Below are 57671 nucleotides of genomic sequence, written 5' to 3' on the forward strand. Positions count from 1 at the left end.
CCTGAAGACGCTCCTGCCCCCAGGCACTCGCGATGAAGCCAGCCATGACAAGCGTCGATAATCCCTTTATCAGTATGGGCGCCGCCTCAAGCCCTTTTTCATGTTGTGCCATCATCGTCTCAACCTTCGACCGTGGGTGGGTCATCGCTTACAGATACACATAGATACAAAAAGTTATTTACTGAAATATTGATTTACATAATAGGAGAGGATCGAAAGAGAGCACACCTGATATTTTTCAAATCAGTCGGTGGTTTTTTTCATGCGGAAGGTGCGAAGGAAAGATGAGATTGCTTGAGTAAACCAGTATTAGCTATATCATCAATTAATAAAAAACTCTTAAAATACAATTATATAAAAATAAAATCATTAACGGGCACGATGAAAAAATCCCGGTTTCTAATGCCTTGACACGGTTGTGATCGATGATGAATCCGAGCTTGTGCTGATCTTTATCGAAATTTAGGGAGGGTTACAGTCCGAGGTCGGCAAAGAAAGCTTTTCGTAACATTATGTTACAACTAAATGTAGGGGGATGAGTTCCGGGAATCCAGAAGCTACAAAGAGAGAGCAGAGCATGCTATCGCTTTGCCTTGATTCGCCAGTTGTCAGGAGACTATTCATTTTCGCTGGCAGTTTTACTAACGAATCGAATAATGGCTTCTACAATGCAGAGAGCCGCTGATATTCAGCGGCTCTCTGCAGATAGCGGAGTTTTCGTTACTTTCTGTTACATTAAGGCAAAGGCTTTCTCGGCAGCATCCAGGGTTTTTTGAATATCTTCTGGCGTATGGGCGCTGGACATGAAGCCCGCTTCGAACGCCGAGGGCGCCAGATATACGCCTTGGTCGATCATCGCGCCGAAGAAGCGGCGAAACGCTTCGGGGTCACAGGCGGTCGCCTGGGCAAAGTTATCCACACGGCGTTGGCCGGTAAAAAAGATCCCGAACATGCCGCCTGCCGATTGGGTCATCATTGGCACATTGGCGGCGTTGGCGCGTTCCTGCAGACCGGTGCACAAGGTTTCAACACGTTGAGTCAGGGCATCATGGAAGCCGGGTACCTGAAGCTTGGTCAGAAGCGCGATACCAGCCGCCATGGCCAGCGGATTGCCGGAGAGCGTACCCGCCTGGTAAATCGGCCCCATCGGCGAAATGTTCTGCATGATCTCGCGTTTGCCGCCGAAGGCACCGACCGGCATACCGCCACCCACGATCTTGCCAAGGCAGGTGAGGTCGGGGGTCACACCATAATGAGCCTGAGCACCGCCAAGGGCAACCCGAAAGCCGGTCATCACTTCATCAAAAATCAGGATACTGTCGTGCTCGTTACACACGCGGCGCAGCGTCTCGAGAAAGCCTGGCTGCGGCGGAATGCAGTTCATGTTGCCGGAGACCGGCTCGACGATGATACAGGCAATCTGATCGCCCATTTCTTCAAAGCATGCCTCAACACCTTCGGGGTCGTTATACGACAAGGTAATGGTATGTTCGGCAAGCGACGCCGGTACGCCGGGTGAGCTCGGCTCGCCATGCGTCAATGCCCCGGACCCGGCTTTAACCAGCAGCGAATCGGAATGCCCATGGTAGTTGCCTTCAAATTTGACGATCTTGTCTCGCCCGGTGGCGCCGCGTGCCAGACGGATGGCCGACATTGTGGCTTCGGTGCCAGAGCTGGTCATACGCACCATTTCCATCGACGGAATCATTTCGCAGATCAGATCCGCCATGGTGGTTTCAACCGCCGTGGGGGTACCAAACGATAACCCGTTATCCAACCTGGCACGGACCGCCGCAAGCACATCCTGGTCTGCATGCCCGGTAATCATCGGCCCCCATGAACCCACGTAGTCGACGTAGCGATTGCCTTCAACATCGAACAGATAAGCGCCTTGCGCGCGCTCCATGAATACCGGCGGGCGATGCAGCCCCTTGAAGGCCCGCACCGGGGAGTTAACGCCACCAGGAATATGGCGGCTGGCAAGTTCAAACAATTCAGCGGAAGTCGTCATGGCGTCCTCTTCATTAATTGCGTGGCGTCATCAAATCAAAAACGTGAAGCGCGCGGGGTACGATTGGGTAAAAACTGTCCGCTTGGCGTCTCATAGCCATGTGACAAGCTTTGCCAGGTATAGTGCTGAGCTTGCTCACACGCAGTAAGTAAGCGCTCACCTACAGCCAGGCGCGCAGCAATCGCGGATGCCAGCGTGCACCCTGAACCATGAAATTGTTCAGGTAGACGCGGCCATGGCCACTGCCGGGTATTATCCGGTGAATGCAGCGTCAGTAGCACCTGATCGTCATTGCCGGGTAGCGGATCATCGGTTGCTGACACCAGCACCGCCTGACAACCCAGCGAAAGCAAGGCCACCGCCCTGGCCGTATCGTCATCCGTTGACTGACACTCAGGCGTGAGTGCTGCCAACTCGGCCCGGTTGGGCGTCAGGATATCGACCAGAGGAAGCAGCCGCTCGATATACTGTTGACGCAATTCGGGGGTCGAGAGTTCAGCACCGCCACCGGCTTTGAGCACCGGGTCGGCCACCACCGGCACACCGGGGAAACGCCGGATAATCGATATCGCCGCCTCAAGGGTTGACTCGCTGCTAATCAAGCCAAGCTTGATGGCCGCCACCGGCAGAGTCGCGATCTCATCGACCATCTGGTTGATGAGATAAGCATCCGTGGGCACCACCCGCACTACGTTATGGCAGTTTTGAATGGTCAGCGCGGTGGGCACGGTCACCGCCCAGCCGCCGCAGGCAGCAATGGATTCGCTGTCGGCGATCAACCCGGCTCCGCCGGTCGGGTCATGCCCGGCCAGTACTAATACAACAGGAGGTAATGGTTGTCGCATCAGAACGGTTTCACCACCGCCAGCAAGATAATGCCGATCAGGCCAATCACCGGTAACTCGTTAAACCAGCGGAAAAATACATGACTTTTCGTGCAACGTGCCTGGCTGAACTGCTTGAAGTAAATCAGGCAGACGTGATGGTAGGCAATTAACAGCGCAATCAGCAGCAGTTTTACATGCATCCATCCCTGGCTGAGCCAGGCGGGTGCCAGATATAAAAGCCAGCCACCGAAAATCAGCACGGCAATCATCGACGGCATCATGATGCCCCGATAAAGCTTACGTTCCATGGTCGTAAAATACGTCATCGCTTGCTGATCATCAGCATCGCGTGCCTGGGCATGGTAGACAAACAGCCTGGGTAAATAAAACATGGCCGCAAACCAGGTTACCATCGCGATTAGATGAATCGCTTTGATCCATAAATACATTGTCACTCCTTAGGCCAAGGCTCTTTGTGAGATGAATCATTATCGCGAGGATCGCTGTAATGGTAATAACGCTCGATAGCGCCCCGGGTGATGATACCTGAAATACGCTGTTGTTTCGGCCGATTACCGTGAACCACATAAAGCGCGTCCAGAGCGTCATTCTGCAACGTCAAAAAGGCTTCGGAAAGGGTCGCCTGTAGCGCGATGGGTGCCATTTCAAGCCGCTCCCCAGGTACTTCCAATAAATCGATCAATCCTTCAGTTGAGGCGTTATCGCTTGACGACTCATCGTGTTCAATCATCCAACGCGCCAGGGCAGCGGCTTTTAGCCCAAGAACCGGCTTATCAGAACTGGATCGTTCGATCACCAGCCATATCGGGTTATTTTCCAGTAAGCGGCGCGCTTGATCGGGCGTTATCATCCGCGATGTGCGAACTAGATGACGCTCCATCACCGCTGGTACAGACACCCTGGATAGCGCTTGCATCAGCGGTTGCTGTAGCGGGTGCAGCCCATAGCGCACGCTGCTGATAAAAAACCCTTCGCAACCGGTTAATTGACGCGACGTCAAGCAGGCAACTACCACTGCCAACATTCCCGGCAACATGATACCTGGCGTATGGGTTAACTCCAGCAGAGCCATAAGCGCTGCCAGCGGTGCTTGCAAGACGGCTCCCATCATCGCGGCCATTCCCAACATGGCATAAATGCCCGGGTCAGCGGCTTTGGCTTCCCATACCCAGCCCCCCAAGTGGCCACTCAGGGCGCCTGTGGCGGCTCCTATCACCAATACCGGGCCGATGATCCCGATAGGTACCCCGCCGGCAACCGTCAGGGCCGTCACGGCAAGCTTTACCGCAATCAACGCCAGAAGCACCTGAACCGCCAACTGGTTATTGAGCGCGGCGGCCACACTGTCGTAGCCAATCCCTTGCACCTCAGGAAACCAGAAGGCGGCCACACCGGTTATAAGCGCAACAACACCCAGGCGGCCCCACAAGGGCCACTGCTGAAAACGCTGCAAACGCGATAAATGAATGAACCCGCCCGCCAACAAACCAATCACCAGGCCCGTCATCACCACCCAGGGCAGGTTCATTAATGAACCAAGGGCAACGTCGGGGATATGGAACGCCGGTTGATTGCCGTAAACCACTTGCGCCACCAGCGCCCCCATCATGGACGCCAATATAACGGGCATAAAGCTCATCATCGTGTACTCCATCATCACCACTTCCATGGCGAAGATGACACCGGCAATCGGGGTGTTAAACGAGGCTGAAATTCCCGCGGCGGTGCCGCAGGCAACCAGTACCCGTAAACTGTTGTTGGGTAGACGCATCCGCTGACCAAGGCCGCTCGATGCCGCCGCCCCAAGATGAATGGCAGGCCCTTCGCGACCCGCCGAGAGGCCTCCCAGTACGGCCACGACACCCACCCACCATTGGTTGAGCCAGTTACGCAGCGGGAAACGGCCTTGGTGGTAGGTCAAGCGTTCGATGACATGGGCCACGCCAAGCTTGCGGGCCGTGGCTTTCTGGCGGTAAAGCAAGGCGCCGATCAGGCCAACAGCGATAAACGGAAGCGCCACCCGCCCCCAGGGTGCCAGTGACTCAAACGCTTCAGGATTGCCCTCGGGCATATAAAGCAACGCCCCCGCAGAGAGCAGCAAGCGAAACACGACCATCAAGGCACCGGTAATCAGCCCCGACACCAAGCCCAATACGCATAGCTGCGGCAGCGCATCGACATTGGCCAACTGGCGCCGAAAACTGTCTAGGGTGAAATCAGATCGAGAAAAAAGCGCCACAGGCAACCATCCTTGCTCTTGTGTCTATACACTCTTGTGTATCATAGCTGGATACGCATAAACAGCTTGGTATCCTATGCTTAAGCCGTTGGCGATTCGTTTTGCGCTCAAAAACTGCAAGGAGTCATTGTGATTAAGGTAGGCATTGTTGGCGGCACAGGCTACACAGGCGTTGAACTGCTTCGGCTTCTTGCCATGCACCCTCACGTCGAAGTAACAGCCATCACGTCACGTTCAGAAGCGGGCGTGAGAGTCAGCGACATGTACCCAAATCTGCGCGAGCACTACGACACGCTGGCGTTTAGCGAGCCCGACGCCAAACAGCTTGGTCGTCTGGATGCGGTGTTTTTTGCCACGCCCCACGGGGTTGCTCACGCACTGGCCAGTGAACTGCTGGATCAAGGTACCCGCGTGATTGACCTCTCCGCGGATTTTCGCCTACGTGACGCCGACGAATGGGCGCAATGGTATGGTCAGCCCCACGGAGCACCTGCCTTGCTTGGCGAAGCGGTTTATGGCCTGCCGGAAATGCACCGTGAACAGATTAAAACGGCGCGCCTTGTCGCTGTGCCAGGGTGCTACCCCACTGCCGTTCAGTTGGGTTATCTGCCATTGCTGGAGGCCGGTTTGGTCGATGCCGACCGGCTGATCGCCGACTGCAAATCAGGCGTCACGGGTGCCGGTCGCGGGGCTAAAGTCGGTTCGCTATTGGCCGAAGCCAGCGAATCCATGAAAGCGTACGGTGCTTCCGGGCATCGCCACTTGCCCGAAATCCGCCAAGGGCTGACAGACATTCAAGCCGGTGCAGTGAGCCTGACTTTCGTACCGCACCTGACGCCCATGATTCGCGGTATTCACGCCACCCTGTATTCGACGCTCATTGAAGCACCCGGTGACCTTCAGACACTGTTTGAACGTCGCTACGCAGGCGAACCCTGCGTTGACGTCATGCCCCCTGGCAGTCACCCGGAAACACGCAGTGTGAAAGGCACCAATACGTGCCGTATTGCAGTTCACCGCCCGGAGAATAGCGACACGGTAGTGGTGCTATCGGTGATCGATAACCTGGTGAAAGGGGCTTCGGGGCAAGCCGTTCAAAATCTCAATCTGATGTTTGGCTATGACGAAGCCACCGGCCTAAGTGCCCCGGCGGTTATGCCCTAGCCTCCATTGGGTCGGTAATAGTTGACCCTTTTGCTAGGTTTTACTCATAATTAGTATCCATGCAGTCTATTCGCTTCGGGGCGAGCGTCTGTCACTAAAACGACACTCGCCCCATTAGCTCACGGGAGGTAGCCATGAGCAGCGCAGAATCCTTTGTTCCAACGCCACTGTTGTTGTCCGATAGTGCTCAAAAACGCATCAACGCCTTGATGGCAGAGGAAAACAACTCAACGCTTAAACTACGCGTTTATGTCACCGGCGGTGGCTGTTCAGGCTTTCAATACGGTTTCGATTTTGCCGATAACGTTGCCGATGACGACACGGTTATCGAATTTGGTGACGCCGCTCTGGTGGTTGATCCCCTCTCCTACCAATATCTGGTGGGCTCAACCGTTGACTACGAAGAAGGCCTTGCAGGGGCGCGTTTTCGAGTTCAAAACCCCAATGCCACCACTACATGTGGTTGCGGGGCTTCATTTATGGTGTAGCGGTTTCCCTTCAACATCGAACAGCGTCGACCCAGCGTTTATCGCAATTCCCACCCGTGACTTGACGCCCTGATGGTTTCTCGCCAAGGTTATTAGGTCAATAACAGGCTTAAGTACCAGTCGCAAAGCGGTGCACACTGCTTTGCTGGCACTTTGCCATACAAACCACGGGGAAAACCTATGAAATCGCTGCTATCAAGCACCGTACTTTCTTTATCCGCCCTGACGCTTGCGTTGGGCGGCGCTTCTGCTCAGGCGCAAGAGACGCCTAGCGTCAATGTCGCTACCGACCCAAGTTTCGTACCGTTTGAGATGATGGATGAAGACACCGGCGAGATGGTTGGCTTCGACATCGATATCATCAACGAAGTGGCCGACCGGGCAGGCTTTGACGTCAATCTCACCACCATGGACTTTTCAGGCATTATTCCTGCGGTGCAAACCGGCAACCAGGAGATCGCCATTGCCGGGATCACCATTACCGAAGAACGGGCGGAGATCGTTGACTTCTCTGACCCCTACTACGATTCAGGCCTGAGAATCATCGTTCGCGACGATAGCGACGTTGAAGACATTGATGACCTGGAAGGCATGTCCATCGCCACCAAAACAGGCTCCACCAGCTACGATTTTCTGGAAGAAAAGTTTGGTGACGACGCCGACTATACGCCCTACCCCGGCACTTCCGACATGTACATGGCCCTGCTGGGCCGCAACGTCGATGCTGTCTTCTACGACGCACCCAACGTGGCTTATTTCTCGCAAACCCGCGGTGAAGGCCGTACTAAAGTGGTGGGTCCCCTCTACGAAGGCCAGCAATATGGCATCGTCTTCAACAAAGGCAGCGAGTGGGTAGAACCTACCAACGAAGCCTTGGCTGAAATGCGCGAAGACGGCACCTACGATGAAATCTATGAAAAATGGTTTGGTGAAGCGCCCAGCGACGAATAATTATCGCTGAACGTTATTTGACCATTTCATCAGGGCCGGGCGGCATCGCCCCCGGCCCTGTTCGTTTGTCTTCTCATCTCTCAGGAGAACGCGCGTGGAACCGAGCTTTGAGTTTAATTGGGAAGCGACCATTAACTCGATTCCCCATTTGCTACCGGGGATCCCCTACACCCTGCTGATTTCCTTTGGCGGACTCGCCATCGGTTTTTTTATCGGCATCTTTTTTGGCCTCCTGCGCATAAGTCCCCTCCGCTGGCTGCGCTGGCCCGCTATCGTCTACGTCGAGGTCTTTCGCGGCACGCCGATTCTGGTTCAGGTGCTGTTTATCTTCTACGGCCTGCCTCAGTTGTTGGGAAGCCCTATCAATGCGCTCGTTGCAGGTATTGCGGCCATAGCGGTGAACTCGGGGGCTTATATTTCCGAAATCGTGCGGGGCGGTGTTCAATCCATTGAACGTGGCCAGCGGGAAGCCTCCCTGTCGCTGGGTCTTTCACGTACCCAGTCGTTTCGTTACGTTATCTGGCCCCAGGCGTTTCGCCGGATGATCCCGCCCCTGGGTAATCAAAGTATCATCAGCATCAAGGATACCTCTTTATTTTCGGTAATCGGGGTGGGTGAGCTGGTTCGTCAAGGCCAGGTTTATATCGCCAGCACCTTTACCGCGATGGAGGTCTATCTGATGGTGGCCATCATGTACCTGGCTATCACCTGGACCCTTTCAATCATCTTGCGACAGCTTGAAAACAAAGGCTTGGTAGGCCAATAAGGAGACGCACAATGAACGACAAAGCTCAGCAGATTGTGCGTATGCAGCAGCTCAATAAACACTTTGGTAGCCTGCACGTACTCAAAGACATAGATATGCACATCACACCTGGCGAAGTGGTCGTGGTGATCGGTGCAAGTGGGTCGGGTAAATCCACCCTGATCCGCTGCATCAACGGACTGGAAGAATTCCAGTCCGGTTCGCTGGAAGTTGACGGTAACGAGTTGCTACCTAACGGCAAGAGTAGCCAGGCACTACAAACCATCCGTACCGAAGTCGGCATGGTGTTTCAGCAATTCAACCTGTTTCCTCATTTAAGCGTTATCGACAATATCACCCTCGCTCCCATGAAAGTACGTGGCTGGAACCGTTCAGACGCCCTGGAAGCTGCCAAGCGACTGCTTGACCGCGTTGGGATCTCCGACCAGGCGGATAAGTATCCCAGCCAGCTGTCTGGCGGTCAGCAGCAGCGTGTGGCACTCGCGCGTGCACTTGCCATGGAACCGCGATTAATGCTGTTTGACGAGCCTACGTCGGCGCTGGACCCCGAAATGATTGGCGAGGTACTGGATGCCATGCGAGAGCTCGCTAAAGAGGGCATGACCATGGTGATCGTCACCCATGAAATGGGCTTTGCGCGTGAAGTCGCCGACCGTGTGGTGTTCATTCACCAGGGGGAAATCACCGAAGAGGGGCCTCCCGAACAGCTATTCGATGCGCCTCGACACGAACGTACGCAATCGTTTTTAGCCCGGGTACTCAAGCACTGATTTAGCCAAAAAATACGCTTGGTAACCGACATTTGATGGCCTGTGATCACCACAGGCCATTTTTTTTGCCTGTGGATAATTTATTTCTATAGGTTGTCACAACCTGCTTTTAACCTGCATCACGCCGCCTTCGAACTCGATACCAGCGTATTTCCTTCCCTTGTTCACAGTCACGGTAACAACCCTGGTATACACGAGTGGAAAACCCGTGCCTCATCACAGCGGTGGATAAAACAAGCTTTCATCCACAGGCCCAACACGGTTTCTACTCAGTTAGTCCGCCGTTTAATCATGTAGAAGTCAACAATATAAAGTATTGATAAAAATGAGATAAAATCGCTTATCAACAGATTTTGTCCACACCAGTAGTAACAACATCAATAGAACTTCTCTTATATAATATTTATGTTGTTATTAGTAAGCGCTGCTGAACAAACGGGGTGTGGAAAAAACTGACGGTTACCCACAAGGGGTTTATACTGGCGGGCTTATTGAATTAAGGTGCGCATGCACCGACTCAACTCATCCGTGCCTGATGGCACAAGACGAGGTGTCTCTTGAATTACCCTGACCGCTTTGATGTCATTGTCATCGGCGGTGGCCATGCGGGAACTGAAGCCGCATTGGCCTCTGCTCGCATGGGCTGTCAAACCCTGTTGCTTACGCACAACATCGAAACGCTCGGCCAAATGTCGTGTAATCCGGCAATTGGCGGGATCGGCAAGAGCCATCTCGTCAAGGAAATTGACGCGTTAGGCGGCGCCATGGGTCTTGCCACAGACGCAGGTGGCATCCAGTTTCGTGTCTTGAACGCACGTAAGGGGCCTGCTGTTCGAGCGACCCGCGCCCAGGCTGACCGCGTACGCTACAAAGCTGCCATCCGTGGCATGCTTGAAAACCAGCCAAATCTGACGATTTTCCAGCAGGCTGCAGGCGATCTGATTGTGGATAACGACACCGTGCGGGGCGTGGTGACGGAAACCGGTATCCGGTTTCACAGTGAATCCGTCGTGCTCTCGACCGGTACTTTTCTCGGCGGTGTGATCCACATCGGACTTGATCAAACTCGCGGTGGCCGAGCAGGCGATGCGCCCTCCAATGCATTGGCTGAGCGACTGCGTGCCCTGCCGTTCCGGGTTGATCGTCTGAAAACCGGTACACCCCCACGCATTGATGCCAAAACCGTTGATTTCTCTCAACTTGAAGAACAACCTGGTGACACGCCAACGCCGGTGATGTCCTATCTGGGCTCAAGGGAAATGCACCCCGAACAGATGAGCTGTCACATTGGGCACACCAACGAGCGCACCCATGAGATCATCATGGCGAACCTCGAACGTTCACCAATGTATTCGGGCGTGATCGAGGGCATCGGGCCACGCTATTGCCCTTCGATTGAAGACAAGGTCCATCGCTTTGCCGATAAATCGAGCCACCAGATATTTATCGAACCCGAAGGCCTGGATACCAATGAGCTGTATCCCAACGGAATTTCCACTTCATTGCCGTTTGATATACAGCTTCAGGTCGTACGCTCGATCAAGGGAATGGAAAACGCGCATATCACCCGGCCAGGCTACGCAATCGAGTACGATTTCTTTGATCCACGGGATTTGCAGCACTCCCTGGAAACCAAATTTATCCACAACCTGTTTTTTGCCGGACAAATCAACGGCACGACCGGTTACGAAGAAGCCGGGGCTCAGGGCTTGCTCGCTGGACTGAACGCGGCACGCCGTGCCAGGCAGTTGGAAGCGTGGTATCCACGCCGTGACGAAGCTTACCTTGGGGTACTGGTCGATGATCTGATCACCATGGGTACCAAGGAGCCCTACCGCATGTTCACGTCACGCGCGGAATACCGTCTGTTGCTGCGTGAAGACAACGCCGATCTCCGGCTCACTGAAAAAGGTCGCGAATTGGGGCTGGTGGATGACATGCGCTGGGCAGCGTTCAGTAAAAAGCGCGATGCCATCGAGCACGAGTCGGCTCGGCTTGCCAGTACCTGGGTTCAGCCGAAAAGCCCGGCCGCCGCTGTTATCGCCGAGCACACCGGCCAGGCGTTGAACCGTGAGTACCGGTTGAGCGATCTGCTGAAACGCCCGGAACTGAGCTATGCGACCTTGACCCATCTTCCCGGTCTGGAAGCTTCTCCGGTGACCGACGAGGCCGTGGCTGAACAAGTGCAGATTCAGGCAAAATATCAGGGGTATATCGATCGTCAGCAGGACGAGATTGATAAACTCAAACGCCATGAGGCGATGCCCCTACCTGCTGATCTGGATTATCACCGCGTTGAAGGCCTGTCCAATGAGATTCGCCAAAAACTCAGCGAAGCACGGCCTGAAACTCTCGCCCAGGCGGCGCGTATTTCGGGCGTGACGCCTGCGGCCGTATCGATATTGCTGATTCAACTCAAGAAACGTCGGCTGATATCGACACCCGAGGTGGCCAACGGATGAGCGGCGTATCAACGCTGTTTTCCGATTTACCCAGCCAGGTCGAAACGCGGCTGGATGAAGGTCTCAGCGCATTAGGCACCCCAATAACAGCCCAGCAGCGTGATCAACTGCTGGGCCTGCTTGCGCTATTGCACAAGTGGAACCGGGCTTATAATCTCACCGCAGTACGCGATGTTAACGACATGGTATCGCGCCACTTGCTGGATAGTGCAGCCGTGCTGCCGTTTGTCGAAGGGCCCAAGCTTCTTGATGTTGGTGCAGGTCCCGGGTTGCCGGGGCTGGTCCTGGCCATTCTCAAGCCCGAGCTATCCGTGACCCTTCTGGACAGCAATGGCAAGAAAGTCCGCTTTCAGCGCCAAGCGGTGATGGAGCTCGGATTGTCGAACGTGACCCCCGTTCAAGCGCGGGTAGAGCAGTTTGCTGACAGCGTCTTTGATCAAGTGATTTCGCGGGCATTTGCCAGTTTGGTGGATTTTGTCAATCTGACGCGAAAACTTCCGACGGCGGAAGGACAGTGGCTGGCGATGAAAGGCCCTGGTGCCAATGAAGAATTGCGTGATCTGCCGGGTGATGTTCAGCTTTATGCAAGACACGCGTTACATGTCCCCTTTGAGACGGCCGAGCGACAGCTGTTGATTCTGACCCCACAAGGAGTTGAGTAAGTGAGCCAGATCATTGCCCTGACCAACCAGAAAGGCGGCGTGGGCAAGTCCACTTCAGCCGTCAACTTGGCGGCCAGCTTCGCCGGACTCGACCGCCGTGTACTCCTGGTGGATCTTGATCCACAGGGGCACGCCAGCATGGGCAGTGGTATCGACAAGCACAGCTTGGAAAAAAGCGTTCTCGACGTCCTGTTAGGTGAGGCGAGTGCTGCCGATACGATTGTCCGGCAGCCGCCCGTGAAATACGATGTGCTGCCCAGCAACGGCGACTTGACCGCCGCGGAGGTCGAACTCATGCATTCAGACCACCGCGAAAGTGGCTTGACGACGGCGCTGTCGGGCGTATTGTCACAATACGACGTCGTACTGATTGACTGCCCGCCGTCGCTTAATATGCTGACAGTGAATGCCCTTACAGCGGCACACGGCGTGTTGATTCCACTGCAGTGTGAATTCTATGCACTGGAAGGCCTTTCGGCGCTGCTGGACACGGTCGAGCAGATTAAACAGAGCATCAACCCTGATCTGGCTGTCTCCGGTATTTTGCGTACCATGTACGATAAACGCACCAGCCTGACCCGTGAAGTCGACAAGCAACTGCGCGATTATTTCGGGGATGCACTGCTGAAAACCACGATTCCGCGTAATGTTAAAGTGGCTGAAGCGCCCAGCCATGGCCTGCCGGTTACCCAGTACGCGCGCTTTTCCCGCGGCAGCCAGGCTTACCGTGTGTTAGCGAAAGAGCTAATTCGTCGACTCGCGCTATAATCACCACGACTGATCTATTTATCACGAGGGAATGCCCATGACGCGTAAACCCGCGCTAGGACGTGGCTTGGATGCTCTGATTGGTGCTGGTGCACGTCGCCGCGATAGCCTTGAACTGACAGCAGCTTCAGCAGATAGCGATGGTGCTGCGGATACGGCTACCTCACCGACTCAGGAACGCCTTGAACGTTTGCCGCTCGGCCAGCTATCACGGGGTAAGTATCAGCCGCGCCGCGATATCCAGCCGGAAGCGCTGGAAGAGCTAGCCGACTCGATCCGTGCTCAGGGGGTCATGCAGCCCATTGTAGTGCGCCCGATTGGTGAAGACCGCTACGAGATTGTCGCCGGCGAACGCCGTTGGCGGGCGGCTCAGCTTGCTGAGTTGGACGTTATTCCCGCGGTTATCCGGGACGTCAGCGACGAAGTCGCCCTGGCGCTGGCATTGATCGAAAACATTCAGCGCGAGAACCTCAATGCCATCGAAGAGGCGCTGGCATTGAAACGGTTAGGCGACGAGTTTGAAATGACCCAGCAACAGATGGCCGATGCGGTAGGCAAATCGCGTACCCAGGTGGCCAATCTGTTACGCTTGCTGGCACTGGATAATGAGGTTCAGACGCTGCTCGAACGGGGAGATCTGGATATGGGGCATGCGCGTGCGCTTTTGACACTCAATAGTGCTCAGCAGCGCCAGGTTGCCCACGAAGTGGTCAATAATGACCTCACCGTTCGTGCCACGGAAGCGTTGGTCAAGAAAGTCCAAAGCCAACCGGTAGCACCCACACCCAGGCGTCAGGCAAAAACCTCTGACGTAGCGCGTCTGGAAACTCAACTGGGAGAACTGCTCGGCGCCCCTGTGTCCATTGACCATGGCCAGAGAGGCAAAGGAAAAGTCACGATTCGCTATACCAGCCTGGAAGAGTTGGACGGTATCCTTGAGCATATTAAATAGCCTGCTATTTATTTTATAAATAGCAGGCTTATTAAAAAACGGCGGAAAAAAGCTGTTTTTTCACTCTTTGGTCGCATATCGGCGCTTGAGAGAGTGAAATACCCACAACTTCGGTTGAAGGTCTTATAGCCCTTCCCTATAATCGCGCAAGATTTGTGCAGGCTGCGCAAGGTTGTTCATTGCCTGTAAACATGGCTTTTGACATAGCTTGATGGGCTGGAATGGCATGCAGCGACTGGAAACGCTTCGACGGCAGGCTTATGTCATCCGGTTAACGATTGCCCAATTGTTGGTCGCACTGGTTGGGTCGCTACTAGCATTGGTCGCCGTCGATAGCGGCAGCGCCATATCGGTAGCGCTGGGGGCACTGGTAGCTTTTCTGCCCCAGGCATTTTTTGTTCATCGGATGGCGATCTTCCAGCAGCGTGCGCCTGCATCACGCAATGCACTGAGGCTGTTTCGCGCCGAAGCAGGCAAGTTTGGTTTGACGGTGGCATTGTTTGCCATAGTGCTGAGCACAGTACCTCCCTCAAACCCCGCTTTCTTTTTTTGTGCTTATGTCGCGGTTGTTCTAATGCATTGGCTAGCGCCCTGGCTGATGCCTAGAGAATTGCGCAACTGATCGAGGTGACAAGTCTATGGCCGCAGGAAACGAAGTCTCGCCGACTTACTATATCCAGCACCACTTGCAGAATCTGACCTTTGGTAACCATCCAGAGAACGGCTGGTCACTGGCAAGTTCTGCTGAAGAAGCACGCGAAATGGGCTTCTGGGCGGTTCACCTGGACACCATGGGCTGGTCGATTGCCATGGGGCTGTTATTTATCTGGCTTTTCCGCAAGGCCGGCAAAATTGCCACGACCGGGGTTCCTGGGAAACTGCAAAACGCCGTCGAAATGGTGTTCGAGTTCGTCGAAAACATGGTCCAGGGCGCTTTCCACGGGCGTAACCCGATTATCGCACCGCTTGCATTGACGCTGTTCGTGTGGATTCTGCTGATGAACACGCTCAAGATCATCCCGGTGGATTACTTCCCGGAGCTGTTTGCCCGTCTGGGCGTTGATTACATGAAAATCGTGCCGACCACCGACCCCAATGCCACCCTCGGCATGGCGTTAGGCGTGTTCTGCCTGATTCTCTATTACAGCTTCAAGATGAAAGGTGTCGGTGGTTTTGCCAAGGAACTATCACTGACACCGTTCAATCACTGGGCGCTGATTCCTTTCAACCTGCTGCTGGAAATCATCGCGTTGCTGGTCAAGCCGTTCAGCCTGGCCATGCGTCTATTCGGTAACATGTTTGCCGGGGAAGTGATCTTCATCCTGATCGCCATGCTGCCCTTCTGGGCTATCTGGCTGCTGGATGTACCGTGGGCCATCTTCCATATCCTGATCGTTACCCTGCAGGCCTTCATCTTTACTGTGCTGTCCGTGGTATATCTGAGCTCGGCCCACGAACATCACTGAACGGAGCAATGCTTGCAATACGTTAACCTTTAACATCAACCCTCAACCTTGACCTTAACCTTGAGAAACTAGGAGCAATACCATGGAACTTATCTACGTTGCCGCTTCGATTATGATTGGCCTGGGCGCCCTGGGTACTGGCATCGGCTTTGCCATCCTGGGTGGCAAACTGATCGAGTCCACTGCACGTCAGCCGGAAATGAGCGATCAGCTGCAAACCAAAACCTTCCTGATGGCGGGTCTGCTGGACGCGGTACCGATGATTGGTGTTGGTATCGCGATGTACCTGATCTTCGTTGTTGCCGGTTAATGACAGCTTAGCCGAGCGGCATTCCGCTCGGTTCTGTTTCACTCCGGTCGCCACGAACCTGTCAGAGGTACATCCCTGTGAATATCAACATGACGCTAATTGGGCAGACGATCGCATTCGCGATCTTTGTCTGGTTTTGCATAAAGTATGTGTGGCCACCGATCAGCAACGCGCTCCATGAGCGTCAGAAGAAAATTGCTGATGGCCTGGACGCAGCCAGCCGTGCTTCTCGCGATCTCGAAGTCGCCCAGGAGAAAGCCGAGCAGACCCTGCGTGAGAGCAAGGAACAGGCTTCTCAAATTCTCGAGCAGGCCAACAAGCGTTCTGCTCAGATCGTTGAAGAAGCTCGCGATCAGGCCCGCGCCGAAGGCGAACGTCTGGTGGCAAGCGCACGTTCCGAGATTGAGCAAGAAGTGAACCGTGCTAAAGAGGATCTTCGTGCCCAAGTCTCTCACCTTGCCATCATCGGTGCTGAGCGCGTCTTGGAAGCGTCGGTCGACGAACAAGCCCATCGCAAGTTACTCGATGAGCTGGCTGCTGAACTGTAAGGAGGTGAATCATGGCGGAATTACTGACCGTCGCTCGTCCTTACGCTAAGGCGGCGTTTGAATACGCGCGTGATCATGAGGCGCTGGATAGCTGGTCAAAAGCGCTTGCATCTTTGAGTCAAGCCGTCACAGACAGTGATGTGCATCGTTTGCTGGGTAATCCGAAACTACTGGCCGAACAGAAAGCTGAGTTGCTGGCGGGCGTCTTGCCCGATCAAGGCGATGATGCTCAACGGCGGTTTCTGGACACGCTGGCAGATGAAGGTCGGCTTAACGCCTTGCCATCAATGGCTGATCAGTTCGAGCGCCTGCGCGCCGATCATGAACAGCGGGTTGATGTCGTGGTGTTATCGGCCTACAAGCTCGATAGCAAGCAGAAAACCAAGCTAAAGAACGCGCTCAAGAAACGTCTGAATCGCGAAATCTCCATTACCACTCAAGTGGATAAAACGCTGATTGGTGGCGTCATCCTGCGTGCCGGCGATACCGTCATTGACGGTTCGGTACGTGGACGATTGAACCGCCTTTCCGACGCGTTAACCGCTTGAGTCTGAGGGACATGGCATGCAGCAATTGAATCCTTCCGAGATCAGCGACATCATCAAGCAGCGAATCGAGAAGCTTGACGTCGCATCTGAAGCCCGTAATGAGGGCACCATCGTCAGTGTTTCCGACGGTATCGTGAAAGTTCACGGCCTCGAAGACGCGATGTTCGGTGAAATGATCGAATTCCCCAACAGCGTTTTTGGCATGGTACTCAACCTGGAGCGTGACTCCGTGGGTGCCGTGGTGCTGGGTGACTACCTGTTGCTTGAAGAGGGCATGACCGCGAAGTGTACTGGTCGTATTCTCGAAGTACCGGTAGGCCCCGAGCTGATTGGCCGTGTTGTCGATGCGTTGGGTAATCCCATCGACGGCAAAGGCGATATCAATGCCAAGCTGACCGATGCAGTAGAAAAGGTCGCCCCGGGTGTTATCACCCGCCAGTCAGTCGATGAGCCGATTCAAACCGGCCTGAAGTCGATTGACTCCATGGTGCCGATCGGCCGTGGTCAGCGTGAGCTGATCATCGGTGACCGTCAGATTGGTAAATCCGCCATTGCCATTGATGCCATCATCAACCAGAAAGGCAAGGGCGTGACCTGTGTTTACGTCGCCATTGGTCAGAAGCAGTCGACCATTGCCAACGTGGTACGCAAGCTCGAAGAGCACGGCGCGATGGAACACACCATCATCGTCGCTGCTGGCGCTGCCGACCCGGCACCCATGCAGTTCCTGGCGGCCTATTCCGGCTGTACCATGGGCGAATATTTCCGTGACCGCGGCGAAGACGCAATGATTGTCTATGACGATCTTTCCAAGCAGGCCGTGGCTTATCGTCAGGTATCGCTGTTGCTGCGTCGTCCGCCGGGTCGTGAAGCCTACCCAGGTGACGTTTTCTATCTCCACTCGCGTCTGCTTGAGCGGGCTGCTCGAGTGAACGTTGACTACGTTGAGAAGTTTACGGGCGGCGAAGTGAAAGGCAAGACCGGTTCCTTGACCGCGCTGCCGATCATCGAAACCCAGGGTGGCGACGTGTCTGCGTTCGTTCCGACCAACGTGATCTCGATCACTGACGGTCAGATTTTCCTTGAGACCAACCTGTTCAACTCGGGTATCCGGCCGGCAATCAACGCGGGTCTTTCGGTATCGCGTGTTGGTGGTTCGGCGCAGACCAAGATTATCAAGAAGCTCGGCGGTAGCGTGCGCCTTGCGCTGGCTCAGTATCGCGAACTGGCGGCATTCTCGCAGTTTGCGTCTGACCTGGACGAAGCCACCCGCAAGCAACTTGAACATGGTCAGCGCGTCACCGAGCTGATGAAGCAACACCAATACTCGCCGATGTCGGTAGCCGAGATGGCGCTTACGCTTTACGCCGCCAACGAAGGTCACCTGGATGATGTCGAAGTCAATAAAGTGCTGGACTTCGAGCGTGCCCTGCACGACTACATGAAGGCTGAGCACAGCGACTTGCTCGACAAGATCAACCAGACCGGCGACTACAACGAAGAGATCCAAGGCGGCTTGAAGTCGGGTCTCGAGAAGTTCAAGGCGACTCAGAGCTGGTAATGTCTGGCCCGTCTGAATTGGGCGGGTTTGCATGCTTTCTGAGAGCCACGAACGAAGGGTAGATCGCTATGGCAGCTGCAAAAGAGATACGCACCCAGATCGGGAGCATTAAAAATACGCAGAAAATCACCAGCGCCATGGAAATGGTCGCTGCGTCGAAAATGCGTAAAGCGCAAGAGCGGATGAAGGCTAGTCAGCCTTACGCCAGGCAGATTCGCAACGTGGTCAGCCACCTTGCCGACGCCAACCCCGAGTACAAGCACGACTATATGGTCGAGCGTAAAGAGGTGAAGCGCGTTGGTTATATTGTGGTCTCCACCGACCGTGGTTTGTGCGGCGGCCTGAACCATAACCTGTTCAAGGCCGTGGTGAAGGATGCCAAGGCCTGGCATCAGGAAGGCGCTGGACTGGACTTCTGCGCGCTTGGCGCGAAGGCCAGTGGCTTTTTTCGCAACTATGGGGGCAACCTGGTTGCCGCCAAGAGCGGGCTAGGCGAAGCGCCATCGGTCGAAGGTCTGATTGGCAGTATCAAGGTCATGCTCGAAGCGTACGATGAAGGCAATATCGACCGCTTGTACGTGGTGCATAACGAGTTTATCAACACCATGACGCAACAGCCGGTGGTACGTCAGCTTCTTCCGCTGTCGACCGATATTGGTGAAGACGCAGAGCAAGACGACGAAAACGCCCGTCCCGGAAGCTGGGACTACCTGTATGAGCCGGATGCCAAGGCGTTATTGGATAGCCTGCTGGTTCGTTTCATTGAATCGCAGGTGTATCAGGCGGTTGTGGAAAACGTGGCGTGCGAGCAAGCCGCCCGGATGATCGCCATGAAGAGTGCAACCGATAACGCGGGCAATCTGATTGACGATCTGGAAATGGTTTATAACAAGGCCCGCCAGGCCGCCATTACCCAGGAAATTTCCGAGATCGTCGGCGGCGCTGCCGCCGTATAACGCCTAGGGAGCCGACGCTTTAGCGGCTCCCGGCAGACAGGTTTCATTTGCAGGTTTTTGAGAGGAACCAAGATGAGCGGACGTATCGTACAAATCATCGGCGCGGTGATTGACGTAGAGTTTCCGCGGGACTCTGTGCCCAAGGTCTACGACGCGCTGAAGGTCTCTGATGTAGAGACCATCCTCGAAGTCCAGCAGCAGCTGGGCGACGGCGTGGTGCGCACCATCGCCATGGGCTCCACTGAGGGCTTGAAGCGTGGCATGGACGTGGCCGACACAGGTGCTGCGATTTCGGTCCCCGTGGGTAAAGCCACGCTGGGCCGTATCATGAACGTGCTCGGCGAGCCGATTGATGAAGCAGGTGAAATCGGCGAAGACGAGCGCATGCCGATTCACCGCAAGGCACCTGGCTATGCCGACCAGGCAGCGTCTGAAGAGCTGCTGGAAACCGGGATCAAGGTTATCGACCTGGTCTGCCCGTTTGCCAAGGGTGGTAAGGTCGGCCTGTTCGGCGGTGCCGGTGTCGGTAAAACCGTCAACATGATGGAGCTTATCCGCAACATCGCCACCGAACACAGCGGCTACTCGGTATTCGCGGGTGTCGGTGAGCGTACGCGTGAGGGTAACGACTTCTATCACGAAATGACCGAATCCAACGTTATCGACAAGGTATCGCTGGTCTACGGTCAGATGAACGAGCCGCCGGGCAACCGTCTGCGCGTGGCGTTGACCGGCCTGACCATTGCGGAAAAATTCCGTGACGAAGGTCGCGACGTTCTGCTGTTCGTCGATAACATCTACCGCTATACCCTGGCGGGTACCGAAGTATCGGCCCTGCTGGGTCGTATGCCGTCAGCGGTGGGTTATCAGCCGACGCTGGCCGAAGAGATGGGCGTTCTGCAGGAACGTATCACCTCGACAAAGACAGGCTCGATCACCTCCGTACAGGCCGTTTATGTACCGGCGGATGACTTGACCGATCCGTCGCCGGCCACCACCTTCTCGCACCTGGACGCTACCGTGGTATTGGCGCGTTCGATTGCCGAGTTGGGTATCTATCCGGCCATCGATCCGCTCGATTCCACGTCGCGCCAGTTGGATCCGTTGGTGGTTGGTCAAGAACATTACGACACCGCACGCGGCGTTCAGGGTGTTCTGCAGCGTTACAAGGAACTCAAGGATATCATCGCGATCCTGGGCATGGATGAGCTGTCTGACGAAGACAAGCTGGCCGTTGCCCGCGCGCGTAAAATCCAGCGCTTCCTGTCGCAGCCGTTCTTCGTGGCCGAGGTGTTCACCGGTGCACCGGGCAAATACGTGTCGCTGAAAGACACCATCCGTGGCTTCCAGGGCATCCTCGAAGGCGAGTACGATGACCTGCCGGAACAGGCCTTCTACATGGTCGGCTCCATCGACGAAGCAGTCGAGAAAGCCAACCAGATGAAGAAGTAATCCCGTCCATTAGGGGGATTCGCTATGGCGAATAGCTTCACTTGCAATATCGTCAGCGCTGAAGCGTCCATCTACTCGGGAACGGTCGAGATGGTGGTTGCCTCTGGCAGCACGGGCGATCTGGGTATTCTACCCGGTCACGCGCCGTTGCTGACGGAACTCAAGCCAGGGCCGGTACGGGTGATTCACGATGGTGGCGAAGAAGAACATTTCTTCGTGACTGGCGGCTTCATGGAAGTCCAGCCAGATATCGTGACCGTGTTGGCCGATGCTGCATCGCGTGCCAGCGACCTCAATGAGGCGGCTGCCGAAGAAGCGCGTCAGCAAGCGCTGAAAGCCTTTAACGACAAGACGTCCGAGCTCGACTATACGCGGGCTGCTGCGGAGCTTGCCGAAGCCGTTGCCCAGTTGCGAACGATCCAGCAACTGCGCAAAAAAGCGGGTAAAGGCTAAAACCGTCACGCTTGGCGTGAAATACAACGCCCCTTGAACCCGTCATTAGGGTTCAAGGGGCGTTTTTTTTGTCTGGTAGTATATAAAACAGAAACGGAATGGCAGCCATAATGCAGGAATGATGAATATCCGCCGCGTAGCCTTCGCAAGCGTATAAGGAGAATGTCGTGTCATTGAACGATGAAACGCTGCAAGCCATAAAAATTGAGCTGCTTGACGAGCTTGAAAAGGACGCACCGAACACGGCACTGTTTGCTGAACGTCTGAGTGAGATCCGGTCGGCGGATATTGGCGAAATCCTCGAAGATCTGATCGAGGAGGACGACGCCTTGGACGAGGCGTTGGCGTTACTCGATGTTTTGTCCACCGAACGCGCCGCCAATGTCTTGGGTTATTTACCCGGCGAAAGCCAGCTAGAGGTCATCGGCAGTCTCTCGGATGCCTATGCACTCAAGCTGTTGGAAGAAATGGGCTCCGATGAGCGGGCCGATTTGTTCAACCTGCTCGATGAAGACCGCCGTGAAGCCTTGTTGCGTCGCATGGCCCACAGGGAGCGTGAAGACCTTAAGCGATTGGCCAGCTACGAGGAGGGCACTGCCGGGGCGATCATGACCTCGGATTACGTTGCGATTGCCAGTGGCATGACCGTCTCTCAGGCGATGATGCGGGTACGCCAGACCGCGCCTGACGCTGAAACGGTCTATCAGCTCTATGTGCTGGACAGCGAAGGTCAGTTGATAGGCACCATGTCGTTGCGCCAATTGATGGTTGCCCGCCCGGGCGCGCTGGTCGACAACATCATGATCAAGGATGTGATCAGTACTCCGGTGGATAAAGGGCAGGAAGACGTCGCCAAGATCGTGGCGCGCTATGATCTGCTGGCCCTGCCGGTGATCGATGCTGATGGTCGGATGGTGGGGATCGTCACCCATGATGACGCCATGGACGTGGCCGAGTCGGAAGCCACAGAAGATATCCACAAGGGGATGTCGATCGGTCAGTTGGAGGACGGCGTTAGCCGGGTACCGCTTTGGACGCTATATCGCAAGCGGGTGTTCTGGCTGGTGTTGCTGGTGTTCGCCAATCTGTTCTCCGGCGCGGGCATTGCCTATTTTGAAGACACTATTGCGGCGCAGGTTGCCCTGGTATTCTTTTTGCCGCTGCTGATCGGCAGCGGTGGTAACGCAGGGGCTCAGGCCGCCACCTTGATGGTGCGCGGGATGGCCACCGGTGATGTCAGCGTCAAAGACTGGGGAAAAATGCTTGGCCGTGAGCTGTTGGTGGCCGGTTCGCTGGGAGTCACCATGGCGATTGCGGTAGCACCTATCGGGGTGATTCGTGGTGGTGAGGCGGTGGCGATCATCGTCGCACTCAGCATGGTGACCATCGTCATGTTCGGCAGCCTCATCGGCATGTGTCTGCCGTTCGTGCTGGAACGCTTCAAGGTGGACCCTGCGACGGCATCGGCGCCGCTGGTGACAACGCTGATTGATGCCTCCGGGGTGTTGATTTACTTCAGTATTGCAACCGCTGTTCTCACCCCGCTCTAAAAGGCGGTATGGCTAGCGCATGCTGTAGCTAGCCGCGCGGGTGATGAACAACACTTCAACATTACCCAGCCATTCGATATCGCTGGCCAGTGCTTTCAACTGGCTGGCAAGGCATTGGGGCGGTTGGTGAACGGCGTCGCTGATAATCAGCGACACTGAGATTTTATCGTTAAGGTAGTGAAGCTGTAGCTCATTGAGCGTCCGCCATACCGGGTGCTTGTACCACCGCGCATCCAGGGCTGCCTCTACTTCGGGGCGCAAGGGAAGGCCTGGAAGGCGGCTTGGGTCGCCTTCGCCAGCGTCGTCTTCCGGGTCGATATGAAATATGACGTCGGTTAATGCAGGAAACTGATGGCGCAGACGACGACTGACCTCATTGCCGATTTCATGGGCTTCCGAGACGGTGATCTTGGGGCCGACCACAATGTGCAAATCGACCATTACCCAGCCAGCGGATTGGCGGGTACGCAGGTCATGGACACTGTCCACGCCAGGCACTCCGCAGGCTACGTCATGCATCTGCTGTTGGGCGTCTTCGGGTAGGGCGGTATCGACCAGCTCGCGAGCCGACTCCCATAGCAAGTCCCAGCCGACTTTACCGACCAGCAAGCCAACGATAATGGCGGCCACGGCGTCCAGCCAACCCAGGCCAAACTGGGCGCCGAGCAGGGCAACCAATACCACTGCAGTGGAGAGGGCATCGCTACGCGAGTGCCAGGCGTTGGCTTCCAGCAGTTTGGAACCGACCCGTTTGGCGATTTGCATGGTGTAGCGGTAGATCCACTCTTTACTGAGCAACGCAATAACCGTCACCACAATGGCGAACACGCCTGGCGCATTAATATCGGCGCCGCTGAACAAACGATCCAGACTTGACCAGGCAATACCCCCCGCAACGAAAATCAGCACACTTCCCAGCAGCAGCGTGGTAAGGGTTTCGATCCGGCCATGGCCATAATGGTGGTCTTTATCGGGCTCCTGGCGACCGTAATGAATCGCTGCCAGGACAAAACCGTCAGTGACTAAATCAGATAATGAATGAATGCCGTCAGCAATCAACGCGGCGGAACCGACCATCAACCCGACGGCGACTTTAATGATGCTCAGAAGCCCATCCAGCCAGGCACCAATATAGGTGACACGCTTTGCTTCGCGGCTTTGTAACTGAGAATCTTGAATAACCGATGAGTCGACGCGCTGAGTCATGAGGTACCTTGCAGGGACGCCCCTTGGCGAATAGGTGCCTTATTGTAGCGCACTCACCTGCGTGCTCTATAGTCCCAAGCGGTTGAAGAATGCTAATGGCGGACAAGTTTGGCCAGGATGTGTATCCTTAAGCGCCAATATGTCCCCCTCAACCGAGAGCAGATGAGGATAAGCAATGGATTGGCTTCAGGTGGTGGTATTAGCCCTGGTGCAGGGAGTGTCCGAGTTTTTGCCGGTGTCCAGTTCTGCTCATTTGATTTTGGTGCCTGTGCTCACCGAGTGGCAAGATCAGGGCTTGGCTTTCGATGTGGCGCTGCACTTGGGCAGTCTGTTAGCAGTCGTGGTCTATTTTCGTGCTGAGCTGTGGCAGATGATGACGAGCTGCGTTTCCGCGTTGAAAGGCCAACTTGTCGATCGCGATGCACGTCTGGCCGGTTGGGTGATTATCGCTACGCTACCGGTATGCACCGTGGGTTTTTTAATGCGGGATGTGGTGTCGGAGTATATGCGTTCGCCACTGATTATCGGCGTCAGCTTGATCGTTTTTGGCCTCTGGCTGGGCTATGCCGATTGGCAAAAACGTGGGGTGCGTAGCGAATATCAGCTAACGTTGACAGATACACTATGGATTGGCGTGGCTCAGGCCCTGGCGCTAATTCCCGGCACGTCGCGCTCAGGCGTTACCATGACCGCCGCGCTGATGCTGGGAATGAGCCGCGAAGGTGCGGCACGCTTTTCCTTTTTACTTTCCATTCCGGTCATTGTGCTAGCGGGCGGGTTAGAAGCGATAGAGCTTATTGGCCAACCCAACCCGGTCGACGGACCCGCAATGCTTGTGGGAACGCTACTTTCCGGTTTGAGCGCCTATGCGTGTATTCATTTTTTCCTGGCGCTGATCAAACGGTTGGGGATGCAGCCTTTTGTGTTATATCGCGTTCTTTTTGGCGCTTGGCTGCTATGGTTTTTTCATGGTTAGGGCGGAGTAACAACGATGCGACAGGGTCGTCATTTGTGGTGCTATTGCGGCGTGGTCGTGCTGCTAACGATAGCGTTGATAGGCTGCTCGGAAACCGATCGGCCGCTGGAATCGCCAGTTAAACTGGAAGGCAATATATTCGGTACTTTCTATCAAGTGACGATGGCCGATTCGCTCACCCAGGGACAAGTCAACACGATTGAAGCGGGTATCGAGCAGGAACTGGAAAGCGTCGATCAATCGATGTCGACCTACCGCGACGACGCCGAGCTGATGGCCTTCAATCGATCGCCACTAGGCGAGTGGCAGCCGTTGTCAGACGGACTCATCGACGTATTGGCGATAAGCCAGTCAATTGCCGAATCAAGCGATGGCGCTTTCGATATTACCATCGGAGACCTGGTCAATCTGTGGAGTTTTGGCCCTGAGGCTCGACCTGAAGAAGTACCATCAGCTCAAGAGCTTAGTGATCGATTGGCGCGGGTAGGCTTCGACGCCATTGAACTGGATACGCAGGCGCTTGAGGCGCGGCGTATCCGTGACGTGTTCGTTGATCTGTCGGCCATTGCCAAAGGTCACGCCACCGACCGCGTCGCCGCCTATCTGGATCAGCAAGGGGTCGAGAATTATTTGGTCAATCTGGGTGGGGATTTGATTACCCGCGGCGTTCGAGATGTAGATGAACAGACCGCGTGGCGCGTCGGCATTGAAGTGCCAGAGAACGGACAACAGCGCGCCCAGCATGTACTGCCGCTTGATTCGATCTCGGTGGCGACATCAGGCGACTATCGGAATTACTTTGAGGCTGACGGCCAGCGCTATTCGCACACGATTGACCCGCGCACTGGTCAGCCGATCACCCACGACCTGGCCTCGGTGTCGGTCTTTCATCCCTCCAACGCCTGGGCCGATGGTTGGGCCACTGCGCTGATGGTGGCAGGGGATGAAGAAGGCATGTCGATGGCCCGCGACCATGACCTGAATGTACTGATGCTGGTACGCGAGGGAGGCCAATGGCGAAGCCTGGCCAGCCCCGCCTTTGCCCAGCACTTTGGGGATGAGCTCGTTGAATCGTTAGAGATAGAGGTTGCGTCTGCCCGCGCGGACGACCGTAAAACCGCGACAGGTAATTAACATGCAAGAACTCGATATTGTCATTCTCGCGGCCGGTAAAGGCACGCGAATGCGTTCTCAGATCCCCAAAGTGTTGCATACGCTGGCGGGTAAGCCGATGGTTCAGCATGTGCTGGATACGGCCGCCGGCCTATGTCCATCGCGCATTCATGTCGTGATTGGCCATGGTGCCGACCAACTGCGCGAAGCACTGGTTGATTATCCCGTGACGTTTGCTGTTCAGGCCGAGCAAAAAGGCACTGGGCATGCGGTCGCCCAAGCGCTACCGCAGTTGGGCAGCGGTAAAGTACTGGTGCTGTACGGTGATGTCCCATTGATACACCGTGATTCGCTGGCGGCGTTACTGGCCCAGGTGGATGATCAGCATATGGGGCTTTTAACCGTCATGTTAGAAGACCCCGCTGGCTATGGGCGTATTGTGCGCAATTCAGAAGGCGAGGCCGTAGCGATCGTCGAGCAGAAAGACGCCAGCCCGGAGCAACTCGCCATTACCGAGTGCAACACGGGCATGATGGCGATGACCAGTGCGCAATTGAAACGCTGGATGCCTCGACTCTCGGCAGATAATGCTCAGGGCGAGTATTACCTGACCGATGTGATTGCCATGGCTAAAAGCGACGGCATCACGGTTTGCACCGCCCAACCTTCCACCGCCACAGAGGTCGAAGGCGTCAACAACCGCGCCCAGATGGCGCGCCTGGAACGTGCCTACCAGGCCCAAGTCGCCGAGAAACTCATGGAACAGGGGGTAGCGTTGGCTGACCCGGCACGACTTGATGTGCGCGGCAGCCTCACCTGTGGCCATGATGTGTTTATCGACGTGGGCTGTGTGTTTGAAGGCGAGGTCGAATTAGGTGAGGGTGTGCGTATTGGGCCCTACTGCGTGATTAAAAATAGTACGATCGGAGCCGAGAGCCGCGTGGATTCACATAGTGTCATCGACCAAACGGTGGCCGCTGGACTTAACCAGATTGGACCCTTTGCCCGACTGCGCCCGGGTACCCGGCTAGCGGTCAAGGCGAAAGTCGGTAACTTTGTCGAGACAAAAAATGCCGATGTTGGTGAAGGCAGTAAAATTAATCACTTGAGCTACGTGGGTGATGCGCGTCTGGGGCGTGGTGTCAATGTCGGCGCGGGTACGATTACCTGTAACTACGATGGGGCTAACAAACACCTTACCGACATTGGCCATCATGCCTTTATTGGTTCCAACACGGCTCTGGTGGCACCGGTGAGTATTGGGGAAGGCGCCACGGTGGGGGCTGGCTCGACTATCGCCAAGGACGTCAGCGATCATGCGTTGGCCGTATCGCGGGGGCGGCAACTCGAGAAAAGCAACTGGCAGCGTCCACTCAAGCATCACGACTGAAAAGGGGAAGGCCTATGTGTGGCATCGTCGGCGCCGTTGCCCAGCGCAACGTCCAGGGTATCTTATTGGAAGGGTTAAAACGTCTCGAATACCGTGGTTACGACTCGGCCGGCATGACGGTTTACGATGGCTGTTCGCTGACCCGCCACCGGGCGATAGGCAAGGTGGCAGCGCTTTCAAGCAAGCTGGATGAAGCGGCATTACCCGGGAAATCAGGGATTGCCCATACCCGCTGGGCCACGCACGGAAAACCTTCTGAAGCCAACGCACACCCCCACCAAAGCGGTGATCAGGTTGCCGTTGTACACAATGGCATTATCGAAAATTACGAAGCCATCAAAGATCGGCTGCAAGCCAGCGGCTACCGTTTTACCTCTGAAACCGATACCGAGGTCATTGCTCACTTACTCGCCGAGAAACTGGATAGCGGCCTTAGTTTATTTGATGCCACCCAGCAGATCGTCAACGGCTTGGGCGGTGCTTATGCGCTGGGCGTGATGAGCGCTAACTCTCCAGGCGTTGTCGTCGGCGCACGTCAGGGCAGCCCTCTGGTGGTTGGCGTCGGTATTGACGAAGCATTTTTGGCCTCCGATCCACTGGCGCTGTTGCAGGTTACCGACCGATTCATTTATTTGGAGGAAGGCGACCTGGTAGAGCTGCGTGAGCCGGGCGCTATTCGTATTGTTGACCAGCACGGAAAAGCGGTTGAACGACCGGTTCAGACATTTGAGCATGGTGATGGCGCGGCAAGTAAAGGTAACTATCGTCACTTCATGCTCAAAGAAATCTTTGAACAGCCCGAGGTAATCCGGGCCGCGCTTGAAGGGCGTTTAAGCGATGATCACGTCTTGGTCGAAAGTTTTGGCCCCGATGCCGCGGCTATTTTTCAAGCCACCCGGCAAATCCATATTATCGCCTGTGGCACCAGTTATCATGCTGGTCTGGTGGCACGCTATTGGTTAGAGCGTTATGCCGGTATCCCCGTGCAGGTGGAAGTGGCATCCGAGTATCGCTACCGCTATCCCGTGGTGCCCGAGGGCACACTGTTTGTCACGCTTTCCCAGTCCGGTGAAACCGCCGATACCCTGGCGGCGCTGCGCTATGCAAAACAACTGGATTACGTGGGTACCCTGGCCATTTGCAACGTGCCGGGTAGCTCATTGGTGCGTGAATCGGATGTGACCCTGATGACCCGGGCAGGGCCTGAAATCGGTGTCGCATCAACCAAAGCGTTTACTACCCAGCTTGTCGGTTTGATGTTGCTGACACTGTCAATTAGTAGGGTGCATGGCCGCGATGATCATCACGCCGATATCGTATCGGCATTGAAAGCTTTACCCGCACTTTGCCAACAAGTGCTGGCGTTAGATCCGGCAATCGAAGTGCTGTCGGAGGCATTTGCTGAAAAACATCACGCGTTGTTCTTGGGACGTGGTGCGCATTTTCCGGTGGCCCTTGAAGGTGCACTCAAGCTTAAGGAAATTTCCTATATCCATGCGGAAGCCTACCCAGCCGGTGAGCTGAAGCATGGACCGCTGGCACTGGTGGATGCTGATATGCCGGTGATTTCGGTGGCCCCTAACGACGAGTTGCTTGAAAAACTCAAGTCGAATCTACAAGAGGTGCGCGCGCGCGGAGGAGAACTGTTTGTGTTTGCCGATGAGCAGGTCGGAATCGAAGAACGTGATGATATTCGGGTATTACGCTTGCCTCATATCCACGAAGCACTGACCCCGTTGCTGTACACCTTGCCGTTGCAACTGTTGAGCTATCATGTCGCGGTACTTAAAGGTACTGACGTGGATCAGCCGCGTAATCTGGCGAAAAGTGTCACGGTAGAGTAGTGCCTGACAAAGGGGTAACAACAAGACAGTTGCTGCCCCTTTTTCACCAATGTTATTTCCCTTCCTTTAAAAATTCAGCCAAGTTTTCCAGTGGCTTATATATCTCTGACGGATGTTTCAAGACAGTGCTCATGCCCAGTCGATGGACACAATGCGACATGATTCTCAGAGCATCTCTTCCGGTTCGATAAAAGCTTCAGTGCCAGTGGTATCGCATTGGCATTTGATCAATGATCGCATCAGTTTTTTCCCCATTCCTTGTTGTAACGTTCTCGTTGCACTTTATGGAATGTTAGAAAACAACTGTTTTTAAAAAGAATACGCTTAAATTTAAGACTTTTATCGTTCAACTGTTCCGCGGGTGAAACACTAATCATAAAGTGACAAACCCAAGGGCAATGTTTGAATGGGATCAAAGTGTCCGCCATTTATAATTTTTCTTTTCTTACAGTTGATTACATCCAATTGGGCTTTAACTGGCATAGATCATGCTCCTGGGTTGGTGGCTGCGAGCGAGATGCATTCTTCAAGGGTCCAGAATTGAACATCAGGGATGATGGCAAAAGTTCGCAGGCTGCAGCAGACAATTCAAATGGAGACACGAACATGAAAAAGTATCTCGTAGTAGCCGGTACGCCTCTACTGGCCATTGTGATGGCCATCTCTACGGCGAATGCCAACCCTAGCGCAGGATTAGCAGAAGAGGTAGATCAGACGGTGGACTCTCAGGCCAACGCGACCGGCGGCAGCAGTGGAAGCGCGAATGGCGCTAGTGGGTCTGGTCAGGGCACTGGTGGCAGTGTTTATGCCAATGTCGACGGCGACTTTGATGAAAGTTCGGATGACAATAACCTAACCAGTGGTAACGGTACCGGTGGCGCTGCAAGTGGAACAGGGATGGGTGGCACCGGGGGGACAACGGGCCGTGGAGGTGATGCTTGGGCAATGAGCGAATCCTACAACACCTCGACCAATGTCATCTCGATGCAAGATATGAGCTCCACCGTCAGCGGCGCTAGTATCAACGTCTATGGCGGCGGCGGAGCCACTGGAGCGGCTGGCGGTGCTGGCGGTGACGCTTATGCCGATAGCTACGGTGAAGGTGCCGGTGGCGAAGGTGGTCAGGGGCAGGGAGGCTATGGCGGTAGTGCGACTGCCGATGGCGGCGATGGCTACGAAGGTGGTTATGGCGAAGGCTATGCCGAAGGATACGGTGACGGCTCTGGCGATGGCGGCGATGCGGGTGCTGCCAATGGCAATACGGATGCTCAGGGTGGTACCGCCCAAGGCTATGCGTCTGTCACGGCCGATGATATCGATGATGACAACACGAATACGCCTACCAACGGTGATAGCACCAACGGTGACGCTACTGCTAGCTCTGCCGTGGCGGGTGGAACCGCAGGTAACGGTTCTGGCACCGGCTCCGGCACCGGTTCAGCTTCTGGCGTCGGCGGTGATGGCGGTGATGGAGGCCTAGCGACAGCCAGCGGCGGTAACGGCGGTGCAGGCAGCGGCGGCAACGGTGGTAGCGGGCAGGGAGTGGGCGGTGACGCCGCTGCGGTAGCTGGCAACGGTGGCAATGGTGGCAATGGTGGCAATGGCGGTGCTGCAAGATTGGCAACAGGTGCAGCCAGTGTTTCCGTGGCGGCCGGGGTGTTCGGCGGCATCAACAATATGAACGTGACCACCGGCCTGTACAACGCTCAGGTATCGGGTACCAACGTCGCGGCTCACAGCAATGTGAGTATTGGCAACTGATTTAGAGCGCTAATGGCGCTTTAACGAACCGGGAGCTGGTGGGCGCAAATCCATCGGCTCCCTCGATGAACTGTCCGTATGGATAGGGTGCCGGGAGCCAGTGCCATGAAGGTGTCTTCAGTCAGTTCAATTCAATCCGAGTTACTTGGTCCTCAGCGTGCGCTGACGGTCATTACGCTCGTCGCTTTGATGATCGTCCTGGGAGTGACAAAGAGTCAGGCCGACGATCGTCATGCGCTTAACAGCAATGGTTTTGAAGCGATGCAACGGATGGATATAGAGGAAATGGATAGGGCCAGGGCCAGGGAAGGTGAGGCGCTCGTCAATTTCAATACAGTAAAAAGCATCCAGAACATGAAAGCGTCGGTGACAGATACTTCCTTCAATATTGGCGGAAATATGGCCTCAGGCAATATCAGTTTTGCTTCTGATGCCTTGGGGAGCTATAGCGGCACAGGCATTTTCAGTGCCGTGACGGGTAATGGGAATTCCATCAACAATGCCGTGGGTATCAGTGTCTTTATCGCCAACTGAGCCTTGATCGGGTTTTCCACAAGGAATGATGCGCCATGAAACTAGATAGACAACTTTGCTCTGGCATGGCGTCACTCTTTCTTGTTGGCAACGTGATGGTCGCCCATGCCGGACAGGTCGCCATATTCAATCGTTTCGGTAGTTTTCAGGTCGAGGCCCAGAGTCTGCAGGAAAAGGGTTGGGACAGAGTGGTTCGCCAGCAATATGATTTCAGCTGTGGTTCTGCATCTGTTGCGACCTTGCTGACGTTTCATTATCAGCGTGAGACCACCGAGGCAGACGTGTTTGAAAGCATGATTCGTGCCGGGGATGCCGAGCAGATCCAGCGACATGGCTTTTCCATGTTGGATATGAAGCGATTTCTGGATGCTCAGGGGCTCAACTCCGATGGGTTCAGAATCAGCCTGGATGACTTTATTCGCATTGGTGTGCCCGCCATTACGATGGTGAACACGGCGGGTTACAAGCACTTTGTCGTTGTGAAGGGGGTGGATGCCAATAATATTCTGATTGGGGATCCCGCGGCAGGTACCCAGGTGGTACCCAAGGATCACTTCGAATCGCTGTGGGACGGAACGGTTCTGGGCGTGCGCGAGGAAATCGAGATTGCCCGGAAAAACTTCAATAACGAGCAGGATTGGGCCGTGCGCCCCGATTCACCTCTGTCGGTAGGAGTGAACCGTTCAAGCCTAGGTGCCAGTCTGCTGACCCTTCCCGCCAGAAATGAGATGGGTCGATGATGAGGAAATACGAAAATGCCATCTCAATCAAGCACCATGCTTAGGCGAAGGGGCGGGCGATGGATCGGTGCAGCGCTGATGATAGCGGCGACCGGCACTGGGGCAGCTTCCCCACCGGCAAGCAATGCAGCGTCAGAATCATCAAGTAGCCATTGGGAAGCTTCTTCAGGTTATCCAGTACCCGCGAGTCTTTACACTGAGGTTGTATCCTCATTGACTGTAAATGATGAATTTAGTCGAGGCGTCGTTATTGCAGAGATAGAGCTCGATCAATTGCGAGCGGGATTCAGTCTTGGTGGGCTCGACGTGGACTTCGGGGCCAGGCTACAGACCCTGATCGATAACAGCATTGAGCTGGTGTCGGTTGTCAACTTCACCAGGGCGGGCATCGACGTTGTGTCCCAGACATTTCGCGCCCCTTCTGGTTCAGTCAGTCAGGTGGGGCCTGGTACGGGAGTGCTCGTCACTGATCTGACACCAGCTGGCGTGGATTTATCGGGTCTGGCAGGTTTTTCTGGCGTTACGTTGAGCGATGCCAAAGGCTTTACGGCAGCCTTGCAAAATATCACTCGTGACGCCATCGTCAGCGGCGTAGTGAGCAATGCTTCTGGACGGAATATACAGCAGCGGATCAATGTTGATGTTCAACTCAACAACATTGGAGCATTGAAGGCAGCCAGGCAACGGGCCGCGATTGTTGATTCCTTTTCAGGTATCTTGCGCTGATACGACAGCTGCCGATGAGGCAGCTGTCGACGTTTCTTCCTTTAGCTAAAAAATGCCCATGCCGATAGGCATGCGAAGTGTCAGGGTTGTATCCGGCGCATCATCGGTGATGCCCAGCTCCAGGCCCAGGTTGAGCGAGACATCCGGATTTAACTGGTAGGACCACCCGAGGAGCAGGGAGCCAACGTTCAGGGTATTTGAGCTGACCTTAACCGTGTTGCCGGTACTGTTATTGACAAACTTTGTTGTCGTTTCGCCGATGAAGTCGTTTTTGTAGCCCAGCGTAAAGGACGTTTTCGGATTGATTGAGTAGGCCATGCCGAAACTCAATCGAATGGTATCTCCGGGATCTACCTCGCCTATGATCAGGTCGTCATCATCTTGAGTAACTTGCTGATTGACATCATCTTCAAGGTTGAAGACATAGCCAAGGTTAGCGAAATAGACAGCGGGCGCCGAGGGGACGAGCATGGTGAGGCTGGGCTCGAAGGAATGAAAGCCGGTGCCGGTGGTTAACTCCAATGGAGTGCCGGCGCTGTTACGACGAATATCGAAGGGGCCTTCACCGGTGGTGCTCTTGTAGCGCAGGTTACCGATGAAGTAGGGCATACCATTCAGGCCACGGTTTAGCTGGTAGTGGGCGGCAAATTCGATATCGCCTAGCGCATTATTGGATAATTCACGGTTCAACGTAAAATCGGGATTAACTTCTGAGACCGTGACACGATTCGACTCATCCCGATAGACATAAGGCACTTTCATCTCGAGTTCCAGGCGGTCGGTAAAACCCAGCCGTCCCGTCAGAGAGGCAGTATAGCTATCACGGTCGACATCCTGTGCGGTAAACACCCCGATCAGCAGGGTGCTCAATACTTCGATACCCTCGAAGGTCGTTCGGTTAATGCTCTCGTGGGAGTACTGGAATTCGGGCTCCAGAACCAGCCTGCCCTTGGGGGTCAAGACGCCTCCATATTCCGCCATTGCCTGGACGTCTGGCTGGGTCTCCTGCTGGTCGGGGCCCCGTCCAACGGGCTGAACCTGCGAGTCCTCGGTTGTCTGTTGAGCCAGCACCGGTGTGCAACTGATAAAAGATGCCAAGCCGGCGGTATAGAGGAGTTTAGTGCCACGTGGAGTCATGGTGTCTTTCCTTTTTTCTTTTTGCGTAGTGCCTCGTCCTAACGGGGAGAGACATGGATCGTTTGCCGTTCATGGGGGCAGCCGTTCTTTGCGATACCGTGCTTTTCGATTAATCGGTATAAGGTGACGCGTGAGACACCCAGTTCGAGCGACGCACGCAGCACATTGTGTTTGTTGCGTGCCAGGGCAGACCTGATGGCCTCGAACTCTGCTGCGTCGCGAACCTGCTGAAGGGTATCAATACCCCGGGAAAGTCCATGTCGCCTTTCCAGCCCCATATCGGCGGGCGTAATGAGCCTCTTTTCGCACATGACCATTGAGCGTCTAACCCGGTTGACCAGTTCGCGGATGTTGCCCGGCCAGCGGTGTTGACACATGACAGTGATACATGCGTGGCTGAATCCACAGACACGGGTTGGTTTTTCGGTTGAGAATTTCTGGAAAAAAAAGTGGGCCAGGGCTTCAATGTCTTCAAGGTGCTCTCTCAGTGCCGGTACCCTGACTTGAAGCACATTGAGCCGATGGTAGAGATCTTCACGAAAATCGCCCCTGCCGACGGCTTCATCAAGGTCGACGTGGGTGGCGGCCAGCACTCTGACATCTACAGGAATCTCTTTGAGTCCACCGACGCGCAGCACTTTGAGGTCTTCCAGAAAGCGAAGCAGATTGACTTGTAAATCCAGCGGCAGGTCTCCGATCTCGTCGAGAAACAGGGTACCTCCCTGTGAATGCTCTATGATGCCGACCTTGCGTTGATTAGCCCCGGTGAAGGCGCCTTTCTCGTGACCGAAGAGTTCGGATTGGATAAGCCCGGGGGGTAGAGCGCCACAATTGACGACGTTAAACGGGCCATGGCGTCTGGTTGAATGATTATGAATAGCATGAGCTGTGAGTTCCTTTCCCGTGCCCGACTCTCCGGTGATCAGCACAGGTGCACTGGCACAGGCCACTTTGGCGATCGTTCGATAGAGCCGTTGCATGGTCGGGCTATCGCCAACGATATGATATTCGTCGTCCAAACAGGAAAGAGTCGGGATCCGGTGAGCACCTTTGAGGTTGGCCATTGCCAGCGCATTCTCCATCAAGGTATCGAGTTTTTTCACATCGATGGGAGAGACTTGATAGGCGTAACAAGTATTAAAAATCCGCTCGCGCGTCTTCTCCTGACTTAACCCATTACGTTCGATGATGGCTACCCAAGAGATATCTGACAGCCGAGAGTGACTATCGATTTCCAAAGGAAGGATGGATGTTGAAGGATCGATTGCGATTAATCCAACTCGATAAGGTGCTTTGTCGAGCAATTCCATTGCTTTATGGGTATTAACAGCATGGTTAATGGACCAGCCATACCCTAAGAGTTGTTTTACGGTGTTATGAAGAAACGTCGTGTTTCCTGCTGTTATGAGCTGCCTGGGTGGCTCGATCATGGCGTTACCTCATGGTTGCTGGCAACCACTGCTAATAGTGATCAGGCCCTACGTAAGGCAAGTTCTTGAAACGGCGTTTCAACCGTGCATCATGAGTTATCAAGCCCCTATAGAAAGCACCCTTTTCCAGTCTCAGGCTGAAAATGAAGAGGTGAGTATTTCTATCATTCGGCACTATCGCCGACTGGGGTGTGATTAGTGTTGGTCGATCATGGGGGAATGTAAAGTCCAGTTACATGGCGTTAAAGCGGGTATTAAAAAGTATGAGATTTGCCAGTGCTTACATTAAATATATTTTTTAACAAAGCGTTAGAGAAAATTTCACTATCTCAGAAGAGTGAAAGGACCTTCGAGTTGATTAATAAAATGGTACCCGAACTGAGAAGCTTTACCTATGTCAACGGCGAAATCGAACCGATTTTATCCTGCCCATCTCTCTTCGTTGACTGCAATGTCACATTGCTCTACTCCGTTAGTCGGCTTATCATTATGGCGGTTTTTCTTTCCGTCGTTCGACCGCTGGGACTTCTTCGCCATGAAACCACCTGATTTCCGCATCGCTGGGCATTATTGCCGTCGCGTGATGTGGCTGCTGCTTGCGTTATGCTGTCTTGCTGTTCCTTCCTTGTCTTATGCCGCTGCCGGCTCCCTCGATCTAACCCGCTCTATCGCCGGTGTCTTATCTGTTGCCATATTCGTGCTCGCCTATGCGTTAGTCATGGCCGAAGAACTTTTGCACATGCGCAAATCAAAGCCGGTATTGGTGGCTGCTGGTCTGATCTGGGCATTGGTGGCCTGGGTCTACGTTCAGGCGGGGTTGCCCCAAGAGGCGGAAACGGCGTTTCGTGAAACGCTGTTGGAGTATACCGAGCTACTCTTGTTCTTGCTGGTGGCCATGACCTATATAAACGCCATGGAAGAGCGGCGGGTGTTTGACGCTCTGCGCGCATGGCTGGTGCGAAAGGGGTTTAGCTACCGCACCCTGTTCTGGATTACCGGCATTCTGGCATTTGGTATATCGGCGATCGCCAACAACATGACCACGGCGATGCTGATGTGTGCCGTGGTGCTGAAAGTGGCCGAGGGCGATGATCGTTTTATCAGCCTTTGCTGCATTAACGTAGTGGTCGCCGCTAATGCGGGTGGCGCCTTCAGCCCCTTCGGCGATATCACGACGCTGATGGTCTGGCAGGCCGGTCAGGTTGCCTTCGGTGATTTCTTCCAGTTGCTGGTGCCGTCAATCGTCAATTTCATGGTGCCAGCGGTAATCATGAGTTGCTTTATTCGCAACAGAAAACCCGCAGCGTTGTCTGAAAATGTGTGGCTGAAGCGAGGTGCACGGCGCATTGTCGTGCTGTTCCTGATCACCGTGGCGATTTCGGTTCTCTGCCACTCTGTGCTGCATTTGCCGCCTGCCATGGGCATGATGTTTGGTCTTGGTCTGCTGCAGTTCTTTGGTTACTACCTGCGCCGCAGTTTGCCGCGCTCACTGGAGCGCAAGCGTGAGCGCTATTCCCGCCGCGGCGATTGGAAAAAACTCGAGCAACTGGGCAGCGTTGTCCCCTTTGACATCTTCAGTCGGATAGCCCGCTCCGAGTGGGACACGCTGCTTTTCTTCTACGGCGTGGTGATGTGTGTGGGCGGTCTGGGCTTTATCGGTTATCTCGGCCTTCTGTCGGAGACCCTTTACGGTAGTTGGAATCCGGTGTGGGCCAACGTGGTGCTTGGCCTGATTTCAGCGGTGGTGGATAACATCCCAGTGATGTTCGCGGTGCTTTCGATGGAACCGGACATGTCGCTGGGCAACTGGCTACTGATCACGCTGACGGCAGGTGTTGGTGGCAGTCTGCTATCCATGGGCTCTGCGGCAGGGGTTGCCCTGATGGGCCAGGCCAGGGGAATTTATACCTTTGCCCGTCATCTGCGCTGGGCGCCAGCCATCATGCTGGGCTATATCGCCAGCATTCTTACCCACCTTTGGTTAAATGCCGGGCTGTTTTAGCCCCGTTTCAATACAACCGCCCGCACGTTGACACGCGCGGGTGGTAGATTTGAAGCCATGAGTCGCTTAAATGTCGTGGCCCGTTATGACATGGCAGATATCCGCAAAGCTTTGTGCCCTCGGGATGGCATTGATCGTCTTGCCGATCGCCGCTTGAATGTCGCCGGCTGAAATGATGCCGCGAATACTGGGATCGTGACGATCATCATTTTCTATAATCAGCAAGTGCTGATCCGTAAAGCTTTCCATCGATATCACCAAATCCTCGATGCTCAGCGACGAAAGTTGGCTAAGCGGCATAGCGCTTAATTTGTGCCAGGGGGTCATGATCATTTCGGCCGTGATGTCCTCTTGACTTAGCTGGCGTTGCTGCATGGCAATATTGATTCGCCGCTTGCCAATGATTTCTTTGGCCGTGATCACCCCGATACAATGCTCATGGCTATCCATGACAAACAGCAACCGCACCCCCGCGTCGCGCATTTTTTGGTGGGCCTGATCAACCGGGGTATCGCCATCAACCCATTGAGGACGTACCTGGCTAAAATCGGTCAGAACGCTTATAGCTGGGCTTTGAGGCGATAACGACGGCTTTTTAGGGACAACCAGCGTTGGCGTTGACCCCAGTTGAATTAAAGGCTTGGGTGAAAAAAATATCTGGTTCATTAGAGTACCTGCGTTTAGTGACGTAATGGCAAACAACAGATGTCCTGCCGTTACGTCACATTTGCACGATATTCTTATGGCAACCTTAAGAAACGCTGGGGTCGATTGAGGTCATTCTGTGTCGGGAAGGATAACGCTGCAGCGTAATGCAAACGCGCAGTCCACCCTGAGGCGCCTGTGTCATGGTGAAATCACCATTGTGACGTTTGACGACACGGTCAACAATGGATAGCCCCAAGCCTGCCCCGGCGCCTGGTCCGGCACGCTGGAAACGTTCTATCACCTTTGAGTATGCCTGATCCGGGATACCTGGCCCCTGGTCATCCACGCAGAGTGAGACGTGATGAGCGGTGGCGGTTAAGGCGATGTCGATAACGCCTTTAGTCGGTGTGTGCTGGAAAGCGTTACCCACAATATTTTGCAACACGGTTTCAACGGCACCGGGCTCCGCTTCCATCTGCCAGTCCAGCGTTTCATCGGCATGCAGGGTCACCTGCTGTTGGCGTTCGGCGGCTAGCGGCGAGAGTTCGGCGAGGGTTTCACGTGCTTCGATGAGCAAGTTGGCTGGACGGTAGTGACGTTGTATTTCGGTTTCCGGTGCTAGACGGGCCAGGGCAAGCAACTGGCTGACCACTCGCGTAGCGCGGGTAACACCGTCGCGTAGGTGATCAAGCGCCTCTTCACGGTCTTCATGGCTATGGGCGCTCAGCGCATTTTGCGCGTGGAGGTCCAGCACGGCGAGTGGCGTGCGTAATTCGTGGGCAGCATCAGCGATAAAACGCTCTTCGCGGGTGCGTATCTGACGGATACGCGCCAATAATTGATTTAACGCGCTGGCGATCGGGGCTAACTCTTGAGGCAGCGACGTCAGCGACAGAGGTTGAAGGTTGTGGGGGCCGCGGGTCCTTGTCTGCTCGGCCATTCGCGACAATGGCGCTAACCCCCAGCCAATACACCACCACAACAGCAAGGCGACCAGGGGCAAGCCTATCAGCTCAGGTAATAAGGTGCGCAGGGCGACCGAACGACTCAATTCACCGCGGCTGTTTTCGCGTTCGGCGACGACAATTCGTTGATTGGTATCTGACTGATTCAGGGCATAAATCCGCCATGCCTGTTGGTCAATAGTGAGGTCATAGTAGCCCGTGTCCTGTCGGTGGGGGGGGATAGCGGGCGCTGTTGAAGAGCGCAGCAATAGCTGATCGTTTTCCCACAGCTGGAAGGTAAGCTGACTTGAGTAGCGATGTCCGTAGGGTGAATCGGCCGATTCGGCGCGCTGTAACGCGTTTTCAATATTGCTCAGCATCGCTTTGCGATCCTCACTCAGTCCAGACGCTTGCGCCATGCCTTCGAGAAGCCGGGCATGCTGTGCAAGTCGAGCATCTGAAAGCTCGCTTATCTGATGCGCGGCATAGCGGTAGCTGATCACCCCAATCACCAGCGTGCTGACGCCAAAGACTAGAAGTACCAAGGTGAGGGTGCGGTATTGAATCGATCTCATCCGGGGTTATCCATCACGTAACCAATGCCCCGCACGGTACGTATGACATGGGGGAAAAACTTGCGCCTCAAATGATGAATATGGACTTCAATGGCATTACTTTCGACATCTTCATCCCATCCGTACACCAACTGGGTTAAGGTATCGCGTGTGAACACACGTCCAGGGTGACTCATGAATTCCTGCAACAGTGTCAGTTCGCGGCGTGAAAGTGACACTTCTTGTCCTTGATAACTTACCTTGAGAGTGACCGGATCAAAGCGTATCCCCTGACACTCCAGCAGCGAGCGGGCTTGCCCATGGCTACGCCTTAACAAAGCGCGTAGCCGGGCGGTAAGCTCGGTGACATCAAACGGTTTGACCAAGTAATCATCGGCGCCGGCATCCAAGCCGGCAATTCGCTCATCGACCGCATCACGGGCGGTCAGCACCAGGATCGGTACCTGATGACCTTCGCTTCTGACGGCTTTGAGCACGTCGACGCCATCCAGGCGGGGTAACCCCAGGTCAAGTATCACGGCATCGAAGGGCATCCCTTCCAGCAGCGTTGACCGGGCACTCACTCCATCGCTGAGATGGTCAACCGTGTACCCTTCAGGCTTAAGCGCCAGGCGTATACCAGACGCTAAACTTGAGTCGTCCTCTACCAGTAGGATGCGCATGATGAGAGATGATGTCCTTGGGTGAGTTTACCTATTCAGATGAATACGATAGTCAGATAAACACAATGGATGACAACGATAGTAGCGTCTATGGCACATACCTCAAAGATTATCCTATGCTCGCCTGAACACCGCCACGAGGCACTCCTGCATCTGGCCAAGTCGCAGTCGTCGAAAGGACAGAAAGCATTGACCGAGGCGCTAAAGTCGATGACGAAGGCGCCGGAAACGGCTTGGCAGAGCTTATGGATAAGCCTGGAGAGAGGGCGTATCAACGGTGTTGTTTGGGTACAGCGGCTGCCACAGAATATGGCGCAGCTTTGGCTACCCAATGTGCAAGGTGATCACATAAGCGCGTTGATCGAGACGGCACGACATTGGGTCATTCAGCAACGCTTAACGCTTTGTCACATTGAGCTAGACCCAGAGGCGACCCAGCAGCGAGCGCAATTGATCGCCCATGGCATGCAGCCGCTCGTATCGCTGCGCTGTTTAAAAGCAGGCGTGGACCAGCGCTTTCCTGCTGCAAAGCCCTTCACCCAACTGCATTGGGCACCATGGGACCTTCTGACAACGGCTCAGGAGCATGCGTTGATGACCGCGGTTGGGCATGACTCGCTGGACTGTCGTGGATTACGCGACATCTTATCGGTCAACGACTTACTGGCTGGTTTCTACGGGCAAGACCCCCACGCCCCCGCTCACTGGCATGCGCTGTATGTGGATGAATCGCCGTCGCCCATCGGCGCCTTGCTGTTGGCACCGCGGAGCGAGATTAACCGTTGGGAGCTGATGCTGATGGGACTGGTGCCTGAGTGGCGGCGTCTGGGACTGGGCGGCCATATTCTCAACCATGCCTTGGCCCTCGCCCAGCAGGCGAACGCATTGGAGCTATTGCTATCGGTGGATCATGAAAACTTGCCGGCGTTTAACCTCTACAGGCGCGCTGGCTTCAGCGAATATGCTCAACAGTATGTCATGGCCTGGCGCGGCTAGCCGTCAAGACGTCGTTGCCGCGTTGACCCGGCAGGCGTGGTGGGTTTTGTGGCACTTTGAATTACCACTATACTGCTAATATTCATTAAGTAGGCGTATTGGTAGCCTTTAATCTTCAGCCGCCCAGACGCCGACAATAATAAATAAGAGGTGGTGCGAGTGAACGTTAAGCAGATAGCAAAAGGTCTTGTTGCACTTGGGGTTGCCATGCTGAGCGGGTCGGGAGCAATCGCTGATGATGCCTCCCGGGAGGCGATTGCGGAGCGGCTGGCGCCGGTAGGTAGCGTTTGTTTACAGGGCCAGGATTGTGGCACCCAAGCGGCGCAAGCAGAAGCCGAAACCAATGCTGAAAGCGGTGGTGGTGGATCGGATGGCGCCTCGCTGTATAGCAGTATCGGTTGTGCGGCGTGCCACGATAGCGGCGCGGCGGGAGCGCCAGGGCTAGGGGACGCCGAGGCGTGGGCATCTCGTCTTGAGCAAGGTACCGAGGCTCTCTATCAAAGCGTGTATGAGGGGAAAGGCGCCATGCCAGCGCGCGGTGGCAGTAGCGCGTCCGACGAAGAAATTCAGGCGGTTGTCGACTATATGGTCGCCGAGGCCGAATAAACAGAGTGTTGCTCTTTGTGCTTATTTAAATTGTCCACAAGCGGTTGTGGCTGACAGCCTGTGGATAATTTATAAGCGCCGAATCTCGCTTGCACTTCTGATTTAAAGCACACCTCAGCCAAGTAAAGAACGCAGCCCCGCAATGGCATCCTGCCCCCGGGCCTGCTTTTTCTCCGGGTCTTCCTTATCCGCGCGGCCTTCCCATTCCAGGTCTTCAGCAGGCAATTCGTCCAGGAAGCGGCTAGGCTGGCAGTCCATCAACTCGCCGTAAGCTTTGCGCTGGCGGGCAAGCGTCAACGTCAGCGTGCGTCGTGCGCGGGTAATGCCTACGTAGGCCAGGCGACGCTCTTCTTCCACCGTGCCCGTTTCAATGGCATTGCGGTGGGGCAATAGATCCTCTTCCAGGCCCATCAAATAAACGTGGGGAAACTCCAGCCCTTTGGAGGCATGCATGGTGAGCAGTTGCACCCGGTCGGAGTCGTCTTCTTCCGCCTGTTGCTCGAGGATATCGCGCAGCACCAGGCGTGATATCGCCGCTTCCACGCTATCGGTTTCGGTGGCTTCAGATGCATCATCTTCCGGATCGCGGTTGAGCGACTTTTCCAACTGGTCGATCAAAATCCACACGTTGGCCATGCGTCGTTCGGCGACGGTCGGTGCGCTGGCGTTCTGGTACAGCCAGGCCTCGTAATCCATGTCCCTCAGCATGTCGCGAATAGCGGCAATCGCATCGCCCTGGTCCATGCGTTTGCGTACACCGTCGATAAAGTGGGTGAAACGCGATAGCCTCTCCACGGCTCGGGTCGGCAGCACCTGCTCCAGGCCCAGCTCATGACAAGCGGCAAACAGCGAAATCGAGCGCTCGGTGGCGTAGTTGGCAAGTTTCTCGACGGTTCCGGGACCTACTTCCCGGCGCGGAACGTTCACGATACGTAAAAAAGCGTTGTCGTCGGCGGGATTAATCAGCAGCCGCAGATAGGCCATGGTGTCCTTGATCTCGTTGCGCGAGAAAAACGACGTGCCGCCGGACAGCTTGTAGGGGATTTGGTAATGCTGCAGCTTTAACTCCAGCAGCCGTGCCTGGAAGTTACCCCGGTAAAGCACGGCAAAGTCCCGCCATTCGGCTTTTTCCTTGATCCGCCGGGTAAACATTTCGCTGGCGACTCGCTCCGCTTCGGCTTCCTCGTGGCGATTGACGATGACTCGAATGGAGGCGCCGTCGCCCATATCCGACCACAGGGTTTTTTCGTAGACGTGGGGGTTATAGGCAATCAGCGTGTTGGCGGCGCGCAGGATCGTGCCGGTCGAGCGGTAGTTCTGCTCCAGCTTGATCACCTTCAGGCGCGGGAAGTCTTCGCCCAGGGTAATCAGGTTTTCCGGCCGGGCGCCACGCCAGGCATAAATCGACTGGTCATCGTCGCCCACCACGGTAAAGGTTGCCCGTTCAGCCATCAGCAGCTTCACCAGCAGGTACTGGGAAACATTGGTGTCCTGATATTCATCCACCAGCATGTAGTGGATCTTGCGCCGCCAGCGGGCCAGCGCTTCCGGGTCGCGTTGCAGCAGGACCACCGGCAGCAGAATCAGGTCGTCAAAATCCACGGCGTTATAGGCTTTCAGATGGCGAACATAGGCTTCGTAGACCCGTGCGGCAAAATGCTCGTCGTCGTCCGCCGCAAACGACAGCGCGTCGCTGGGCAGCATCAGGTCGTTTTTCCACTGGGAGATTTTGCCCTGCACCGTGTTGATTTGCTCGGCATCAACCTGGGCGTCTTTATTCATCAGGTCGCGCAGCAGCGCTTTGGCATCCTCCGGATCGAAGAGCGAAAAGCCGGGTTTGTACCCCAGGGTTTTCAGCTCACCGCGGATGATGTTCAGCCCCAGGGTGTGGAAGGTGGAAACCGTCAGTCCGTGGCCTTCCTTGCCGTGCAGCATTTGCCCTACGCGCTCTTTCATCTCCCGGGCGGCCTTGTTGGTAAAGGTCACCGCGGCGATCTTGCGTGCGCTCATACCGCATTCCTGCACCAGGTAAGCGATTTTGGTGGTAATCACACTGGTTTTACCGGAGCCTGCCCCTGCGAGTACCAAACAGGGGCCATCAATATAGCGCACGGCTTCCTGCTGGCGCGGATTGAGCCCGTTAATGCGGCTAAGGATGCTCTTTGGCGGCTGGGGCGTCATGGCGACGGGTAACCTCTAAAGTGTTGCAGGGCGGTTTCGATTATAATCAGCTGCGCTGGGTAAACGCATAATGGGCTAACAATAGGCAGGTGTTAATGTTTGAAGTTGCTTTATTTGAACCGCGGATGGCACCCAATACGGGCAATATCATGCGCCTGGTGGCCAACAACGGTTGTCGATTACATCTGATCGAGCCGCTGGGCTTCGACCTGGAAGAGAAAAAGCTGCGCCGCGCCGGGCTGGACTACCGTGATCTTGCCAATGTGACGCGCCATGCCGATTTTAGCGCCTTTCAAAGCGCCATGCAGGGACGCACCATCTGGGCAATCACCACGAAAGGCACCCGTGCCCACAGCGCGGCGCCCTATGCGCCAGGTGATGTGCTGCTGTTTGGTTCGGAAACCGCCGGGCTCTCGCCCGAGGTTCACGCTGCCTTGCCTGCCGAGCAAACGTTGCGCATCCCCATGCAGCCCAATAACCGTAGCCTCAATCTCTCCAACGCGGTCGCTATCGTGAGCTATGAGGCGTGGCGCCAGCAAGACTATGCGGGCGCCCACGCACTTTAGCCGTTTAGTCGGCAATTCCGTAGCGGTCACGATAAGCCCGAACGGCTTCGGCGTAGGCCAGCATCTCGCCACCGGCATGCTCTTCAAGATAGGTAAGCACCTGCTCAAGCGTCACGATACTAACCACCGGGATGCCGTACTGAGACTGCACTTCCTGAATCGCGCTCTGTTCACCCTGGCCACGCTCCTGACGGTCCAAGGCAATGATCACGCCCCGAGCACGAGCACCATTCTGCTCGATTAGACTCATGGCCTCGCGTATAGCGGTGCCTGCGGTAATCACGTCGTCGATAATCAGAATATCACCGGCAAGGGGTGCGCCGACAATGTCGCCTCCTTCTCCGTGGCTTTTGGCCTCTTTACGGTTAAAGGCGTAGGGGATGTCATGATCGTGGTGGTCAGCCAGGGCTGCGGCAGTCACCGCTGCCAGGGGAATGCCCTTGTACGCCGGGCCAAACAGCACATCGGCCTCAAGGCCGCTATCGACGATCGCCTGGGCATAGAAGCGGCCCAGCTTGGCGAGCGCGCGGCCGGTCTGGAACAGGCCTGCATTGAAGAAGTAAGGACTTACACGCCCGGATTTAAGCGTGAATTCGCCAAACTTGAGCACCCCCTGCTCAATGGCAAAAGCAATGAAATCGCGCTGGTAGGGTTGTAGAGTGGTGGCCACGGCGGTCTTCCCTTGTCGATCAAAAGTTGGGGCAAAGGCAACAATAAAAAGCAGGTAAATAGCAAGATTTGGTTTGTCTATTTACCCAAACGTCTAAACGTCGGGTATCATACAGCAGCGACGCAAAAGGGACGATTTATGAAAATTGCCAGCATTAATGTCAATGGTATACGTGATGCCGTCGACCGTGGCTTCCTGGACTGGCTGGCTCAGCAGGATGCCGACGTGGTCTGCGTGCAGAACATCAAGGCAAAAAGTTTTGAATTGGGTGACCATATTCTGTACCCGGAAGGCTATGAAGGCTACTTCCTGGATGCTGAAGAGGATGGTTTCTCCGGGGTAGCACTGTATTGCCGTCAAATCCCCAAGGCGATCATGTACGGCCTTGGCTTCCCCCAGTGTGACCACGAAGGGCGTTTTCTGCAGGCGGACTATGACCGTTTCAGCATTGCGACCTTCCTGATGCCCGACGGGAGCGACCAAAAAGCCAAACAGGCGTTCATGGACCAATACCAGGAGTATCTGACCAAGATGTCGCGCAAACGCCGCGAATACATCATCTGCGGTACCTGGAACATTGCCCACAAGACCGTCGATCTGGCCAACTGGTCCGACAATCAGCTCACGTCGGGTTTCCGCCCGGAAGAGCGCGCCTGGATGGATCAGGTGCTTGGCCCAACCGGGTTTATCGACACCTTCCGGGAAATCAACCGCGACGCGGGCGAATACACCTGGTGGCCGAAGCTTCACCAGGAAGTTCCCCGTGAGCGCCAGGAAGGCTGGCGAATCGACTACCAGCTGGTCGGTCCCAACTTCCGCCGCCACGTGGTCGATGCGTGGATCGATTACGATGCGACCTTCTCCGAGTTCGCCCCGCTGATCGTCGAGTACGACCTGGCGCTTTAGGCGCGTACTTCCCGCGTCGCCGTCCGTCCGCAGCTGACACGTCATAGGCCGACCCTTGGGTCGGCATGTGGCGTTGTGGCTAACGCTTATCAGCCTCGAATACCCAGCGCTTCGCGCTGCTTTTCACGTAGCTCGTCGCCGGCTTTCTCGGCGAGATCGAGCATGGCATTCAGCTCGGCACGATTGAAGGCGCCTGCTTCGGCGGTGCCCTGCACTTCAATCAACTCGTTGCTTTCGGTCATCACCACGTTCAGATCAGTGTCGGCCTTGCTGTCTTCCGGGTAGTCCAGGTCCAGCACCGGCACGCCTTTGTAGATACCCACCGAAATCGCGCTGACCAACTGCTTGAAGGGGTCACCTTTGATCTTTTTATCGCGCTGCAGGTAGCGGATCGCATCCACAAGCGCGACGCAGCCACCGGTAATCGCTGCGGTGCGGGTCCCGCCGTCGGCCTGGATGACATCGCAATCCAGCGTAATGGTGAACTCGCCCAGTTTCTTCAAATTCACTGCGGCGCGCAGGCTGCGGCCAATCAAACGTTGAATCTCCAGCGTACGGCCGCCCTGCTTGCCGCGGGTGGCCTCGCGGCCACTGCGCGAGTGGGTCGCGCGGGGCAGCATGCCGTACTCGGCCGTTACCCAACCCTGATTCTTGCCGCGCAGCCAGCGCGGTACGCCTGCTTCCACGCTCGCATTACACAATACCTTGGTATCGCCAAACTCCACCAGTACGGAGCCTTCCGCATGGCGGGTGTAATCGCGGGTTATGCGAATATCACGCAGCTGGTCGGCCTCGCGACCGCTGGGACGCACAACATCAGGACGCTTAGCACTGCTCACAAATAGTACCTCTCAATCAACGTGTCACTAGGAAAAGCCCCCCATTGTACACGTCTGGGCGTGCGCTGATTGGCCTATCGGGTAGACTGTTGGCAATGCATCATTAATCGTTTTTGACCAACAGGATGAACCATGGCCGCTTCCAGTCGCGTACACAGCATGACCGCCTTCGCCCGCGCCGAGCAGGTTGCGCCTTTTGGCACCTTGCAGGTGGAAATCCGCTCGGTGAACCAGCGTTATTTAGAGCCCCATTTCCGCCTGCCCGATGCCCTGCGCGACCTGGAGCCGACGCTTCGTGAAACACTGCGTACCCGCCTGGCACGAGGAAAAGTCGAGTGTAGCCTGCGCTTTGAGGCCACCGAGGCCCATCAGGCGCCCGCCGTGAATGCTAAGCGGCTAAAAGAGATTGCCGACGCACTGGCGGCTATTCAACAGCAGGTGCCCAGTGCCGTGCCGCCGACTACCCTTGCGCTACTCAACCAGCCCGGCGTCATGGAAACCCAGCACCTGGATCAGGAGGCCATTACCTCGGCTGCCAAGGCGCTGTTCGACCAGGCGCTGGATGAGCTCATTGACGCCCGCGCCCGGGAGGGAGAGAAACTCGCCGTCATGATCACCACCCGGCTTGCCGCCGTAAGCGAGCAGGTCGCCACCGTGCGCAGCCTCCTGCCGCAGATTCTTGAGCGCCAGCGCCGCCTCCTGCTGGAGCGTTTAGAGGTCGCCAAGACCGACCTCGATCCCCAACGCCTTGAAGCTGAGCTGGTGCTGGTGGCGCAAAAGGCCGATGTGGACGAAGAACTGGACCGCCTGACGGCGCATGTCGACGAAGTCAGTCGTCAACTGAAACAAAAAGGCCCCAAAGGCCGTCGTCTGGATTTCCTGATGCAGGAACTCAACCGCGAAGCCAACACGCTCTCGTCTAAATCCGTCGTCGCCGAGACGACCCGCTGCGCGGTCGAGTTAAAGGTGCTAATCGAGCAGATGCGGGAACAGATTCAAAATATTGAGTGAGGGATATGAGTCGAGCTACACCCTGGAGTTCAAGTGAGGTAGAGGCGACCGTCGCCACCTACCGGCAGATGCTGGTGGCGGAACTAAGCGGGCAAAACTATAAAAAGCGCGAGCTCAATCGAGCGCTGATGGCACAGCTCCACGGTCGCTCGGCCAGCGCTATCGAATTCAAGCACTGCAACATCAGCGCGGTGCTGCGTGATGCCAACTGCCCCTATGTCGATGGCTACAAGCCACGTAGCAACTATCAGCAAAGTCTGGTTGAGGTTGTCGAGGAGCTGTTGCTGCGAAGCGAACTCGTTGATCGCGCGGCGCGCTTGGCCGCCGACCTCCCGGTGGTTGATACCACCGGCCTCGTAGACGAGCGTATCATCGTAGAACCTCCCAGAACGACACCACCGCAAAAAGGCGTTCTGGAATTCCATGCCGACTATTCAGTGCATTCGCTACAAAAACGTGACTATCTGGCCCGGGAAACCCGCAACCGCGAACTTGGCCTTGCGGGTGAGTACCTTGTGATGCGCTTCGAGCAACAGCGCTTGATAAAGGCAGGAAAAGAAAAGCTCGCCGAGCGTCTAGAACATGTCGCCGTCACGCAAGGTGATGGACTAGGATTTGATATTCGCTCGTTTGAGCCTAATGGCCGAGACCGGCTGATTGAGGTCAAAACTACGGCGTTTGCCAAAGAAAGTGCGTTTTTTATCACGCCTAACGAACTTGCCTGCTCGCGTGCTTACTCTGAGCATTATCACTTGTTCCGGCTTTTCAACTTCCGCAAAGGGCCGAAGCTTTTTTGCCTGAAAGGCGACCTTCAGGGGCAACTCTGGCTCGAACCCGACAGCTATCGGGCGGGCGTGCGTTGATTCAGTAGAGACAGATAACATTAAATGCCCGATCTTCAACTGATTAAAATCCCCTTATTCTCCTGCCAAGCCTCGTTCAATCGCTGGGTGATCAGCTTGACCGTGCTGGCTTTCACACCAAGGTCTTTTGCCACAGCCGGGAAGTTGCCAATAACGTCCGCGATCTTCTGAACGTGCGGCTGAGCCTGTTTCCAGTTGGCAAAGCCTGCATGGGTGGCGAGCTGTTGAATGGCTTTTAGCGAGGGCTGCTTGCCAAAGCCCATATAGGCAGTGGCGTGTTCTGCAAAAGGGTGGGGGCTAAAGGTCACATCGTAAAACGGTGCTGGTTTCCATTGGCCGTGATCATCCTGCAGAAACGCCCAGTTTTTACTGTGATCGTCCTGGTTGCAGGCAAATAAGTTGAATAGTGCGCGTCGGAATTGCAGTTGGCCTACGGCGGGGGATTGACACAGCTGGCGGCTTGCCTTGATCAGGTCGGTGTAATCAAGGCTAGGGGTTCGGAAATCGGCATCCAGCAGCCCGCAGGCGCTGTGCATATGGAGGCGCCCCGTAGGGTTTGTCTGATGGATCCAATCAAACCGTCTGATGGCAAGCCAGGCGCGCTCACCCTGTGGCGTAGGTATGCGTAGTAACTGCCATTCGGGCGGCTCAAGGCCTGCTGTTTTAGCCATTTCCAGGTATGCCGCTTCGCATAGCCCCTCTTCATGGCCCAGTGGCAAGTGTTGAGAGGTAAACTTGACCAGCCAGGCGTCATCCTCTGGCTGGGCATAGGTTCGGCACTTTTTCGATTGACCAGGCGGCATGAAAAGCTGTGCCTTCGGCCTTGCCCCGCCAGAGCTACCCGCTGCGACCAAAGCGCTGAGCACATCTTCCGTTTGCCCATCAAAAACGGCCTGTGCCTGGAGTCCGAGTGTCGCCAGGTCTTCGTTATCGCTCTGTGTCGGCGCTGCCTCTGATGCTGGCTCAAAGGCCAGTGCGCCCATACCACGTTGGCCAACAAATGCCAGCCGGTCCATCGCCGTAAGCTGCGTAGGTCCTATGCCATGCTGACGAAAGGCGCGGTCCTGTAGCAGCAGACCCCAGCCATCGGGTAAACAGTCGCCAAATACGCCGTGAAGCCCTTGATGCGGCGTTCTAGGGGCGGGTTGAAGTGTCAGGTCGTCTTCTAACGTAAAAGGCGATAGATTGCCATGCTGTTCTAGATAGCCTTCCGCGTACTGAAAGAATACCCCTTGGCGGTTTTGTGCCAATACGCCAGCCGCGACCTGTTCACCGGTTGATAGCGTGCGCGTCACGTTCAGCCGTTGCGTAGGCTTAAAGGCCATCTTTGAGTACCTCATCGATTGAGGAAGGTATCTTTTCTTTGAATGCGTCGTGCTGGGTCAGCGCGTATAGCCGCGCCAAGTCGTCCAGGCTTTGCCATAGCAACAGCAGCTGGCGAAACGAGATTTGCCCGGTGAGCTCAAATTTTTTGATGGTGGGGGCGGGCACACTGCTGCGCTGCGCCAGTGACGCCCGGGATAGCTTGGCCTGTTCGCGTAACCGACGCAGGTGAGCAGCAAAGGCTTGCTGAACATCGGTATCGTCCAACAGCAGAAAACGGTGCATAAGTTAACATTCCTAAAAAGGATACTCCTGTACCTATTATAGATGTTTTAGGTTTTTTATGGATATTATTGTGTCTATTTTTATTGCTTTTCGTGCTGTAGCCTGCTGCTGACGTTGTTCGACTGGCCCCTCCCCAACTGCCTCGCTCACAGCCCCAGCAACTCCCCAGCCGGCAAGTGGCTTGTCGCCTTCATTTCCCGCAGAGAGATATTGGAGCGGATGCTCGATACCCCCGGCAGCTGGCGTAGTACCTTTTCCACGAAGCGGCTGTAGTCATCAAGATCGCGGGCGATGACCTGCAAGAGGAAGTCCGCCTCGCCGGTGGTGTTATGGCAACTGAGCACCCGGGAGCTGGCCTGGATAATGCGTTCGAACTCCGCGGTGGCCGCCTCGCTGTGTTGCGTACAGGTGATCTGCACAAAGGCCAGCACGTTGCCGCCAAGCTTTCGGCGGTTCAGCGTGGCTTGATAGCCTTCGATCACGCCCAATTCTTCCAGGCGTTTATGACGCCGCCAGCAGGTGGCTTCGCTCATTCCCAGCCGCTCGGCCAGCTTGGTGATGGATAGCCGACCATCGGCTTGAAGGCTATCGATTAGTTGGGCATCTATGTTGTCCAGTTGGCTCATTTGAAAATCTCTTTCAGATTTATGCGTATAAAAGAAAGAATGATTCAAAATTAGCCTGTGTGTCCATCCATCAGAAAAGTAATTTCAGGGGCGGTTGGTTATAGTAAAACAATGGATACCGCGCAGGAGTCGTTTATGAAAGCCGTTGTTTTTGAGCAGTTTTCCGCCCCTCCCCACATACAGCAGGTGCCTGATCCGGCGCCAGAACCGCATGGCGTGGTAGTGAAGGTAATGGCGAACGGGGTATGCCGCAGCGACTGGCATGGCTGGGTGGGGCACGATACCGATATCCAGCTCCCTCATGTGCCGGGGCATGAGCTGGCAGGCGTTGTCGAAGCGATTGGCAAGGACGTCAAACAGTGGCGCATTGGCGATCGCGTCACGGTGCCGTTCGTCGGTGGTTGTGGCACTTGCCCTGAGTGCCACGCCGGGAACCATCAGGTGTGCGATAGTCAGTTCCAACCCGGCTTCACGCACTGGGGGTCTTTTGCCGAGTATGTGAGTATTCACTACGCCGACGTCAACTTGGTCGCGCTGCCCGAAACGCTCGACTTTGCCACGGCAGCCAGCCTGGGCTGTCGGTTCGTCACCTCCTTTCGGGCGGTGGTCGATCAGGGCCAAACATCGGCCGGGCAGTGGGTGGCGGTTCATGGCTGCGGGGGTGTGGGTCTATCCGCCGTGATGATTGCCAACGCCATCGGCGCTAACGTTGTCGCTATCGATATTTCGGAAAAAGCGCTTGCTCTGGCCCGCCAATTGGGCGCGACTGCCACCGTGAATGCCGCCAAGGTGGCCAATGTGGTAGAGGCGGTGGCGGACATAACCCGGGGAGGCGCTCACGTGTCACTGGATGCGCTAGGACACCCGACCACCTGCTTTAACTCCATCAGCAATTTGCGTAAGCGTGGCAAGCATATTCAGGTCGGGCTGATGTTGGCGGAGAACAGCACACCGGCTATTCCCATGAGCCAGGTGATTGCCAACGAGCTTGAAATACTCGGCAGTCACGGCATGCAAGCGCATCGTTACGGCGCCATGCTGGCGATGATCCAGTCTGGCAAGCTGGCGCCTGAGCAACTTATCGGCAGGCGCATCACCCTCGAGCAGTCCATTGAGGCGCTGATGAACATGGATAAGTTTGAAGGGGCGGGCGTGACGGTAGTGACGGCGTTTTGAGAAAGCGTGCTCAGGCGTTGCGCCTGATGAGGAAGCTATCCTTGCGTTGAATGGGGCTGGCTGGGTCAGCGCGTATCGCCGCGCCAAGTCGTTTAGGCTTTGCCATGGCAAATGCCTGCCGCGTCTTGAATCGGGAAGGTTGGTTAATATCACATGCCTATTGCCGTTAGCTTGGCCAATGCTTCATCAATGATTGAAGGACAATCCCCATGCCCACCCTTCGCCACATAATACTAACCCTACTCCTTGCCATAGTGGGCGCGCTGCCGCTCGGTGTTCAGGCAAACGAGGCCATCTGGCAGTCGCTTGAAGAAGGCGGTCTGGTGGTGCTGATGCGCCATGCGCTGGCGCCGGGCATCGGCGACCCGCCCGGGTTCGAACGTGGCCGCTGCGAGACCCAGCGCAACCTGTCTGGGGAGGGGCGTGCCCAGGCGCGGGCGATTGGCGAGGCGTTTCACGAGCGCGATATCCCCATCGGTGCGGTGTATTCGTCGCGCTGGTGTCGGGCGCTGGATACCGCCGATCTCATGGAACTGGGCGACGTCGAGCCTGCGCCGTGGCTGGACTCGTTCTTTCGCGGACGCGGTGATCGGGACGTCATCACCCAAGCTGCTCTTGAGCAGATAGCCGCCTGGGAAAAGTCAGGCAACATGCTGCTGGTAACCCATCAGGTGAATATCTCGGCGCTGACCGGCCGCGGCGTGGGGTCGGGCGAGATGGTGGTGGTGCGCCCGACCGCGGATGGGCTGGAGGTGGTGGGCCGACTGGACGTTCGCGCGCCGTAGCCGGTTTCTACCAATTTCCTTCAATGAATCGGGCCAAATTATTCGCTCCTCATGGGCGCGCTGGGGTTTTACGCTGGGGGATATCGATAAGGAGTTAGCTATGTCATCCGATAAGACCCTCACAACGCGTCATGTCATCGCCCAGCACCCGGCCAGGCGCGACGATATCGGCGATCTGGTCACCCGGCGGCCCTTGCCGGGACCGCAGCTCGAGCAGCACGATCCGTTTCTGTTTCTTAACCACCACGGCCCCCAGACGTATCCGGCCCATAACCAGGGCCTGCCGTTCGGCCCACACCCGCACCGGGGCTTCGAGACGGTCACCTTTATTCTGGAAGGCTCGCTGGCCCACGCGGACAGCACCAGCCATCAAAGCGTGATCCATGCGGGCGGCGTGCAGTGGATGACGGCGGGCAGCGGCATCGTGCATGCGGAAGTATCGCCGCCCGAGTTCATGCGCGAGGGCGGTCCGCTGGAGATCCTCCAGCTGTGGGTCAACCTGCCGTCGCGGCTGAAGATGAGCGAGCCGCGCTACGTCGGCCTGCAGCAGCCGGACATACCGGCCATCGCGTTGCCGGGCGGCGGCGAGCTGAACCTGATCGCCGGGCAGTGGCAGGCGCACACAGGCCCCATCGACACGCTGACCGGCGTTTTCATGTCCACGCTGCGGCTGCCGGCTGGTGGCCACGAACGGTTACCCGTGGCGCCGGGGCGGCAGGTATTTCTCTACGTGGTAAGCGGCGAGGTCACGGTGGGCGGCGACGCCGTCAAGCCGCACCACCTGATCGAAGTGGATCGCGATGGTGACAGCCTCGACATCGAATCCAGCAGCGACGCGCGCCTGCTGTTTGGCCACGGCGAGGTGATCGATGAACCGGTGGTGTCCCACGGGCCTTTTGTGATGTCGAGCCGTGAAGAGATCGTTCAGGCGGTGGAGGACTACCAGAACGGCAAATTTGGCGGCCTCGATGCCTGACAGCCGCGTCAGCAGCACGAACGGCGTTTGGCGCTCCAATCCGCTTCGGGCGGACGCACGCCGTGGTGGCCGCGATAGTCGGGCGGCGTCGGCGGCGACCAGCCTTCTAGCAGCGAGTCATCGAGCGCGTAGATCTCGATGCCGATGGGATGGCAGGTGGCCAGCAGGTCGTCATCGGTGGCATCGCTGCCCCACAAATCTACCGAGAGATCGCCGCCTGGGCAGCACGAGAGTGCGCAAAGCAAGTCAATCTCGGCAAACAGTTCCAGGTAGTCGCCTTCCTGCGCCGGGCAGGCTTTCATGAAGTACTGGTCCTTTTCGTTCAGGCCGGTGCACTGGAAGACGTTGAGCACGTCGTGGATATCGAATTCGGTGAGACCGAACGGTGCCACGGCCCGGGTCAGGTTGGAGTGGCAGTGGAAGTCGAAATCCTCACCGGTCAGCAAATGGTTCACGTAGGGGTCGCAGCGCGTCCCTAGTAGATCGTGAACACGCCCGCCGTCCTCGTCGACACCGTAATGCTCGAGCGTGTCGGCGGTGATGGTGGCCATGGGCCGCAGATAGGGCAGGGTCGACCATAGACGGTCTTGGACGCTGACGTGGGCGCGCTGCAGTTGGCGAGTGCGCGAGGCCCAGAAGCGCTCGCGGGGATTATGCAGCGACCAGAGGTTGAAATCGCCCACCTGAGGGCCCTGGCGAGTACAGATGCGCATCACGTGACCGGCGGGCACTTTCCAGGCGCGCGCGTCGCGAATCGGCACCTCCAGCGTCTCTACCAGCCTTCGCTGATCCGTGGCGTTGGCAATACGGTTGTAGAACGCCGGGTCAACGCTCAGGGGAGAGCCAGGTTTGGCGCGGTAGGCGGGGGCTGGGTTGGCCATGGTGAGTGACTCCTTGAGATGGCGATAAAGCGAGCACCGGGTGCTCAACGGCGGCGTCCCTACAGCGGTTCGCCACGATAGTAGTGCCACAGGAACAGCGAGCCCACGCTGCGCCAGGGCGACCAGTGTTCGACCAGCTGGCGCGCCTGCCTGGGCGTGGGTTTGTCGTCCATGCCTTTCAAGCGACCCAGCGCCACGCGCAGGGCGAGGTCGTCGGCGGGGAAGATGTCCAGGCGTTTGAGCGAAAACATCAGGTAGATCTCGGCGCTCCAGCGGCCGAAGCCGCGTAGCTGGGTAATCGCGGCAATCGCTTCGTCGTCGCTTAGCTGCTCGAGCCCATCGGCGCTGAACGTTCCGGCCAGTTCCGCCTCGGCCAGCCCCTTGGCGTATTCGATCTTGCGCCAGGAGAGCCCGGCATCGCGCAGCGCCTGCCCCTCCACGTCCATCACGGCCTGGGCATGCAGTTCGGGCAGCAGCGTGTTGACGCGGCCCATGATGGCGCGGGCGGCCTCAGTGGAAAGCTGTTGGCTGATGATGGTACTGAAAAATGTCGCAAAGCCCTGATCGCGCTGGCGTGGGGCAGGGGCGCCCACCAGTGGGTAAGCGCGGCCGATGTCCGTGTCGGCGCTGGCCAGTACCTGCATGGCCTCTTTGATGGTGTCGGGCGTCATGGCAACCTCGCGCGGCTTGATTGTGCCGTATTGTGGGCAGACTCGTCGTCAAAGCTCAAATCATGGTCGGGTGGTTGACTAACCATAGGCCATTTCTTCGCGCGCTAATTTTTTTGCCGCGTTATATTTATACTTTCGTCTAGTCCTGCGATCATTCCACTCTAAAGGCCGTTTTGTCAGCGGGTGCCGAGGTACCCGGAGGAGTGTTATGCAGGCATCGTCATCGGGGCTGGCGCGAAATCCGCGGCTGGCCGAATTTGTATTGGCGCTGGGTGGCTTTGGTATCGGCACCAGCGAGTTCGTGATCATGGGGCTGATGAACCGTGTGGCGGGAGACCTGGCGGTTAGCGTGCCCCAGGTGGGCTACGCCATCAGCAGCTACGCGCTGGGCGTGGTGGTCGGCGCGCCGCTGATCTCAGCGCTGGCGGCACGCGTCCCCAAGCGCGCGCTGCTGATCGCACTGATGCTGGTATTTGCGCTGGGCAATATTGCCAGCGCCCTGGCCCCGGGGTTCTGGTCGTTTGTGGGCCTGCGCTTTATCGCCGGGCTTCCCCATGGCGCCTACTTTGGCGTGGCGGCGCTGGTTGCCGCCGGGGCGGTGCCGGTCGACCAGCGCGCGCGGGCCATTGCCCGGGTGATGATGGGCCTGACGGTGGCGATCCTGATCGGTGCGCCGCTGGGCACCTGGGCGGGCAATCTGTTTGGCTGGCAGGTGGCCTTCGGGGCGGTGGGCGGCATTGCGCTGATCACCGCGTTGTTGATTCGCCTGTGGGTGCCGGTGCAGCCGTTCGATGCCCATGCGAGCCCGCTTCGCGAGCTCTCGGCGCTGGTCAAGCAGCGCGTGCTGGTCACGGTGGCCATTGCGTGCATCGGCTGCGGCGGCATGTTCGCAATTTTCAGCTACGTGATGCCGACCCTGACGAATCAGGCGGGCATGAGCGAGGCGCTTGGGCCACTGGTGCTGGTGATTTTCGGGTTGGGCTCGATTGCCGGCAACCTGGTTGGCGGCCGCGCGGCGGATAAAAACCTTATGCGGGCGATTCCTGCCACCCTGGTGTGGTGCGCGGTGATTCAGGGGCTTTTCTACTTTGCGGCCAACAATGTGTGGACCGGGCTGCTGTTCGTGGGGCTGGTGGGCTCCAGCATGGCGCTTGCCCCGGCGCTCCAGACCCGATTGATGGATGTCGCCGAAGACGCCCAGACCATGGCGGCATCGCTCAACCATGCGGCGTTCAACGGCGCCAACGCATTGGGCGCATGGCTTGCCGGGCTTGTGATCAGCGCGGGTTTCAGCTGGTCTAGCACCGGTCTGGTGGGGACCGGGCTGGCGCTGTGCGGGCTGGTGCTGTTTGCGGCCGGGCGATGGCTGGAGAAACGTTATCCCCCGGCCCGCCTGGCGGACGCCACCTAACGGCAGAGGCGAAAGCCGCGCATCCCGAAATGAAAGTGGTCGGCGTGGGCGGCGTTGTAGTCTGGGCCCAGTGTGTTGCCAAAGAAGTCGCAGGCATCATCGCGTATGTCGCGCAGAAACGCCCCCGCTGGCCCACCGTTGCCCCAGTCCTCAAGCAGGGTAATACGCTCACCGTTGGCGAGGCGAAAGCCGGTTACATCCAGCGCCTCGGCAGTAGCATGCTCGCTGCGTCGTCCGCTTTCGCGACCGTATACGTCGCGGCAGGCAAAACTTCCCACATGGTCGA

The 57671-nt window shown here is 56.2% G+C and carries 58 protein-coding genes (2 of these 58 cut by a window edge); 38 read left to right on the top strand and 20 right to left on the bottom strand.

What is annotated here, in order from left to right; translation table 11 throughout:
• From QC816_RS06985 to QC816_RS07005, 5 genes are all read right to left on the bottom strand, one after another.
• Positions 1-115, bottom strand: the beginning of a protein-coding gene (locus tag QC816_RS06985) for a hypothetical protein (RefSeq protein ID WP_309781467.1). It extends 557 nt beyond the left edge of the window; 115 of the gene's 672 nt are visible here — the first part of the coding sequence; the start codon lies at positions 113-115; its stop codon lies beyond the left edge, outside the window.
• A 615-nt stretch (positions 116-730) separates the two neighbouring features.
• Entirely contained in the window at positions 731-2011 is a 1281-nt protein-coding gene (gene hemL / locus QC816_RS06990; protein WP_085919179.1) for a glutamate-1-semialdehyde 2,1-aminomutase, read from the bottom strand.
• A 35-nt stretch (positions 2012-2046) separates the two neighbouring features.
• Positions 2047-2856: a bifunctional hydroxymethylpyrimidine kinase/phosphomethylpyrimidine kinase gene (gene thiD, locus QC816_RS06995; protein ID WP_085919180.1), complete on the bottom strand. Its 810-nt coding sequence runs from the start codon at positions 2854-2856 to the stop codon at positions 2047-2049.
• A complete protein-coding gene (hemJ, locus tag QC816_RS07000; RefSeq protein WP_085919181.1) occupies positions 2856-3287 on the bottom strand; it encodes a protoporphyrinogen oxidase HemJ in 432 nt (143 codons plus the stop codon). Before hemJ ends, thiD begins: the two co-directional genes overlap by 1 nt.
• Before the next feature lie 2 nt (positions 3288-3289).
• The gene (locus tag QC816_RS07005) at positions 3290-5098 is read right to left on the bottom strand and encodes a chloride channel protein (protein ID WP_264824985.1); all 1809 of its coding nucleotides are present in this window, start codon (positions 5096-5098) and stop codon (positions 3290-3292) included.
• 129 nt (positions 5099-5227) lie between these two features.
• Between QC816_RS07005 and argC the strand changes: the two genes are divergently transcribed.
• The 19 genes from argC (at position 5228) to mgtE (ending at position 22925) form a co-directional block, all read left to right on the top strand.
• A complete protein-coding gene (gene argC, locus QC816_RS07010; protein ID WP_309781468.1) occupies positions 5228-6262 on the top strand; it encodes an N-acetyl-gamma-glutamyl-phosphate reductase in 1035 nt (344 codons plus the stop codon).
• Between the two features lie 134 nt (positions 6263-6396).
• Entirely contained in the window at positions 6397-6750 is a 354-nt protein-coding gene (erpA, locus tag QC816_RS07015) for an iron-sulfur cluster insertion protein ErpA (RefSeq protein ID WP_066315652.1), read from the top strand.
• A gap of 180 nt (positions 6751-6930) precedes the next feature.
• Positions 6931-7701 (top strand): transporter substrate-binding domain-containing protein, encoded by a 771-nt coding sequence (locus QC816_RS07020; RefSeq protein ID WP_309781469.1) that lies wholly within the window; start codon positions 6931-6933, stop codon positions 7699-7701.
• Positions 7702-7795: 94 nt separating this feature from the next.
• Positions 7796-8467 carry an amino acid ABC transporter permease gene (locus QC816_RS07025; protein ID WP_085919185.1) on the top strand — a complete coding sequence of 224 codons (672 nt, stop codon included), beginning with the start codon at positions 7796-7798 and terminating at the stop codon, positions 8465-8467.
• Between the two features lie 11 nt (positions 8468-8478).
• Positions 8479-9237 (top strand): amino acid ABC transporter ATP-binding protein, encoded by a 759-nt coding sequence (locus tag QC816_RS07030; protein ID WP_309781470.1) that lies wholly within the window; start codon positions 8479-8481, stop codon positions 9235-9237.
• A 557-nt stretch (positions 9238-9794) separates the two neighbouring features.
• Positions 9795-11699, top strand: a complete 1905-nt coding sequence (gene mnmG, locus QC816_RS07035) for a tRNA uridine-5-carboxymethylaminomethyl(34) synthesis enzyme MnmG (RefSeq protein ID WP_085919187.1) — start codon at positions 9795-9797, stop codon at positions 11697-11699.
• Positions 11696-12361: a 16S rRNA (guanine(527)-N(7))-methyltransferase RsmG gene (rsmG, locus tag QC816_RS07040; RefSeq protein ID WP_309781471.1), complete on the top strand. Its 666-nt coding sequence runs from the start codon at positions 11696-11698 to the stop codon at positions 12359-12361. The genes mnmG and rsmG overlap by 4 nt, the downstream gene beginning before the upstream one ends.
• A complete protein-coding gene (locus QC816_RS07045; protein WP_199284369.1) occupies positions 12362-13129 on the top strand; it encodes a ParA family protein in 768 nt (255 codons plus the stop codon).
• Positions 13130-13166: 37 nt separating this feature from the next.
• Positions 13167-14081, top strand: a complete 915-nt coding sequence (locus QC816_RS07050) for a ParB/RepB/Spo0J family partition protein (RefSeq protein WP_199284368.1) — start codon at positions 13167-13169, stop codon at positions 14079-14081.
• A gap of 226 nt (positions 14082-14307) precedes the next feature.
• The gene (locus QC816_RS07055) at positions 14308-14703 is read left to right on the top strand and encodes an ATP synthase subunit I (protein ID WP_264824981.1); all 396 of its coding nucleotides are present in this window, start codon (positions 14308-14310) and stop codon (positions 14701-14703) included.
• 16 nt (positions 14704-14719) lie between these two features.
• Entirely contained in the window at positions 14720-15547 is an 828-nt protein-coding gene (gene atpB / locus QC816_RS07060) for a F0F1 ATP synthase subunit A (RefSeq protein WP_199284366.1), read from the top strand.
• An 82-nt stretch (positions 15548-15629) separates the two neighbouring features.
• Positions 15630-15857 (top strand): F0F1 ATP synthase subunit C, encoded by a 228-nt coding sequence (atpE, locus tag QC816_RS07065; protein ID WP_027337319.1) that lies wholly within the window; start codon positions 15630-15632, stop codon positions 15855-15857.
• A gap of 77 nt (positions 15858-15934) precedes the next feature.
• Positions 15935-16405 carry a F0F1 ATP synthase subunit B gene (locus QC816_RS07070; protein ID WP_066315677.1) on the top strand — a complete coding sequence of 157 codons (471 nt, stop codon included), beginning with the start codon at positions 15935-15937 and terminating at the stop codon, positions 16403-16405.
• Between the two features lie 11 nt (positions 16406-16416).
• On the top strand, positions 16417-16953 hold the full coding sequence (locus QC816_RS07075) for a F0F1 ATP synthase subunit delta (protein ID WP_066315678.1): 537 nt from the start codon (positions 16417-16419) through the stop codon (positions 16951-16953).
• A 16-nt stretch (positions 16954-16969) separates the two neighbouring features.
• Positions 16970-18514: a F0F1 ATP synthase subunit alpha gene (gene atpA / locus QC816_RS07080; protein WP_199284365.1), complete on the top strand. Its 1545-nt coding sequence runs from the start codon at positions 16970-16972 to the stop codon at positions 18512-18514.
• Between the two features lie 68 nt (positions 18515-18582).
• Entirely contained in the window at positions 18583-19470 is an 888-nt protein-coding gene (atpG, locus tag QC816_RS07085; protein WP_066315682.1) for a F0F1 ATP synthase subunit gamma, read from the top strand.
• A gap of 72 nt (positions 19471-19542) precedes the next feature.
• Entirely contained in the window at positions 19543-20922 is a 1380-nt protein-coding gene (gene atpD, locus QC816_RS07090) for a F0F1 ATP synthase subunit beta (protein WP_066315690.1), read from the top strand.
• 24 nt (positions 20923-20946) lie between these two features.
• Positions 20947-21375, top strand: a complete 429-nt coding sequence (locus QC816_RS07095) for a F0F1 ATP synthase subunit epsilon (protein WP_066315695.1) — start codon at positions 20947-20949, stop codon at positions 21373-21375.
• 167 nt (positions 21376-21542) lie between these two features.
• Positions 21543-22925, top strand: a complete 1383-nt coding sequence (gene mgtE / locus QC816_RS07100) for a magnesium transporter (protein WP_085919197.1) — start codon at positions 21543-21545, stop codon at positions 22923-22925.
• Positions 22926-22937: 12 nt separating this feature from the next.
• Here the strand turns inward: mgtE and QC816_RS07105 are convergent, their stop codons facing one another.
• Positions 22938-24131 (bottom strand): cation diffusion facilitator family transporter, encoded by a 1194-nt coding sequence (locus tag QC816_RS07105; RefSeq protein ID WP_085919198.1) that lies wholly within the window; start codon positions 24129-24131, stop codon positions 22938-22940.
• Between the two features lie 175 nt (positions 24132-24306).
• Between QC816_RS07105 and QC816_RS07110 the strand changes: the two genes are divergently transcribed.
• From QC816_RS07110 to QC816_RS07145, 8 genes are all read left to right on the top strand, one after another.
• On the top strand, positions 24307-25107 hold the full coding sequence (locus QC816_RS07110) for an undecaprenyl-diphosphate phosphatase (RefSeq protein WP_309781472.1): 801 nt from the start codon (positions 24307-24309) through the stop codon (positions 25105-25107).
• Positions 25108-25122: 15 nt separating this feature from the next.
• Positions 25123-26241: an FAD:protein FMN transferase gene (locus QC816_RS07115; protein WP_085919200.1), complete on the top strand. Its 1119-nt coding sequence runs from the start codon at positions 25123-25125 to the stop codon at positions 26239-26241.
• A gap of 1 nt (position 26242) precedes the next feature.
• Positions 26243-27610, top strand: a complete 1368-nt coding sequence (gene glmU, locus QC816_RS07120) for a bifunctional UDP-N-acetylglucosamine diphosphorylase/glucosamine-1-phosphate N-acetyltransferase GlmU (RefSeq protein ID WP_309781473.1) — start codon at positions 26243-26245, stop codon at positions 27608-27610.
• Positions 27611-27624: 14 nt separating this feature from the next.
• Positions 27625-29454: a glutamine--fructose-6-phosphate transaminase (isomerizing) gene (glmS, locus tag QC816_RS07125; RefSeq protein ID WP_309781474.1), complete on the top strand. Its 1830-nt coding sequence runs from the start codon at positions 27625-27627 to the stop codon at positions 29452-29454.
• Between the two features lie 606 nt (positions 29455-30060).
• Complete coding sequence (locus tag QC816_RS07130; RefSeq protein WP_309781475.1) at positions 30061-31215, top strand: hypothetical protein; 1155 nt, start codon at positions 30061-30063, stop codon at positions 31213-31215.
• Between the two features lie 105 nt (positions 31216-31320).
• On the top strand, positions 31321-31749 hold the full coding sequence (locus QC816_RS07135; RefSeq protein ID WP_309781476.1) for a hypothetical protein: 429 nt from the start codon (positions 31321-31323) through the stop codon (positions 31747-31749).
• Positions 31750-31784: 35 nt separating this feature from the next.
• The gene (locus QC816_RS07140) at positions 31785-32489 is read left to right on the top strand and encodes a C39 family peptidase (RefSeq protein WP_309781477.1); all 705 of its coding nucleotides are present in this window, start codon (positions 31785-31787) and stop codon (positions 32487-32489) included.
• Between the two features lie 213 nt (positions 32490-32702).
• Positions 32703-33215 (top strand): hypothetical protein, encoded by a 513-nt coding sequence (locus QC816_RS07145; protein WP_156524453.1) that lies wholly within the window; start codon positions 32703-32705, stop codon positions 33213-33215.
• Positions 33216-33260: 45 nt separating this feature from the next.
• Here the strand turns inward: QC816_RS07145 and QC816_RS07150 are convergent, their stop codons facing one another.
• Together QC816_RS07150 and QC816_RS07155 are read right to left on the bottom strand one after the other, a co-directional pair.
• Complete coding sequence (locus QC816_RS07150; RefSeq protein WP_309781478.1) at positions 33261-34352, bottom strand: transporter; 1092 nt, start codon at positions 34350-34352, stop codon at positions 33261-33263.
• A 38-nt stretch (positions 34353-34390) separates the two neighbouring features.
• Positions 34391-35782, bottom strand: a complete 1392-nt coding sequence (locus QC816_RS07155; RefSeq protein ID WP_309781479.1) for a sigma-54 dependent transcriptional regulator — start codon at positions 35780-35782, stop codon at positions 34391-34393.
• A gap of 535 nt (positions 35783-36317) precedes the next feature.
• Between QC816_RS07155 and nhaD the strand changes: the two genes are divergently transcribed.
• Positions 36318-37784 carry a sodium:proton antiporter NhaD gene (nhaD, locus tag QC816_RS07160; RefSeq protein ID WP_085920061.1) on the top strand — a complete coding sequence of 489 codons (1467 nt, stop codon included), beginning with the start codon at positions 36318-36320 and terminating at the stop codon, positions 37782-37784.
• Positions 37785-37850: 66 nt separating this feature from the next.
• Here nhaD and QC816_RS07165 read toward each other — a convergent pair whose 3' ends face one another.
• The 3 genes from QC816_RS07165 to QC816_RS07175 form a co-directional block, all read right to left on the bottom strand.
• The gene (locus QC816_RS07165; RefSeq protein WP_085920060.1) at positions 37851-38450 is read right to left on the bottom strand and encodes a CBS domain-containing protein; all 600 of its coding nucleotides are present in this window, start codon (positions 38448-38450) and stop codon (positions 37851-37853) included.
• 85 nt (positions 38451-38535) lie between these two features.
• Positions 38536-39951: an ATP-binding protein gene (locus QC816_RS07170; protein ID WP_268901857.1), complete on the bottom strand. Its 1416-nt coding sequence runs from the start codon at positions 39949-39951 to the stop codon at positions 38536-38538.
• Positions 39948-40613, bottom strand: coding sequence for a response regulator (locus tag QC816_RS07175; protein ID WP_085920059.1), 666 nt, complete (start codon positions 40611-40613; stop codon positions 39948-39950). Before QC816_RS07175 ends, QC816_RS07170 begins: the two co-directional genes overlap by 4 nt.
• A 90-nt stretch (positions 40614-40703) precedes the next feature.
• Between QC816_RS07175 and QC816_RS07180 the strand changes: the two genes are divergently transcribed.
• Positions 40704-41609 carry a GNAT family N-acetyltransferase gene (locus QC816_RS07180; protein WP_268901856.1) on the top strand — a complete coding sequence of 302 codons (906 nt, stop codon included), beginning with the start codon at positions 40704-40706 and terminating at the stop codon, positions 41607-41609.
• 159 nt (positions 41610-41768) lie between these two features.
• Complete coding sequence (locus QC816_RS07185; RefSeq protein WP_233337314.1) at positions 41769-42215, top strand: c-type cytochrome; 447 nt, start codon at positions 41769-41771, stop codon at positions 42213-42215.
• A 114-nt stretch (positions 42216-42329) separates the two neighbouring features.
• On the opposite strand, the gene rep is transcribed toward QC816_RS07185, so the two are convergent.
• Positions 42330-44396 carry a DNA helicase Rep gene (rep, locus tag QC816_RS07190; protein WP_085920057.1) on the bottom strand — a complete coding sequence of 689 codons (2067 nt, stop codon included), beginning with the start codon at positions 44394-44396 and terminating at the stop codon, positions 42330-42332.
• A gap of 95 nt (positions 44397-44491) precedes the next feature.
• On the opposite strand from rep, the gene QC816_RS07195 reads away from it, so the two are divergent.
• Positions 44492-44962: a tRNA (cytidine(34)-2'-O)-methyltransferase gene (locus tag QC816_RS07195; RefSeq protein ID WP_085920056.1), complete on the top strand. Its 471-nt coding sequence runs from the start codon at positions 44492-44494 to the stop codon at positions 44960-44962.
• Between the two features lie 4 nt (positions 44963-44966).
• On the opposite strand, the gene pyrE is transcribed toward QC816_RS07195, so the two are convergent.
• Entirely contained in the window at positions 44967-45632 is a 666-nt protein-coding gene (gene pyrE, locus QC816_RS07200) for an orotate phosphoribosyltransferase (protein WP_309781480.1), read from the bottom strand.
• 138 nt (positions 45633-45770) lie between these two features.
• Between pyrE and QC816_RS07205 the strand changes: the two genes are divergently transcribed.
• Positions 45771-46538, top strand: coding sequence for an exodeoxyribonuclease III (locus tag QC816_RS07205; RefSeq protein ID WP_085920054.1), 768 nt, complete (start codon positions 45771-45773; stop codon positions 46536-46538).
• 89 nt (positions 46539-46627) lie between these two features.
• Here QC816_RS07205 and rph read toward each other — a convergent pair whose 3' ends face one another.
• Complete coding sequence (gene rph / locus QC816_RS07210) at positions 46628-47350, bottom strand: ribonuclease PH (RefSeq protein ID WP_199285531.1); 723 nt, start codon at positions 47348-47350, stop codon at positions 46628-46630.
• 159 nt (positions 47351-47509) lie between these two features.
• Between rph and QC816_RS07215 the strand changes: the two genes are divergently transcribed.
• Positions 47510-48388: a YicC/YloC family endoribonuclease gene (locus tag QC816_RS07215; RefSeq protein ID WP_264824971.1), complete on the top strand. Its 879-nt coding sequence runs from the start codon at positions 47510-47512 to the stop codon at positions 48386-48388.
• 5 nt (positions 48389-48393) lie between these two features.
• On the top strand, positions 48394-49251 hold the full coding sequence (locus QC816_RS07220; RefSeq protein ID WP_309781481.1) for a protein NO VEIN domain-containing protein: 858 nt from the start codon (positions 48394-48396) through the stop codon (positions 49249-49251).
• A gap of 35 nt (positions 49252-49286) precedes the next feature.
• On the opposite strand, the gene QC816_RS07225 is transcribed toward QC816_RS07220, so the two are convergent.
• The 3 genes from QC816_RS07225 to QC816_RS07235 all read right to left on the bottom strand — a co-directional run bounded on the left by QC816_RS07225 (position 49287) and on the right by QC816_RS07235 (position 51485).
• Entirely contained in the window at positions 49287-50576 is a 1290-nt protein-coding gene (locus QC816_RS07225; protein WP_309781482.1) for a type II toxin-antitoxin system HipA family toxin, read from the bottom strand.
• Positions 50566-50859, bottom strand: coding sequence for a helix-turn-helix domain-containing protein (locus QC816_RS07230; RefSeq protein ID WP_309781483.1), 294 nt, complete (start codon positions 50857-50859; stop codon positions 50566-50568). Before QC816_RS07230 ends, QC816_RS07225 begins: the two co-directional genes overlap by 11 nt.
• A gap of 146 nt (positions 50860-51005) precedes the next feature.
• Positions 51006-51485 (bottom strand): Lrp/AsnC family transcriptional regulator, encoded by a 480-nt coding sequence (locus QC816_RS07235; protein WP_309781484.1) that lies wholly within the window; start codon positions 51483-51485, stop codon positions 51006-51008.
• A gap of 135 nt (positions 51486-51620) precedes the next feature.
• Between QC816_RS07235 and QC816_RS07240 the strand changes: the two genes are divergently transcribed.
• From QC816_RS07240 to QC816_RS07250, 3 genes are all read left to right on the top strand, one after another.
• Positions 51621-52661: a zinc-dependent alcohol dehydrogenase family protein gene (locus QC816_RS07240; RefSeq protein ID WP_309781485.1), complete on the top strand. Its 1041-nt coding sequence runs from the start codon at positions 51621-51623 to the stop codon at positions 52659-52661.
• A 209-nt stretch (positions 52662-52870) separates the two neighbouring features.
• The gene (locus tag QC816_RS07245; RefSeq protein ID WP_309781486.1) at positions 52871-53446 is read left to right on the top strand and encodes a histidine phosphatase family protein; all 576 of its coding nucleotides are present in this window, start codon (positions 52871-52873) and stop codon (positions 53444-53446) included.
• A 100-nt stretch (positions 53447-53546) separates the two neighbouring features.
• Complete coding sequence (locus QC816_RS07250; protein WP_309781487.1) at positions 53547-54422, top strand: pirin family protein; 876 nt, start codon at positions 53547-53549, stop codon at positions 54420-54422.
• An 8-nt stretch (positions 54423-54430) separates the two neighbouring features.
• Here the strand turns inward: QC816_RS07250 and QC816_RS07255 are convergent, their stop codons facing one another.
• Both QC816_RS07255 and QC816_RS07260 read right to left on the bottom strand, forming a co-directional pair.
• Complete coding sequence (locus tag QC816_RS07255; protein WP_309781488.1) at positions 54431-55303, bottom strand: urea carboxylase-associated family protein; 873 nt, start codon at positions 55301-55303, stop codon at positions 54431-54433.
• Between the two features lie 59 nt (positions 55304-55362).
• Positions 55363-55974, bottom strand: a complete 612-nt coding sequence (locus QC816_RS07260; protein WP_309781489.1) for a DNA-3-methyladenine glycosylase family protein — start codon at positions 55972-55974, stop codon at positions 55363-55365.
• Positions 55975-56182: 208 nt separating this feature from the next.
• Here QC816_RS07260 and QC816_RS07265 point away from each other — a divergent pair, with 208 nt between their 5' ends.
• Complete coding sequence (locus QC816_RS07265; protein ID WP_264824960.1) at positions 56183-57385, top strand: MFS transporter; 1203 nt, start codon at positions 56183-56185, stop codon at positions 57383-57385.
• Here QC816_RS07265 and QC816_RS07270 read toward each other — a convergent pair.
• A protein-coding gene (locus QC816_RS07270; protein ID WP_309781490.1) for an extensin-like domain-containing protein crosses the window boundary here: on the bottom strand, positions 57382-57671 show its 3' portion. The gene runs 406 nt beyond the window's last position; 290 of the gene's 696 nt are visible here — the last part of the coding sequence; the start codon falls outside the window, past its right edge — the gene reads right to left on this strand; its stop codon occupies positions 57382-57384. The two genes, QC816_RS07265 and QC816_RS07270, sit on opposite strands and share 4 nt — an antisense overlap.

Origin of the sequence: Vreelandella janggokensis (assembly GCF_031451615.1) — a bacterium.
Classification (GTDB): Bacteria; Pseudomonadota; Gammaproteobacteria; order Pseudomonadales; family Halomonadaceae; genus Vreelandella; species Vreelandella janggokensis.

Excerpts from the sequence above, each read along its gene's own strand:
- hemL (WP_085919179.1), bottom strand. The coding sequence starts at position 2,011 with ATGACGACTTCCGCTGAATTGTTTGAACTTGCCAGCCGCCATATTCCT.
- QC816_RS07165 (WP_085920060.1), bottom strand. The coding sequence starts at position 38,450 with ATGAACCAGATATTTTTTTCACCCAAGCCTTTAATTCAACTGGGGTCA.
- QC816_RS07030 (WP_309781470.1), top strand. The coding sequence starts at position 8,479 with ATGAACGACAAAGCTCAGCAGATTGTGCGTATGCAGCAGCTCAATAAA.
- QC816_RS07260 (WP_309781489.1), bottom strand. The coding sequence starts at position 55,974 with ATGACGCCCGACACCATCAAAGAGGCCATGCAGGTACTGGCCAGCGCC.
- QC816_RS07240 (WP_309781485.1), top strand. The coding sequence starts at position 51,621 with ATGAAAGCCGTTGTTTTTGAGCAGTTTTCCGCCCCTCCCCACATACAG.
- glmU (WP_309781473.1), top strand. The coding sequence starts at position 26,243 with ATGCAAGAACTCGATATTGTCATTCTCGCGGCCGGTAAAGGCACGCGA.
- QC816_RS07155 (WP_309781479.1), bottom strand. The coding sequence starts at position 35,782 with ATGATCGAGCCACCCAGGCAGCTCATAACAGCAGGAAACACGACGTTT.
- QC816_RS07110 (WP_309781472.1), top strand. The coding sequence starts at position 24,307 with ATGGATTGGCTTCAGGTGGTGGTATTAGCCCTGGTGCAGGGAGTGTCC.
- QC816_RS07230 (WP_309781483.1), bottom strand. The coding sequence starts at position 50,859 with ATGCACCGTTTTCTGCTGTTGGACGATACCGATGTTCAGCAAGCCTTT.
- erpA (WP_066315652.1), top strand. The coding sequence starts at position 6,397 with ATGAGCAGCGCAGAATCCTTTGTTCCAACGCCACTGTTGTTGTCCGAT.
- QC816_RS07170 (WP_268901857.1), bottom strand. The coding sequence starts at position 39,951 with ATGAGATCGATTCAATACCGCACCCTCACCTTGGTACTTCTAGTCTTT.
- QC816_RS07180 (WP_268901856.1), top strand. The coding sequence starts at position 40,704 with ATGGCACATACCTCAAAGATTATCCTATGCTCGCCTGAACACCGCCAC.
- nhaD (WP_085920061.1), top strand. The coding sequence starts at position 36,318 with ATGAAACCACCTGATTTCCGCATCGCTGGGCATTATTGCCGTCGCGTG.
- QC816_RS07255 (WP_309781488.1), bottom strand. The coding sequence starts at position 55,303 with ATGGCCAACCCAGCCCCCGCCTACCGCGCCAAACCTGGCTCTCCCCTG.
- QC816_RS07150 (WP_309781478.1), bottom strand. The coding sequence starts at position 34,352 with ATGACTCCACGTGGCACTAAACTCCTCTATACCGCCGGCTTGGCATCT.
- QC816_RS07225 (WP_309781482.1), bottom strand. The coding sequence starts at position 50,576 with ATGGCCTTTAAGCCTACGCAACGGCTGAACGTGACGCGCACGCTATCA.
- QC816_RS07235 (WP_309781484.1), bottom strand. The coding sequence starts at position 51,485 with ATGAGCCAACTGGACAACATAGATGCCCAACTAATCGATAGCCTTCAA.
- QC816_RS07245 (WP_309781486.1), top strand. The coding sequence starts at position 52,871 with ATGCCCACCCTTCGCCACATAATACTAACCCTACTCCTTGCCATAGTG.
- rep (WP_085920057.1), bottom strand. The coding sequence starts at position 44,396 with ATGACGCCCCAGCCGCCAAAGAGCATCCTTAGCCGCATTAACGGGCTC.
- atpB (WP_199284366.1), top strand. The coding sequence starts at position 14,720 with ATGGCCGCAGGAAACGAAGTCTCGCCGACTTACTATATCCAGCACCAC.
- QC816_RS07050 (WP_199284368.1), top strand. The coding sequence starts at position 13,167 with ATGACGCGTAAACCCGCGCTAGGACGTGGCTTGGATGCTCTGATTGGT.
- QC816_RS07140 (WP_309781477.1), top strand. The coding sequence starts at position 31,785 with ATGAAACTAGATAGACAACTTTGCTCTGGCATGGCGTCACTCTTTCTT.
- QC816_RS07265 (WP_264824960.1), top strand. The coding sequence starts at position 56,183 with ATGCAGGCATCGTCATCGGGGCTGGCGCGAAATCCGCGGCTGGCCGAA.
- QC816_RS07220 (WP_309781481.1), top strand. The coding sequence starts at position 48,394 with ATGAGTCGAGCTACACCCTGGAGTTCAAGTGAGGTAGAGGCGACCGTC.
- QC816_RS07115 (WP_085919200.1), top strand. The coding sequence starts at position 25,123 with ATGCGACAGGGTCGTCATTTGTGGTGCTATTGCGGCGTGGTCGTGCTG.
- hemJ (WP_085919181.1), bottom strand. The coding sequence starts at position 3,287 with ATGTATTTATGGATCAAAGCGATTCATCTAATCGCGATGGTAACCTGG.
- QC816_RS07130 (WP_309781475.1), top strand. The coding sequence starts at position 30,061 with ATGAAAAAGTATCTCGTAGTAGCCGGTACGCCTCTACTGGCCATTGTG.
- atpE (WP_027337319.1), top strand. The coding sequence starts at position 15,630 with ATGGAACTTATCTACGTTGCCGCTTCGATTATGATTGGCCTGGGCGCC.
- QC816_RS07175 (WP_085920059.1), bottom strand. The coding sequence starts at position 40,613 with ATGCGCATCCTACTGGTAGAGGACGACTCAAGTTTAGCGTCTGGTATA.
- rsmG (WP_309781471.1), top strand. The coding sequence starts at position 11,696 with ATGAGCGGCGTATCAACGCTGTTTTCCGATTTACCCAGCCAGGTCGAA.
- QC816_RS07095 (WP_066315695.1), top strand. The coding sequence starts at position 20,947 with ATGGCGAATAGCTTCACTTGCAATATCGTCAGCGCTGAAGCGTCCATC.
- atpA (WP_199284365.1), top strand. The coding sequence starts at position 16,970 with ATGCAGCAATTGAATCCTTCCGAGATCAGCGACATCATCAAGCAGCGA.
- glmS (WP_309781474.1), top strand. The coding sequence starts at position 27,625 with ATGTGTGGCATCGTCGGCGCCGTTGCCCAGCGCAACGTCCAGGGTATC.
- thiD (WP_085919180.1), bottom strand. The coding sequence starts at position 2,856 with ATGCGACAACCATTACCTCCTGTTGTATTAGTACTGGCCGGGCATGAC.
- QC816_RS07020 (WP_309781469.1), top strand. The coding sequence starts at position 6,931 with ATGAAATCGCTGCTATCAAGCACCGTACTTTCTTTATCCGCCCTGACG.
- QC816_RS07075 (WP_066315678.1), top strand. The coding sequence starts at position 16,417 with ATGGCGGAATTACTGACCGTCGCTCGTCCTTACGCTAAGGCGGCGTTT.
- QC816_RS07215 (WP_264824971.1), top strand. The coding sequence starts at position 47,510 with ATGGCCGCTTCCAGTCGCGTACACAGCATGACCGCCTTCGCCCGCGCC.
- QC816_RS07135 (WP_309781476.1), top strand. The coding sequence starts at position 31,321 with ATGAAGGTGTCTTCAGTCAGTTCAATTCAATCCGAGTTACTTGGTCCT.
- atpG (WP_066315682.1), top strand. The coding sequence starts at position 18,583 with ATGGCAGCTGCAAAAGAGATACGCACCCAGATCGGGAGCATTAAAAAT.
- QC816_RS07250 (WP_309781487.1), top strand. The coding sequence starts at position 53,547 with ATGTCATCCGATAAGACCCTCACAACGCGTCATGTCATCGCCCAGCAC.
- QC816_RS07055 (WP_264824981.1), top strand. The coding sequence starts at position 14,308 with ATGCAGCGACTGGAAACGCTTCGACGGCAGGCTTATGTCATCCGGTTA.
- QC816_RS07195 (WP_085920056.1), top strand. The coding sequence starts at position 44,492 with ATGTTTGAAGTTGCTTTATTTGAACCGCGGATGGCACCCAATACGGGC.
- atpD (WP_066315690.1), top strand. The coding sequence starts at position 19,543 with ATGAGCGGACGTATCGTACAAATCATCGGCGCGGTGATTGACGTAGAG.
- QC816_RS07105 (WP_085919198.1), bottom strand. The coding sequence starts at position 24,131 with ATGACTCAGCGCGTCGACTCATCGGTTATTCAAGATTCTCAGTTACAA.
- QC816_RS07205 (WP_085920054.1), top strand. The coding sequence starts at position 45,771 with ATGAAAATTGCCAGCATTAATGTCAATGGTATACGTGATGCCGTCGAC.